The 46,693-nt window shown below is 42.8% G+C and carries 30 protein-coding genes; 18 read left to right on the forward strand and 12 right to left on the reverse strand.

From position 1 onward, the window contains the following. The 9 genes from AB5443_RS20625 to AB5443_RS20665 all read left to right on the forward strand — a co-directional run. Positions 1 to 664 (forward strand): helix-turn-helix domain-containing protein (locus AB5443_RS20625; RefSeq protein WP_368119635.1); only part of this gene is annotated, 664 nt, incomplete at its 5' end. Positions 665 to 953: 289 nt separating this feature from the next. Next, entirely contained in the window at positions 954 to 2,486 is a 1,533-nt protein-coding gene (locus AB5443_RS20630) for an arylsulfatase (RefSeq protein ID WP_368114243.1), read from the forward strand. Between the two features lie 127 nt (positions 2,487 to 2,613). Next, a complete protein-coding gene (locus AB5443_RS20635) occupies positions 2,614 to 5,811 on the forward strand; it encodes a TonB-dependent receptor (RefSeq protein ID WP_229127350.1) in 3,198 nt (1,065 codons plus the stop codon). Positions 5,812 to 5,849: 38 nt separating this feature from the next. After that, the gene (locus AB5443_RS20640; protein ID WP_368114242.1) at positions 5,850 to 7,565 is read left to right on the forward strand and encodes a RagB/SusD family nutrient uptake outer membrane protein; all 1,716 of its coding nucleotides are present in this window, start codon (positions 5,850 to 5,852) and stop codon (positions 7,563 to 7,565) included. A gap of 32 nt (positions 7,566 to 7,597) precedes the next feature. Then, complete coding sequence (locus tag AB5443_RS20645) at positions 7,598 to 8,644, forward strand: DUF5017 domain-containing protein (RefSeq protein ID WP_022137043.1); 1,047 nt, start codon at positions 7,598 to 7,600, stop codon at positions 8,642 to 8,644. A 40-nt stretch (positions 8,645 to 8,684) separates the two neighbouring features. Then, complete coding sequence (locus tag AB5443_RS20650) at positions 8,685 to 10,661, forward strand: PL29 family lyase N-terminal domain-containing protein (protein WP_277131678.1); 1,977 nt, start codon at positions 8,685 to 8,687, stop codon at positions 10,659 to 10,661. Between the two features lie 13 nt (positions 10,662 to 10,674). Then, on the forward strand, positions 10,675 to 13,230 hold the full coding sequence (locus tag AB5443_RS20655; RefSeq protein ID WP_368114241.1) for a DUF4955 domain-containing protein: 2,556 nt from the start codon (positions 10,675 to 10,677) through the stop codon (positions 13,228 to 13,230). Positions 13,231 to 13,362: 132 nt separating this feature from the next. Next, positions 13,363 to 14,307, forward strand: coding sequence for a tRNA-dihydrouridine synthase family protein (locus tag AB5443_RS20660; RefSeq protein ID WP_368114240.1), 945 nt, complete (start codon positions 13,363 to 13,365; stop codon positions 14,305 to 14,307). A gap of 54 nt (positions 14,308 to 14,361) precedes the next feature. Beyond that, on the forward strand, positions 14,362 to 15,633 hold the full coding sequence (locus AB5443_RS20665; RefSeq protein ID WP_022137047.1) for a DcaP family trimeric outer membrane transporter: 1,272 nt from the start codon (positions 14,362 to 14,364) through the stop codon (positions 15,631 to 15,633). 6 nt (positions 15,634 to 15,639) lie between these two features. Here the strand turns inward: AB5443_RS20665 and AB5443_RS20670 are convergent, their stop codons facing one another. The 4 genes from AB5443_RS20670 to AB5443_RS20685 all read right to left on the reverse strand — a co-directional run bounded on the left by AB5443_RS20670 (position 15,640) and on the right by AB5443_RS20685 (position 21,455). Beyond that, positions 15,640 to 15,789 (reverse strand): hypothetical protein, encoded by a 150-nt coding sequence (locus tag AB5443_RS20670; protein WP_156150124.1) that lies wholly within the window; start codon positions 15,787 to 15,789, stop codon positions 15,640 to 15,642. Positions 15,790 to 16,160: 371 nt separating this feature from the next. Continuing rightward, positions 16,161 to 19,238: a chondroitinase family polysaccharide lyase gene (locus AB5443_RS20675; RefSeq protein ID WP_368114239.1), complete on the reverse strand. Its 3,078-nt coding sequence runs from the start codon at positions 19,236 to 19,238 to the stop codon at positions 16,161 to 16,163. A gap of 35 nt (positions 19,239 to 19,273) precedes the next feature. Further along, the gene (locus AB5443_RS20680) at positions 19,274 to 19,987 is read right to left on the reverse strand and encodes a DUF6250 domain-containing protein (RefSeq protein WP_368114238.1); all 714 of its coding nucleotides are present in this window, start codon (positions 19,985 to 19,987) and stop codon (positions 19,274 to 19,276) included. A gap of 115 nt (positions 19,988 to 20,102) precedes the next feature. Beyond that, positions 20,103 to 21,455, reverse strand: coding sequence for a DUF4842 domain-containing protein (locus tag AB5443_RS20685; protein WP_044656106.1), 1,353 nt, complete (start codon positions 21,453 to 21,455; stop codon positions 20,103 to 20,105). 324 nt (positions 21,456 to 21,779) lie between these two features. Between AB5443_RS20685 and AB5443_RS20690 the strand changes: the two genes are divergently transcribed. From AB5443_RS20690 to AB5443_RS20710, 5 genes are read left to right on the forward strand one after another with little or no spacing between them, the layout of a single operon-like run. Beyond that, positions 21,780 to 22,952 (forward strand): HEAT repeat domain-containing protein, encoded by a 1,173-nt coding sequence (locus AB5443_RS20690; protein ID WP_022137051.1) that lies wholly within the window; start codon positions 21,780 to 21,782, stop codon positions 22,950 to 22,952. Positions 22,953 to 22,957: 5 nt separating this feature from the next. Next, positions 22,958 to 24,436 (forward strand): glycosyltransferase, encoded by a 1,479-nt coding sequence (locus AB5443_RS20695; RefSeq protein ID WP_022137052.1) that lies wholly within the window; start codon positions 22,958 to 22,960, stop codon positions 24,434 to 24,436. Between the two features lie 31 nt (positions 24,437 to 24,467). Continuing rightward, positions 24,468 to 27,434: a hypothetical protein gene (locus AB5443_RS20700; protein ID WP_277131691.1), complete on the forward strand. Its 2,967-nt coding sequence runs from the start codon at positions 24,468 to 24,470 to the stop codon at positions 27,432 to 27,434. Next, a complete protein-coding gene (locus AB5443_RS20705) occupies positions 27,409 to 29,562 on the forward strand; it encodes a DUF4838 domain-containing protein (protein WP_277131693.1) in 2,154 nt (717 codons plus the stop codon). Before AB5443_RS20700 ends, AB5443_RS20705 begins: the two co-directional genes overlap by 26 nt. A 43-nt stretch (positions 29,563 to 29,605) precedes the next feature. Continuing rightward, a complete protein-coding gene (locus AB5443_RS20710; protein WP_022137055.1) occupies positions 29,606 to 30,121 on the forward strand; it encodes a DUF1573 domain-containing protein in 516 nt (171 codons plus the stop codon). Positions 30,122 to 30,126: 5 nt separating this feature from the next. On the opposite strand, the gene AB5443_RS20715 is transcribed toward AB5443_RS20710, so the two are convergent. From AB5443_RS20715 to AB5443_RS20725, 3 genes are all read right to left on the reverse strand, one after another. After that, the gene (locus AB5443_RS20715) at positions 30,127 to 31,164 is read right to left on the reverse strand and encodes a hypothetical protein (RefSeq protein ID WP_277131695.1); all 1,038 of its coding nucleotides are present in this window, start codon (positions 31,162 to 31,164) and stop codon (positions 30,127 to 30,129) included. 78 nt (positions 31,165 to 31,242) lie between these two features. Further along, positions 31,243 to 31,803, reverse strand: a complete 561-nt coding sequence (locus AB5443_RS20720) for a DUF4348 domain-containing protein (protein ID WP_277131697.1) — start codon at positions 31,801 to 31,803, stop codon at positions 31,243 to 31,245. A 102-nt stretch (positions 31,804 to 31,905) separates the two neighbouring features. Continuing rightward, entirely contained in the window at positions 31,906 to 33,249 is a 1,344-nt protein-coding gene (locus tag AB5443_RS20725; RefSeq protein ID WP_277131699.1) for a DUF2851 family protein, read from the reverse strand. Between the two features lie 83 nt (positions 33,250 to 33,332). On the opposite strand from AB5443_RS20725, the gene dapB reads away from it, so the two are divergent. The 4 genes from dapB to AB5443_RS20745 all read left to right on the forward strand — a co-directional run bounded on the left by dapB (position 33,333) and on the right by AB5443_RS20745 (position 37,299). Next, positions 33,333 to 34,097 (forward strand): 4-hydroxy-tetrahydrodipicolinate reductase, encoded by a 765-nt coding sequence (gene dapB / locus AB5443_RS20730; protein WP_277131701.1) that lies wholly within the window; start codon positions 33,333 to 33,335, stop codon positions 34,095 to 34,097. 34 nt (positions 34,098 to 34,131) lie between these two features. Continuing rightward, positions 34,132 to 35,616: a signal peptidase I gene (gene lepB, locus AB5443_RS20735; RefSeq protein WP_022137060.1), complete on the forward strand. Its 1,485-nt coding sequence runs from the start codon at positions 34,132 to 34,134 to the stop codon at positions 35,614 to 35,616. A gap of 91 nt (positions 35,617 to 35,707) precedes the next feature. Beyond that, on the forward strand, positions 35,708 to 36,646 hold the full coding sequence (gene lepB / locus AB5443_RS20740; RefSeq protein ID WP_277131891.1) for a signal peptidase I: 939 nt from the start codon (positions 35,708 to 35,710) through the stop codon (positions 36,644 to 36,646). A gap of 20 nt (positions 36,647 to 36,666) precedes the next feature. Beyond that, entirely contained in the window at positions 36,667 to 37,299 is a 633-nt protein-coding gene (locus AB5443_RS20745; RefSeq protein ID WP_368114237.1) for a WbqC family protein, read from the forward strand. 117 nt (positions 37,300 to 37,416) lie between these two features. On the opposite strand, the gene AB5443_RS20750 is transcribed toward AB5443_RS20745, so the two are convergent. The 5 genes from AB5443_RS20750 to AB5443_RS20770 form a co-directional block, all read right to left on the reverse strand. Next, on the reverse strand, positions 37,417 to 39,582 hold the full coding sequence (locus AB5443_RS20750) for a redoxin domain-containing protein (RefSeq protein WP_368114236.1): 2,166 nt from the start codon (positions 39,580 to 39,582) through the stop codon (positions 37,417 to 37,419). Further along, positions 39,579 to 40,949, reverse strand: a complete 1,371-nt coding sequence (locus tag AB5443_RS20755) for a RagB/SusD family nutrient uptake outer membrane protein (RefSeq protein WP_368114235.1) — start codon at positions 40,947 to 40,949, stop codon at positions 39,579 to 39,581. Before AB5443_RS20755 ends, AB5443_RS20750 begins: the two co-directional genes overlap by 4 nt. A 20-nt stretch (positions 40,950 to 40,969) precedes the next feature. After that, a complete protein-coding gene (locus AB5443_RS20760; RefSeq protein ID WP_368119636.1) occupies positions 40,970 to 44,299 on the reverse strand; it encodes a SusC/RagA family TonB-linked outer membrane protein in 3,330 nt (1,109 codons plus the stop codon). A gap of 332 nt (positions 44,300 to 44,631) precedes the next feature. After that, complete coding sequence (locus AB5443_RS20765; RefSeq protein WP_333697097.1) at positions 44,632 to 45,714, reverse strand: FecR domain-containing protein; 1,083 nt, start codon at positions 45,712 to 45,714, stop codon at positions 44,632 to 44,634. A gap of 72 nt (positions 45,715 to 45,786) precedes the next feature. After that, a complete protein-coding gene (locus AB5443_RS20770) occupies positions 45,787 to 46,362 on the reverse strand; it encodes an RNA polymerase sigma-70 factor (protein WP_097677804.1) in 576 nt (191 codons plus the stop codon). Positions 46,363 to 46,693 lie beyond the last annotated feature (331 nt).

The raw sequence follows: 46,693 nt of genomic DNA on the forward strand, positions 1-46,693 counted from the left end.
GAAGGATATGCCGAGCATTATTTTAAGTGATGTCGTGATGCCGCGTATGTCCGGTACGGAACTATGCAAGCGGATAAAGACGGATTTCAATACTTGCCACATCCCGGTTGTGCTGCTGACAGCACGTACTGCGATAGAACACAATATCGAAGGGCTGAAAATCGGTGCGGATGATTATATCACGAAACCGTTTAATACCAATCTTCTGATTTCCCGTTGTAACAACCTGGTGAACTCCCGTCGATTGTTACAGGAAAAGTTCAGCAAACAACCGCAGGCTTTCGCACAGATGTTGGCTACCAACCCGATGGATAAAGAGATGCTGGATCGTGCAATGGCTATTATCGAACAGCATCTGGATAATACGGATTTCAACGTCAATATCTTTGCCCGCGAAATGGGGATGGCACGTACGAACCTGTTCACTAAGCTAAAAGCGGTTACAGGGCAGACGCCGAATGATTTTATCCTGAGCATACGTCTCAAGAAAGGGGCGGTTATGCTACGTAATAATCCGGAACTGAATATCACGGAGATTTCAGACCGGATAGGATTCTCGTCTTCACGTTATTTCAGCAAGTGTTTCAAGGAGATTTATCATGTCAGTCCGCTGGCTTACCGCAAGGGGGAAGAAAAGGAAGAAGGAGAAGAAGAAACAGACTAATAGCAGCCATTATCGGGAAAGCCTATAGTAAATAATCGGACACTGCCGTGCCGGGAGAATATCACCTCGTTGGCACAGTAGTGACATCGTAGTGGCACGCTTGTGCCAACGAGGTGGCACAACTGTGACAACGGGGTGGCACTAAACCGTTCTGCACTCTTCCGAATCCGGGAAGCGGAACTTTCTCCGGTGTACTATTTTGTACTTCACTTGTACGTTACTACTCTTTCTTTCTTCTCCAATCGTTTATCTTTGTGCATCTAACATCATTTCCTAAAAATACAGCATTATGAGAAACGTTTCACGTCTACTTCCGTTATTGCCCGGCATTGCAATGTTAACCGGATGCAACCACGCACCTCAAAAGAGCAATGGACAAAACGGTCAAAAGCCCAACATTATTTATATATTCGCAGACGACCTCGGTATCGGCGACCTGAGTTGTTACGGAGCAACTAAAGTGAGTACTCCTAATATCGACCGTCTCGCCGGACAGGGAGTACAATTCACCAATGCTTACGCCACCTCGGCCACCAGTACCCCTTCCCGTTTCGGACTCCTCACAGGTATGTATCCCTGGCGGCAGGAAAACACCGGCATTGCTCCCGGAAACTCGGAGCTTATCATCGACACAGCCTGCGTCACCATGGCTGATATGTTGAAAGATGCCGGATACGCTACCGGTGCAGTCGGCAAATGGCACTTGGGACTCGGCCCGAAAGGCGGCACAGACTTCAACAGCCAAATCAGCCCGAACGCACAAAGCATCGGTTTCGACTACGAATTTATCATTCCCGCAACCGTAGACCGTGTCCCCTGTGTATTTGTAGAAAACGGCCGTGTAGTAGGTTTTGACCCTAACGACCCTATCACCGTCAGCTACGACCACAAAGTAGGCGACTGGCCTACGGGAGAAGAAAACCCGGAACTTGTGAAGCTGAAACCCAGCCAGGGACATAACAATACCATTATCAACGGCATCCCCCGCATCGGCTGGATGACCGGTGGAAAGTCCGCCCTTTGGAAGGATGAGGACATTGCCGACATCATCACCGATAAAGCCAAGAATTTCATCGCTTCCCACCAAGAAGAACCTTTCTTCCTATATATGGGTACGCAAGACGTACATGTACCCCGTATCCCCCACCCGCGTTTCGCCGGAAAGAGTGGACTCGGAACTCGTGGCGATGTCATCCTGCAACTGGACTGGACCATCGGAGAAATCATGCATACACTGGACAGCCTCAACATTGCTGATAACACAATCCTTATCTTCACCAGCGACAACGGCCCTGTGATTGATGACGGCTATCAGGATCATGCCTACGAAATGCTCAACGGACATACCCCTATGGGAATCTATCGTGGCGGAAAATACAGCGCTTATGAAGCAGGAACGCGTATTCCGTTCATCGTACGCTGGCCTGCCAAGATACAGCCATCCAAGCAACAGGCTCTTTTCTCACAAATCGACGTATATGCATCGCTCGCTTCACTCCTGAACCAACCTTTACGGAAAGGAGCAGCCCCCGACAGCCAGGAACACCTGAACGTACTTTTAGGCAAGAGCAATACAGACCGTGAATACATCGTTCAGCAGAACCTGAACAACACACTCGCCATCGTGAAAGGCCAGTGGAAATACATCGAGCCAAGCGACAGCCCCGCTATCGAGTTTTGGACAAAGATGGAATTAGGAAACGACAAACAACCGCAACTCTATGATTTATCGTCCGATCCATCAGAGAAAACGAACGTAGCAAAGCAGCATCCTGATATCGTAAAAGAACTGTCTGCCTTGCTGGAAACCGTAAAAGAATAACAAGAATATAAGAACAGAAAAATTGTATGATTTTGCACTAATCCTGAATAATTCTATCCATATGAGAATATTTAATCAGCCTATATTTGCAACCGTAGATTCAATAAAATCACTTAATTTTTAATATATGAAAAGACATTTATCCACTCAAACTAGAAAAAGGATTCTCTCCTCACTTGGACTGATCTTGTTTTCTGTTTCTTTTGTACTTGCACAGGTACTTGTAAAAGGTACGGTGAAGGATAATTTAGGAGAAGGAGTGCCGGGCGCCAGTGTTCAGGTAAAAGGTACTTCACAAGGAACTATCACCGACCTTGACGGCAAGTTTGCATTCAGTGTACCCAACAAAAATGCAACAATAGTCATTTCTTTCATCGGTTATGTTACTGTAGAACAGAAAGTAGATACACAGAAGCCAATGGTTATTACTTTAAGAGAGGATACCAAAACATTGGATGAAGTAGTAGTTGTAGGTTACCAGGAGGTGCGCAAACGTGACTTGACTGGTTCTGTGGCCAAGGCCAACATGAATGATGTCCTCACTGCCCCCGTCGCTTCATTCGACCAAGCTTTGGGAGGACGTATCGCCGGTGTAAATGTCACATCCGGTGAAGGTATGCCTGGTGGCACAATGAATATAGTTATTCGGGGTAACAACTCCTTAACACAGGAAAACTCACCTTTATTTGTAATTGATGGCTTCCCTGTGGAAGATACTTCCGCTTCCAGCACCTTAAACCCTTCGGACATCGAGTCTATCGATTTTTTGAAAGACGCTTCAGCCACTGCCATTTATGGAGCACGTGGTGCTAATGGAGTTGTAATTGTAACTACTAAAAAAGGAAAAGTAGGACGGGCACAACTGACATACGACGGAAGTTTTGGAGTACAACATATCACTCGCACCATTCCAATGATGGACGCTTATGAGTTCGTCAAATTACAAAATGAAATGTATCCGACAGTGGTTGCCGGCTCTTACCTTATGAACTATGAAGGCAAACAATGGACATTAGAAGATTACCGGAATATTGACCAATATAACTGGCAAGATGAAATTTTCCAAACCGCTTGGCAACAAAGCCACACTGTGCGACTGACAGGTGGTACGGAAGGAGTACGCTATAATGCTTCCCTATCTTATTACGACCAAGACGGTACATTATTGGAAACCGGATATAAACGTATGCAGGGACGTATGAACACAGTAGTACGCCGTGGTAAATTGAACATGAGCCTGACGACCAATTATTCACGTTCCATCCAGACAGGAAGCACCCCTTCCGCAACATCTTACAGTGGTATGAACAACTTGTTCTACAGTGTTTGGGGATATCGTCCCGTAACCTCTCCCGACACTCCATTAAGTTTTTTGATGGATAGCGCAACAGATAATGCAGTAGACTCAAGTAACGACTATCGTTTCAATCCTATTCTTTCACTCAAAAACGAATACCGGAAGAATTATATCAATAATCTTCAAATGAACGGTTTTGCCGAATATGAAGTCATCAAGGGGCTGAAAGTCAAAGTCTCTGCCGGATACACTTATGATGCCCGTAAAAATGACCAGTTCAACAATTCAAAGACCCGCTATGGCGGTCCGACCTCTACCGACAAAGTGAATGCACAAGTGACCCGTTCAGAACGCTTAACTTGGTTGAACGAAAACACAGTGACTTACCAGACCAACATCAAGAAGAAACATTTCATCAATGCTTTGGCTGGTATCACCTTCCAGAATTCAGACTATGAAGCATACGCTTTCCGCACCACCCATATTCCCAACGAATCACTCGGAATGGCGGGAATGAGTGAAGGACAAGCCAGTACAAGCAGTTCTGCCAAATCATCATGGTCAATGCTTTCTTATTTGGGACGTATCAACTACAATTATAAATCCAAATACTATGCAACTGCCTCATTCCGTGTAGACGGCTCTTCCAAGTTCAACAAGGATAACAGGTTTGGATACTTTCCCTCTGCATCATTAGCGTGGACATTCACCGAAGAGAAGTTCATGAAACCAATCAAAAGTATCCTTTCCAATGGAAAGCTGCGTTTTAGCTGGGGACTCACCGGAAATAACCGCATCGGTGAATACGATTATTACCAACTATTATCCGTCTTGAAATCCAGAATAGGTTCTTATACCGCTACCAATTCGATACCAAGCGGCGTATATCCATTCGAGAACGATGCCACCAACGCCGGAACTGTACCCATCTCGTTGCAGAACAAAAATCTGAAATGGGAAACGACCGAACAATGGAACTTGGGAGTCGACCTCTCATTCTTCGATGAACGAATCGGCCTCACAATGGATATATACCGGAAAAATACACGCGACTTGTTGCTTGCCGCCCAATTACCCTATTCTTCCGGTTTCTACAATGCCACAAAGAATATTGGTAAAGTACGTAATGATGGTCTGGAAATCAGCTTGAATACACTGAATATTAAGACACGCGATTTTCAATGGTCATCCAATTTTAATATTTCTTTCAACAAGAATAAAGTATTAGCATTATCCGAAAACCAAACCGCATTGTTGACAGCTGTCCAGTTTGACCAAAACTACAACGGACAATCCAGTTATATTGCCAAAATCGGTTTGCCGATGGGACTGATGTATGGCTACGTTTACGAAGGCACGTATAAATACGATGATTTCAACAAATCAGGAAATTCATACAGTTTGAAATCTAGTGTACCTCATTTCTCAACCGAAAACAACACACAACCAGGTATGCCGAAATATGCCGACCTGAACGGTGACGGAGTAGTAGATTCCAACGACCGTACTATCATCGGACGAGGACTTCCAGTACATACAGGAGGATTGACCAATGACTTTACTTATAAAGGAATTGATTTAAGCATCTTCTTCCAATGGTCGTATGGAAATGACATTATGAACGCCAACCGCCTGTTCTTTGAAAGTTCCAATAACCGCTCACGTGAATTGAACCAATATGCCAGCTACACCAACCGCTGGACAGCAGACAACCCGACTAGTGACATTCCAGCCGCTACGAATTCTTCTTCCAATCGTGTCATTTCTTCACGCATCATAGAAGACGGTTCCTTCTTGCGTCTGAAAAATGTAACGATAGGATACACCTTCCCCAGCCAGATGACGAAAAAATGGAAAATAGATAAAGCACGTATCTACGTTGCCGCACAGAATCTCTGGACATGGACAGGTTATTCCGGCTATGACCCCGAAGTATCTGTTCGTAACAGCGCCTTAACGCCGGGATTGGATTATTCGTCTTATCCAAGAGCTTACTCCGTCAGTTTCGGTGTCAGTTTAGGATTCTAAGCTTAATATGTTATCATTCAACATTTAAAATTCATCACATGAAAATACTAAGAATATCAATCATAGCTTTACTCGCAAGTCTCTTTACTGCATCTTGCGACTTTTTGGATAAAGAACCGACTGAATTAGCTTTAGATGAGTATTTCAAAACTCCCGAAGAAGCCTCCTCCTTCTTGACAGGCACTTATGCTATTCTCTCCCAGCCAACCTTTTATGGCGGTGACTATATGTACCTCGTTGCAGGAGATGATTTGTCGCATTATGGTGGTAGCGGACGCGGACCTGCCTCCACCGGTCTGATTTGTAATAACGCCACTACTAGTGATAACGCAGTCACCAACTTCTGGTATTTACTTTATGTTGGTGTCAATCGTGCAAATATCTTTTTAGAGAATATCGACAAGGTAAAAGGCTTTTCTACCGGCGTGAAAGAACAGTACATTGCCGAAGCCCGTTTTCTGCGCGCTTTTTATTATTTCAATCTTGTAGAGTGCTGGGGCGATGTACCATTTAAGACAACTTCAACCCAAGATGTGAAGAACCTTGACGCACCACGGACAGACAAGCAGGAAATCTATGATTTCATTGTTAATGAAATGGCGGATGCTGCTGAAACTGGATTGAAATCAGCTGCCGAACTATCCTATTTACCCGGACGCATCTCAAAATCTACTGCATGGGGAATATTGGCACGCGTCTACCTGTTCCGTGCCGGAGAACATTTCCGTGAAAACCGTGCTGCCAATCAGGCTGAAGCCAAAGATTATTTTGAAAAAGCCAGTTTCTATGCACAGAAAGTGACAGCGGAAGGACACGAACTAGCAGATAACTACTGGGATTTCTTCATTGATTTATGTTCCAACCAGTATAATACGACCGCCAATGAAAGTATCTGGGAAATTGAATTTGCCGGAAACAATACATCTGACACTCAAGCGGAAGGCCGTATCGGTAATATCATCGGACTAGCCGGTCCCGACCTTTCATCTAAAAGCAGTATAAAAGGAAAGGCTGATCCAGGATATTCGTATGCTTTTATTTACAGTACCCCCAAATTGTATAATCTGTATGTAAAGAACCGAGACATCAACCGTTTCAACTGGAGCATCACTCCTTTTGAATATAAGGAATCAGGCGGTAAAAATACCGGAGTGACGCATCGTGAATTTGAAATGGGAAAACTAGCGCAAGTAATGACGCAATATGGTCCGAAATCTTACCAATACAATGGTGATATTGAAAAAACCAAGGCGACTACCAATTATAGCCGTATGTGTGGAAAATATCGCCGCGAATACGAAGCTGATAAAAAAGACAAGAACTTTACGTCCATCAACTTCCCTGTATTACGTTATGCAGATGTATTATTGATGATTGCAGAAGCGGAGAATGAAGCAAATAATGGGCCGACAGACCTTGCATATACTTGTATCAATGATGTCAGAGATCGTGCTGGACTGGATGACCTACCGAAGAACATGTCGCAGACGGAATTCCGTCAAGCGGTAAAGGATGAACGGGGTATGGAACTATGCTTTGAATATACCCGGCGTTTTGACCTTATCCGTTGGGGAGAGTTTGTAAAGAACATGCAAGAATTGGTACCAGCTGCACAATCTGGAGAAAACTGGAACTTAGGACCAACTAACGTATATACCTATTTCCAAGTATCCTCTACGTACAACTATTTCCCTATTCCAGATGCTGAAATGAGTACCAACAAGTACATTACACAAAACAATCCGAATTGGTAAACAAAGTATTCATCAGTAAAAAACAACAAATTATGAAAGCATATAAACTCATAGCCATCTGTGTAATAAGCCTCTTTTTCGGGGCATGTAATGACGGACTGGACGAAGATGTTGCATTGGACGTGACTGTAAATACCAATGAGAATGTGAGCTTCGACGGACATATCATCACTGTAAAGAAAGGAACTCCTGTCAACTTCAACATTGCCGGCGATCCGGACTTCCTTACATTCTTCAGCGGTGAAGAAGGGTATAAATATCAGTATAGAGAACGTCAAACCATTGATCCTTCACAAATCAAATCATCATCGCTAACCATCACGTTATACTATGAATATGGAACAACCGATATGGTAGACAGTAGAATCTATATATCCGATGAGTTCACCGGATTATATAAAGACAATTTCGTGGCAGATTCCTTGTTAGTGGAACAATATGAGAATGATGGTATCTGGCAATCAATGATCCCCAACGAGGAACTAGGTTATGCCTTTCCGACGAAAACCGGTACATCGCAATCGCAAACTTATACATTCGATATGACGCAATACCTCAATAAAAGAGTTACAATTGCCATACGTTATAAAGGAGTGAAAAACACAGCGGTCCAATCACGTCTGTATTTCACCCAGATGCATCTCACCAATGAACTGAACAATGGTTCCAGCCTGAAGTTCGGTGCAAGTTCTTTCGGACTGACACCAGTAAACATGAAAAACAGATGTAACCTGCCTGATCAGGCATCAATGACTACCGACCGTGAATATGGTACAGTAAGCGGAGGAACTTCCGGAATCTGGAATTTGCAGAATATCGGAACCGAAACATTCTACTTGCACTCATCGACTGCAGGAACTCCTCTGAAATATAGCTGGCTGGTATCCGACCCGCTTACTATCAACTCATGCGAACCGGATCAGGGAACTAAAGTGAAAGACATCACCCAAAGCCTTGACTCTTATACGTATACCTATGACAAGGTTGGTATCTATAATGCAACTTTCCTTGCACGAAATGCCAATATTGACCATTCATCAACGACTACCTATAATTTCGTAGTCAACGTAGTGGAATAATTTAATAACAACAATAAGAAAACAATTAATACATATATCTATGAATTACTTTAAATCATTCTTGTTAACCGCATTTGCACTGTTCACATTGGCAGCTTGCAATACAGACGATTTGAGAGACGATGTTGATAATCTGAAAGGTCGCGTGGAGTCTCTGGAAGCACAAATTAATTTGTTGAATGATAATATGACCGCAATCAAACGACTACTTGAAGGCGGACAGACCATTACAGAAATTACCCAGACAAATGGTACCTATACATTAAAATTGAGCGGTGGAGAAACTGTAACATTAACACAAGGTTCCGCAGGAGAAATAAAATATCCGGAAATCAGCGTCAATGATGAAGGCCAATGGGTAGTAAACGGCGAAGTACTGACCCAAAACGGTGTACCCGTACAAGCCGTCGGAACTCCCGGCAATGATGGTATAACTCCCAAATTCCGACTGACGGATGATGGCAGCTACTGGCAAGTAAGTTATGACAACGAAACTAGTTGGCAGGATGTTCTTGACGAAAGTGGCAACAAAGTGTCTGCTGTAAACAATGGCTCTTCCGGTGGAGGTAGCAGTGATACATTCTTCGAGTCGGCAGGAATTGATGAAAGCGGAGATTTCTTCGTTATCCAGTTAAAAGGACAAAATGAAAGTATTTCCATACCTATCGTTAAAGATTTATTGTGCGAAATTATAGAGCCTGCCGAAGGAATGAATAAAGGATATTGGGAAATTGGAACCGGAGCAACCGCTACGACTACTGTCAAAGTGAAAGGAGATAATATTATCGTTACAGCTCCCGCAGGATGGGTAGCAACAGTAAGCGAACCGGACACTGAGACAAATGAAGCTACTCTGAGTATTACAGCTCCGGCAAGTACCATAAAAACCCGCGCAACAGCCGACAACAGCAGTGATGTAACACTCCAAGTAAATAAGGGTGCCAACTGGGCGGTAGCTAAAATTCAAGTGAAGGCAATAGAAATCATAGATAGTTACTATGCACTTTATGAAGCAGGTGAAACCATCACAATCGGTGGAATAAATGTAAATAAGAATGCATTCGGAGAAGCAACTCTTATCACAACAGAGAATCCCAACATTACGAACAAGGGAGTTTATTTCATTAGCCCGGAAGTAGAAGCGGAATATACTGCAAGCGGCGGGTATGCCCAACTCATTATCATCGGAAATAGTTCAACTCAAAAGAGCCAATTGAAAGTGTCCAGCCAAATCAAGCTTGTAGAAACAGCAAGCGATGCTTCTGGCATTTTTATCTGTCAAAATATAACACTCGACGCTAGAAACACATTAAATGCTGAAAATAAAACAAGTTATCCAATCGTTCAAAACAAGAATGGAGCATTCGGTAGTATAATACTACAAGATTGCCATATTCTATTGCCGAAAGGACAACCTTTAAGTTACATCAGTAATAGCAACCGTAGTATTGACTATTTTCTGATGGAGAATTGTGTAATTCCCATATCCTCTACTGACAATAATAAGTTCATTCTCAGCCTTTCTACAAGTACGGCTGCTTATAACAAGGTGTCTTTCAAGAACAATATTTTCTATTGTGTTGACGAAGGGAAATCCGCTACCGGATTTAAACTGATGAATGGTGAAAAAGCAACCGCAACGGAATTTACATTGACGAACAATACATTTGTCAATGTATACACTGCCACTACTTTCTATGTTTATCTTACATCATTACCAAACATACATATAACTCACAATTTGATTTATGCTAAACCTGCAATGCTAAACAATTGTGGCATATTCCGCCTAACTAACAATCCGGAAAGTGGAGAATGTAATAGCAACATCTGTTACAAAGCCGAAAACACGAATAACTGGCAGATATTCTTTGGCGGCATAGGCAAGGGCATGGACGGAGCTGAAGAAGTAAATATAATTACTTCTGACCCATTCGAAGGTGGTACATTTGATATTGCCAACGGTGTGTTTATCCCAAATGCAGAATTTGCTGAATATGGAGCATCCATTAATTAATACCTACTGATATATGAAAAAAGTAATACTATCAATATGTACAATTCTTTTCGTCGCACTTTACTCGTGCGACGAACGGGATGACTTGCGCTCCGACATTGACAATCTGAAAGAACGGGTTGCCAATCTGGAAGCAAGTATAGAACAGATGAATACGGACATCAACAACTACCAACAGATGGTAGCAGGAGTAATTCTGGTTATGGGATATAATCAGGATGAATTAGGAAATTACACCGTAGAACTCAGTAACGGAGAAACTGTAAATATTTATAGTGGAAAGGCTGATATGAACGACATGCCCCTATTCAGCATTAATGCATCAGGAAACTGGGCGTATACCATCAATGGTGTAACTACAGAATTACTTTTCAACAATCAACCGGTCAACGCTATTCCCGAAACCGGTGCTGCTGGAATTACTCCGAAAATGAAGGTGGATGCAAATGGTTTTTGGCTAATTTCACTGGACAATGGCTCAACTTGGAGCAAATTAGGAAACAATCAAATAGCTGATGGAACACAAGCTACCTCAAGTGCAAGCTCTGTTTTCAGTAACGTAGTAGTCAACGAAGCTACCGGCGAGATCACATTTACTATACGAGCAGACAACAGTGAAGTTACAATACCCATCTACGGACAAGATTTCTATCTGAACATTCAATTTGAAGGGACAGCCACTTTCGGTCTGAAACAGATACAGGAATTTGTTGTGAAACAAGCCAACGTAGAAACTGCCGTCATTGAGAACCAAACATGGGGAATCAAGTTGGAAGAAACAAAATTGACTGTTACCGCTCCTTCCACCAATCCTCGTGGAGAAACATATGAAGACGTGATTCACATTAAAATATTCTCCAAAGAAGGCTATTGCCGCATAGTTAAATTGCCGGTTAAATTACTAAATAGCCAAATTGATGCCAATGCAACCACCGCTTGGACGGAGTTCCTCAGCGGTGATGATAAGAATGTATTGCTGGACTTCTCCTACGCAGGATATATGCGGGGAGAAACAGCTCCCCCCGATGTGGAAATGTTGATAGCTCAAGGATATAAGGTCTATGATGTCACGAAGTATGGAGCCGTCCCCAATGACGGAAAATCCGACCGTGAAGCTTTTATGAAAGTGCTGGCAGAAATTGCCGGCACTAATAATATCAAACAAGAAGACGCTGGTATGACAGACCGCTATATCAAAGAGAATGCCAAAGCCGTCATCTATTTCCCGGAAGGGAACTATATATTGCAGGACAAAGCTTCCCAAAACCGGAGAATCCGTATGTCTATGGGAAATATAGTACTCAAAGGAGCAGGTAAAGATAAGACAACACTCGAAATGACTGTTGCCAACACTTCCCCCAACCCAACAACCGAAATGTGGAACGCACCTGTGATGATGGAATTTAAACACAACTCCGGATTAACAGAATTGGGAACAATTACTGCTGACGCCCCCATCGGCAGTAAAAGTGTGACAGCTAGCGTGACCGGAGTAAGCAGCGGAAGCTGGGTATGCCTTGTGCTGAAAAACAACAACGAAGATGTTATTAACACAGAACTGTCTCCATACAGATGGCAAGATATCAATGTACAGTCCGGCGGAACACTTAACATCAAATCAGAAGGTATCCAGATTTACGAATATCACCAGATTGAAAAAATCAGCGGTAACACCATTACCTTCAAAGAACCTATTATGCACGCCATCAATAAAGACTGGAATTGGAAAATCTCCAAATTCGCCAATTATGAGAATGTCGGCATAGAAGACCTTACTTTCAAAGGACACTCAAAAGAGAAGTTTATTCATCATGGTTCTGACATCGATGACGGTGGATTCAAGTTGATAGACTTTGTCCGATTAACCAACTCCTGGATACGCCGTGTCAATTTCGAAAGTGTCAGTGAAGCAATGTCTATCACAAGTTCAGCAAACTGCTCTGCTTATGACATACAAATTGGCGGTAACCGGGGACATGCATCTATTCGTTCACAAGCTTCTTCCCGCATATTTATTGGAAAAGTGATAGAGAACAGCAATGGATATACTCTCAGCAAAGGCGAAGGCGAAGGAACCTTAGGTACTTACCAGTCGAACGTAGGACAATATCACGCTTGTGGAGTCTCCAAACAAAGCATGGGTGCCGTAATCTGGAACGTAAAGTGGGGAGATGATTCCTGTTTTGAATCGCATGCAACACAACCACGTGCCACACTAATTGATTGCTGCTCAGGCGGATTCATGCACTGGAGACAAGGCGGTGATTCTGCACAAATGCCAAATCATATGGAAAATCTGACTATCTGGAACTTCAATGCAACAAATATTCAGACAGATACAGACATTGATGCCGAAGAGAAATTCATTTGGTGGGACGCAAAAGGATACTGGTGGAAATTCTTGCCACCAATTGTGGTAGGCTTCCATGGACAATCTCTTCAATTCAATGAATCACAAATGAAACGATGCGAAAACAATAACGGTGCAGTAGAACCTCTTTCCCTTTACGAAGCACAGTTACGTAATCGTTTGGGATATGTCCCCGGATGGCTGAACGCATTAAAATAAACACACAATTTTTCTAACCATTATAAAACGTATATGAAAATCAGACTTTAATCAATTTAACACCTGAAAGAGAGGGGCCGCGAGGTTCTTCTCTTTTACTTTTTCCGTATCTTTGCAACAAAATTAAATGTCATGCAAGAAACTCTGCCTATCCATTTCGCCCCGTTACAAGGTTACACCGAAGTTTTTTACCGCAATGCCCACGCCGCTTGTTTCGGTGGAGTAGACACTTATTACACCCCATTTGTCCGAATTGAGAAAGGCGAGTTCCGCCGCAGGGATGTCCGAGGCATCGAACCGGAAAACAATCATGTGCCCCACCTCGTCCCTCAGTTAATAGCTCCGACAGTTGAAAAAGCGGAAGCGATTCTCTCCCTTTTTATCGAGAAAGGATATAAAGAAGCGGATATAAATCTGGGCTGCCCCTTTCCAATTTTAGCAAAGCGTCACAATGGTTCCGGCATCCTGCCTTATCCCGAAGAAGTGGAAGCACTACTCAGCTTGGTTCGGAAGTATCCGCAAATCAGTTTCTCCATAAAAATGAGATTGGGATGGGAGAATGCGGCTGAATGTCTCAAACTAGCTCCTATTATTAATGAACTACCACTGCGGCAAGTCACGATGCATCCCCGTTTAGGCAAACAACAATATAAAGGTGAAGTAGACCTTAAAGGGTTCGCTGATTTTCAAGATGCCTGCAAACATCCTATTATTTATAACGGAGACATAAACAGTCTGGAAGATATTCAACAAATTCAGGACAGATTTCCTTCATTAGCCGGAATTATGATAGGACGCGGGCTACTCGGCAATCCGGCGTTAGCATTAGAGCATAGACACGGACGCGCTCTTAGCTTCGATGAAATGGTACAAAAATTGCAATTGATGCACAAAAGCGTATACACGGCATACGCAGAGCAACTTGAAGGCGGAGACGGACAGCTTCTAAACAAGATGAAGACTTTTTGGGAATATTTATTGCCAAATACAGAAAAAAAACTAATGAAAGCTATTCATAAAAGTACAAGCCTGAACAAATATAATCAGGCTGTCAATGCCTTTTTTAATCAACGATAGGCTGATTACCCGTAATTTTGTGTAATTTTGCACCCGTTTATAAACAAGCACATTATGAAAAAATACATTCTATTATTTCTTTGCCTGATAACAGTTTCGGGCAGTTTTGCACAGATGAAGGACTTCAAGTTTAAATTCTACGGACAAATACGTACTGATTTTTATTATAACAGTCGTGCCAATGAAGAAACTGTGGACGGACTGTTTTATATGTATCCCAAAGACAAGGTACGCGACGCGGACGGGAATGACTTGAATTCAACTTCAAATAGTAATTTCTATACGTTATATTCGCGCTTGGGAGTAGATGTTGCCGGTCCCAAATTGGGAACAGCCAAAACTTCCGCTAAAGTAGAGATTGACTTCCGCGGCACAGGCACTTCTTATTCAGTAGTACGCCTTCGTCATGCATATCTCAATCTGGATTGGGGCAAATCAGCTTTATTGCTCGGCCAAACCTGGCATCCATTGTTCGGAGATGTTTCACCGCAGATTCTGAATCTTTCTGTAGGAGCACCTTTCCAACCTTTTAGCCGTGCGCCACAAATTCGTTATCGTTATACAAACCGCAACTTCCAGCTTACAGGAGCTGCCGTATGGCAATCCCAGTATTTGTCTCAAGGACCTGCCGGAAAGAGCCAGGAGTATATAAAGAAAAGCTGTGTCCCTGAAATTTATATTGGGGCAGATTATAAGAAAGGTGGCCTATTAGCAGGGGTAGGCGTTGAGTTGTTATCATTAAAGCCACGCACAGAATCCATTATGCAAGAATATGGGATTGTAAATGGAAAAGAACAGGTGCTTGCCACACATAAATATAAAGTAGACGAACGCATCACAACTCTTTCATATGAAGCTCATGTAAAATACACGAATAAGAACTGGTTTATCGGCGCAAAAAGTGTATTAGGCTCCAATCTTACACAAGCTTCCGGTCTTGGCGGATTCGGCATTAAATCTATTAATGAACACACAGGAGAACAGAAATACACTCCGATACGTTTTTCCAGTTCCTGGCTGAACGTTGTTTACGGACAGAAATGGAAGCCGGGCGTGTTTGTCGGTTATGCTAAAAACTTGGGAACAAGCGATGAATTATATGCCCCGGATGGAAAAGCACAAGTATATGGTACGGGAACAAACCTCGACCAACTCGTCACTGCAGGAGCAGAACTAACTTACAATGTACCTCATTGGAAATTCGGTTTAGAATATACGTTGAGCTCCGCATGGTATGGCTCTCTGAATACATCCAGCGGAAAAATCAAAGATACTCATGCTGTATGCAACAACCGCATTGTCGCAGTTGCCATGTTTATGTTCTAACTCTTCTCAGCAATTTATTTTAATCATAATGCTGTCATCTGTCACCGATTGCAGCTTAACGTTGTGATTATAAGCGAATAGCGTTGTGACAGCAACAGGTGACAGCATTGTGACGGCAGCATTGCTGTCACCTGTTGCTTCAACCCTACCTTCCATAAACTAACGATGTTCATCACGGCGGCCCAATCAACTATAGTTATATCTCAGCATGAAACGATTTGTTTCAAGCAATGAAACATTTAGTTTCAAGCCTTTGAAACTAGAGTTTCACACCGGAGAAACAAGAGTTTCGCACCGGAGAAACTACAGTTTCATGCCTTGAAACCAGAGTTATCCCCTGTTGAAACTTCTGTTTACACGTAGGCTTCTGTTTATATGCAGGCTTTGGCTTTGCCGGACGGTGATAGGTGACAGATAAGGTGATAGGTTGAAAGAGGAATTGCATTTATTACTTGGGAGAGAAGAAGCCGGAACTGCCAGGGCAACAAGACAGAAAACAGCAATTCTCGGCCAATCAAAACTCCGGATTATTTTTTCTTCAATTCCACTTCAAAGCTAGCTCCGTCCCTACAAGTAAAACGAAGTACTGTCTGTTTCTTATCTGCTGAAATCACTTTGCAGAATGGAGTTTCCTTCATATTCCAATAACCTTTCAAGGTTACTGTCACCGGAATCTCACCACTTTCGTCATTAATCCATGGACGGGAATAAATGCTGCGTTCCACTCGTTTCCCATCTTTGTCGAAAGCTTCGTCACTCGGTCCGCGATACAACGCCAAGTCCGGTTGCGCTACGGTCAACAGCATTTTATCAGATGATTCTTTGTGAATCATTACAAGACAGGAGGTATCTGCACGCTGTAATAATTCTCCGGGAAGTAATGCGCGAGGGGTTTCAAAGAGTACATAAGAATAGGTGTTATCTGTCAGCGACTGTACGATATGAGCATTACGATCTTGCTTCAAAACCTTATATGTCGGTTTCTTGGCAAAGTTTTTCATACCCGTTTCATTCGCCTGTGGCAGTATGGCATATTCATAACTTTTATTCTCAGGCGCCTTACCATGATCGACAACTAATGAAACCCAATCTCCTTTTGTCTCCTTACCGGTATCCTGCATACGGGAATACTGAGGGAAGTTCTTTTCAAACTTAGCAGTAACGGGTACATAATATCCGGTTCCCAAATGATCAATCCATGTTTTACCATTACCATGATAGTTTTTCCAGTAATCATGCCCTGCCTTATCAGTTACCGCCAACTGGAATATTGTAGTTTCAGTGGGATATTCCGTATTGGTATTTTCAATATCCGAGCCCAAGCAAACAATCATTCCGTCGATGAAATGGTAGGATTTGCGTGCCCGGTGGGAACCGTTGTACTTATCATGCTCATGCAATTTCATACCGAAATTGCCATTTTCTTTCTGTTGTGACAGTCCACCGGCAAAAGCTTCGTCGGAATAGAGCATTTCTTCCATGCCGGAGAAGGTATCTACATTCAAAACTTTAGCTTTCAACTGCTCCAGTGGAAGATGGATGGAAGTCACTCCCGGGATACGGTTCCAGTCGAAACCTTCCTGCTGCCACCCACTTGTGGCAGGAGTAACGCTCTGCCCCGGTGCTGCTGTCAGAATTTGCAGGCTGCCATGTGCCAGATAACGGCCATAGAGATTATGACCCAAATAATGTTCTGCCGCCCAAAGATAGCGGGAATGTCCGCGAGCCACTGCAGACCAGTTACTACGGCGCTGCACAGATACGCAGCCATAACCAAGTGCCAAGTTTCCTTGCGGATCGGGTTCAGGGCGGAAACCATTATCGACAAGCAGCTTCGCAATCTTCCGTTCCTGTGCGTTGGATACTTTTGGCATATATTCCGGTTCCTGCTCTTTGGAAGAAGTATCTGAAACAAGACGCAGATAAGCAGATGCCATCTCTTTATCGAACTCAGACTTTCCGTCGGAAGTTCCTGCCATAGCCATCATTGCATAGTGCATCGGCACTAATTTCCCCTTTCCATCGGGATGACGACCGGACATTGACAATGGGAAATTCAGCTTATTGCAATAGAAACGCATTGCAAACAATACATTTCTCACCGTTTCATGCGCCAGTTCCGAGATAGCAAATTCTGTCCGGCTGAAAAGATAAATCATATTAGTCGCCCCGTCCAAACCACCGACAGCATAAGCCGGGTAATTATTACGATGATGGAAAGCACCGCCGTCTATCTTGAATGAGCCATCCAATCCCGGAGCAGGGCGACAACCGTAATCAATCCAACGAGAAAAAGACCTTAGATATTGTAACTTTTCCGGTGTATCTTCCATCATCAGGATACTCGCGATACGACCGGTGGTCTGTGTGTTAAATGAGTCCATATCAATACCGTTGCCTTCAGGTTTAGGATATACTTCATTCGTAATGGCATACCAGAGCAATGTACGCTCAGCTTCTTGCAACTTACCGGCTTCACGAAGTACGTCTTTCATCAGGAAATATGCCAGATACAATCCGCGAACGCTATATCCGTAATGATGGATATTCCCCCAACAACTGCCATAAGTCACCCCCTGGTCAGTTATATGGTCATACATAGCCAAGAATTTTTGCTTCATTTCTTTCTGAAGTTCCGGTTTCGCAGCACTATTATTATACGCAACAGCAATCCGTTTCATCAAATCAAAATAGGCACGCATTTCTATACCAAGTTTGGTCAGCATATCCTTGTCCCAGTCCGGTATAATCCGTTCATAAGCTTCAGAAGCGCGCACCATATAAATAGGTACACCCGATACCTGACCGTTTTTATAAGTAATCTGATAGAAATCATATTTCTTACGGATAGTCTCCACTTCTTTATCCGAGAGCTTACCTTTTGTATAATTCATGTCCCGGAAACGTTTCTCCAGCAGTTGCATTTCTTTCTTTTGCTTGTCACTGACAGGGGTCAACTCGATATCCGGTTTCAAAAGGGAGTGTTTGTAAACAACCAACCAATGATTATTAGTTCCGGCATTTACAAAAGGCACTTGCAAATCGGCTGTTTGCTGACGTGCATCCACTTTGGTAGCGGTTATCAAATGGTCGATGAAAAGGCTTCCTTTTGAATTTGGAGCAACAATACGAAGTTCGTTCATACCTTCTTCCGGCGTACCTTGCATATCCCGTTCATAACAAACCCATGCGGCACGCCAACCTTTAAAGTTGATTCCGAAAGGAAAGGAAGTACATTTCTTTCCGTCTTTCAAGAATTCAAATTCAATAGTTGCATTTTGGGGTTCTTCATTATACACCCACACTATAAAAGCCGAAAGATACAGGTCTTTACCGGTCGGATCTTTCTTTTCAAACTTCAAGTCTTTTTTGAGTTCTAATATACCACCAGGTTCAAAGTCCCATTTCATCGAATGTTTTCCGTCTTTATAATGTATATCGGAGACAGAAAGTTGGGAATGGACACTCGTAATGCAGCCCGGAACCTGGGGTTCTTCAAAAGAGAACAGCCGCTCGTCTGTTACTACTTGCGCATGAAGAAATGCGGAACATAAACAGGAAAATAGAGTCAATACTCCGAGTCTGGTAAAAGATTGTTTCATCATAGATATATTATCTGATTAGTTTTCTATATGCAAGTTTAAAATGTAGTCACTTTAAAGCCGGTAAACAACACGTGATTCTGCAAAAGACGTAAACTGAAATGTCCGTCTCCCGTACCGTCTGTTATCGAATAACGGAAAAGTTCTTCTCCATTTACCGAGTAAGTGGTAACCCCCTCTTTTACCCGAATCCGGATTTGATACCATTGATTGGGAGCAAGCAGATGCGGCGCATCCGTATATTCACTCAACAGTGGTTTTACTTTATCGTCTGCCACTCCATAATATTCACCCCGGTAACGGCGAAAACGAGTAGTAGAATTATCATTTCCCCCGTATCCAACGTAGAAAAGGTTTAATGTGTTGTAGTTTTTAAAGACACCATTTCGCCACCCACTACGGGCAAAAAGGTTGTCTGGGTGTTTAGGGTCATTGGCAGCCCAAAAGCAATTCAGGTCGCTCAGACGGTCGTACTTTCCGCCTTTCATTACCATACAGATACGGTAGTTTATTTCATAATCACCAGTCAGGCGTTGCTGATACCACAGTGTCAAGCCACCAGGAACAATCAGTTCCAATGTATCTGCACGCTCTATTATCCGCAAGGCATGAGATTCATCTTCTATTTTCCATTTCTTCGCAAAGGAGCTTCCGTGTTGCACTAAAGAATATTCGTGTTGCGCAAAGAGCACTACACTATGCAAAAAGAAAAAAGAAATCAGACTGTAGCTAATAAAAAATCGTTTCATCATTACGGTATTAGTTTAAAGATCGTTCTTCCGGATACAAAGAAACCCCTCTTTTCGAAAAAAGAGGGGTTCAAATTGTACAAAATATCTCAAATAACGTATTGAATGAGAAATTGCATTACCAAGCTTCTACTACTTTTCCACCTACCGGGTGCAAATACCAATCCTTATTATCAACACCGTTGCTAGTCACCCAACCACGGAATTCAGGATAAGCATCATCAAACAGCACTCGCTCATAAGCATGTTTTGTACCAACAGGAACTTTAATTCCCCAAACAAAACCATTCTTATTGCAATATGGAACACCGTCCATCATTTCACCTTTTGAATCAGCGTCATAATTGGTATAAAGATAAGTCGGCTTATAACCCTTCATGTGAATTTCCTTTTTGCTATTTGTTACAATAAAGAAGTTCTGATTGTTTGTATTAGTAATAAGTTCACGATAAGCCTTCAATTGATCCAAATCCTCTGTAAGACTGGTACGTTCTTTACCACTCAGAGTAATCTCTGCACGCAACATGCCTTGTCCCGGATTTATATATCCTTCTGTAGTTTGGAAGAAATTGGTATTATCACCTAAATCAGCCAATCCATCCATTATGATAACAGGATTACCATTTTTCGTATCTACGGTAACCTTGCAATATTGCGATTTACCAAACAATGTTCCGCGCATTTCCGCTTCCATTTTCCCTACAGCTAATTCGTCCTCTGTTCCCTGTCCCTTTTTCAATACAATACGGGTTACAGCAGTAGCCTCATTAATATATTTCTTGTCCAAGCCACCAAGTACTACACCAATCGCTGTAGGATATCTGCCACCTTTCGCACGAATATCCAAAGTCAGCTTCAAGTTTTCTTTATATGCCTGATTTACTAACAATTCCTCATTCTGACATTCAGTAACCTTCAAATCATATTCAAAAACTACATCGTTCAAATCATTGTCCTGCCCCGGTTCTATCGGCCAGTTGTCTTCAAACATAGCTACACCCGTATTATGATAGAAAAGCCATCCGGCATCCTTCTCATTAGTAGGTTGCACTGCATCCTCGGGAACTGTAATCGCTACAACTTCACTGCCACGAGTAACATTGGCAATCGGGAAGGCAACATCTTTAGCTGTTGCCGTCGCCGTTGCATATCTTAAATAAAGATTAGTACAATGAATCGGCACATTCAGCTCTAAACTTTTTTCTCCCTTAACAAGTAAATCGCCAACCAACAAACTTTCTTCTTTGCAATCTTTATCCGAATACAAAGATACGACTACAGGGTTAGCAGAAGCCACTTCAACTGCAACAGCACGGCTAGTTGCAAAATTAAATCCAGCAGGAATTACATACTCAGGAGAATTATCACCTCCCCCTTCTCCATTATTCACAACTCCCTCATTGTCACTATCCGTACAAGCAACAATGGCAAATGTCCCCATAAGGACATACATCAAATTTTTAATCTTCATCATTATTCCAAAGTTTAAATTATTGTTTGTTTCATTGTTCCATGGAATCATACCGTTTGACTTGCATCGACACGCCCCATTAGTTAACTAATCAAAAATATCTTTAACGTCTAATTACCTTTTCAGTCCCTTTATTTGTGTTTTCAATCCTTTTCATCGAATATAATCACAAAGTCTGAAATACCGTCCAAAAGCCCTGTTCATAGACAATGGATAATATATACAACTTATTTAGTATATTTGCATTGAGCAGAACATTCAATACAACAAATGTAAGGCATTTGTTTGAATTATACAAGTTTTTTAATAAATATCGCAAGGGAAATGGACCAGGTTTTATATGGCATAGATTTCATAGAATACTATTTCTATTGGATATACTATAAGTTTATAGGGTATCCTCTGATCATAAGAATATGTTCAATTGCCGTATTGTTCTGCATTATTGCGTACTTGTTCCTGATGTTCCATATCATATATGGTATATTCAAACGGCGGAAAGAGAAAAAGAGATACAATAAAGCCTTCGATAAGTATTATGAAGAGATGAAGGCTATCTCACTAGATTCCAACGCATTAAACGAAGAAGAGATAGCGGACAGGTTAGCATACGATACGAAAAAACGTCCCAAGCCTGCCGAACTACGCATCATCACTCAGCTATTAACGGAAATTAAGAGTGTACATGAGGATGAAATCAATGAGGTCAACTACCAATCTATACAAACCGTATTCCAGATAACACGTTTTCTCGAACGCGAACTCCAGTTCGGGACTAAAAGAGCTAAGATACAAGCCCTGAAACTTATTCAGTCCATCAACGGATATGCTTCCGAAGCCGTACTAGTACGTTTCCTCTACCATCGCGAGATGGAATTGAGAAATTCGGCACGCTATACTTATATGTGGTTAAGCCAGGGAGATCCGTTCCGTTTCTTCGACGAAGATATCAGCATGAAGTTAAGGCAATGGGATATGATGGAACTGCATGCCATCCTTGAACATCGTAAGAAGGTAGGTTATAATACCCCAAGTTTCATTAAATGGGTAAACACCTCGGCTGAGGAGAATGTGAAGATATTCTTTATCAATGAGATCAGGTTATATAACGAAACAGAAAGTGCACCGATTTTAGCAAAACAAATCAACGCGCGCTCTACGGAAATACGGGGCGAAGCGATAAAAACTTTAGGAAAACTAAAATACAAGGAAATAGAACCCAAATTGATTGAAATGTATCATGTACAACCGGAAGAAGTCAAGCGGCAAATCATCACAGCCATTGCAGACCTGAAAACGGACAAAGCCTTGGGATTTCTTTACAATGCTTACGATGAAGCAGACAATTGGGGAACGAAACGGGTAATACTGAAAGCCCTATATGACTATAGCGCCATGGGAAGAAAAACCTTCGATCAATTGGAGCGAAAAGCTGATTCTCACACTGCGATATTGTTCGCCCATACAAAGCATCCGTTAATCAACCAGTTAAATTAGAGAGCATGAAAGATATTATATTTACATTCTTCAATTATTTCGTATTCTTTTATACGAGTATGCTGGCGATAAGCTTTGTCACTTTCGCTTTCCTCTCTTTCATTTCGCTAAAACGGAGAAAAGATTATTATGTGGAAAGTTATATGCGGAAGACAATCAAAGAATCTCCTTATACACCCGGCATCTCGGTGATTGCTCCTGCCTACAATGAAGAAAAGACAATCATCGACAATATCAACTCCATGCTTGCGTTGGAATATCCGCTCTTCGAGGTAATCATTGTAAATGACGGCAGCACGGACAGCACTTTGGAGAAAATGGTCGAGCATTATGAACTGGTAGAAGTGCCATATGCATATATCGAACGGATCAAGACCAAACCGTTCAGAAGACTTTTGAAGTCGACAAATCCCAAATACAGCCAGCTTATCATCGTCGATAAAGAAAATGGTGGAACCAAGGCGGATGCATCCAATGCAGGTATTAATGTCTCTTCATACCCTTACTTTATCTGTACGGATGTGGATTGTATCCTCGAGAAATACGCTCTTTACCGTTGCATTTCACCGATTATCTCTTCAGACAAGCAAGTGATTGCAGTCAGCGGAACGATGCTGATGGCCAACGGATGTGTAGTGAAAGACGGGCAGATTGTTGATGTCCGAACTCCGCGTACCCCGATTCCGCTTTTCCAGAATCTGGAGTATATGCGTTCCTACCTGATTGGCAAAATGGGCTGGTCTGCCATCAATGGCATGCCGAATGTATCCGGTGGATTCGGCCTTTTTGACCGTTCCGTAGCTATTGCGGCCGGTGGGTACGATGCTCCTTCCTTTGCGGAAGACATGGATTTGATTACCCGTATGGTAGGATATATGTGTGACTTCTCGCGCCCTTACAAGATTGTCCAGATTCCGGATACCTGCTGCTGGACGGAAGGGCCGCCTAACCTCGCGATGCTTTACCGCCAGCGTACCCGCTGGGCACGCGGATTGTTCCAGACGCTGAGTATCCATCATAAAATGATATTCAATAAGACCTATAAACAGATGGGACTGCTCACGTTGCCCTATATGTTCATCTTTGAACTTCTGGCACCCATCATCGAATTGACAGGTCTGATAGTATTCCTCTACCTGGCTTTCACGGGAGCGGTCAACTGGAATACGGCATGGATGATTTATCTGACAATTTACACGTTCTGCCAGTTCCTTTCTATTGTCGTTATCACCTACGATTATTACGTCGGGATGCTCTATAAGAGAGGGTATGAATACCTGTGGATTATCATTGCTTCGATATTGGAGCCGATTTTCTATCACCCCATCATCACTTTCTGCTCTTTGAGAGGATACCTCAGTTATCTGACAAACAGGGACTTCAAGTGGAAAAAGATGGAACGGGCAGGATTCAAACAGAAAAAAGGAAGCGAAACCGGAGCCGGCGGTGACGCAACTGTAAAGCCTGAACCGGCAACGATTTAAATAGTTAGAAAGATATAAATAACGAGATAGGATGAACAGAGAATTTCTCCATAAGATTACCATATTAGGTTGTCTGCTTTTGCTAATCACCTCTTCCGTAGGGACTGACAAGGGCTTCCAGACACCGGAGCAATATGCCCAGATTGTACAGGAGCACTTTGCAAACGAGGAGTGGGAAGCGGGGAAAGAGATATTGGACGAGGGGCTTCAGAAATATCCGAATGTTTCCGACCTTGAATGGCTTATGGGAAAATACTGGTTTCATGAAAAGGACTACGACCAGTCACGTTACCATCTTGTGAAAGCTGTCGATGATAATTATAACAATGTCAATGCCAAGCATTTGCTGGTAGACGTTGAAGATATAACAGAGAACTATTCCAGTGCGATTTGTTATGTGAACGAGCTTCTGGAAGTGAATCCGTATTGGAGAGGTCTATGGCGGAGAAAGATTGAATTGTACCGCAAGCAGAACAACGATGTTGAAGCCGACCGCCTTTTGAAGCGGATCAATCAGATTTACCCGAATGACACCATTCTGAGAAAAGATTATATCTACAGCATGGAGATCGGTTATCAGCAGATGAAAAAAGGCGGTAACCGGAAAGAAGCGATTGAAAAGCTGACGGAACTAATCAAAGTATCTCCCGATAACGAAGAATATTATCTGGACATTATCAATCTGCATTTGCAGGAAGGTAACAGGGAAGCTGCCTTGGGATGGACGTCGAACGGCTTGGCTGTCCTTCCCGGAAGCGGTGCCCTCATCGTAAAAAGAGCTTCCATCCTCGGTGAATTGGCGCGTTATCCTGAAGCGCTGGCATTCATGCGCGAGCAAATGAGAAGAAACAACAGTCCTGCCATACGCCGTATGTACAACGACCTGCTGATGGAAGCCGCCCGTGCGGAGAAGCAGCGGGATCCGTATGTGCTGTATGGGATGGCTTACGAAGGCGGCAATAAGAACAAAGAAGCGTTAGACTATCTGCTGAATACCTCGGTGACAAGGGGATATACCGATGATGCACTGTTTTATATCAGAGAAGCCAAGAAGCAATATGGCAACTCGGACAAAGGTATTTTATATAAAGAGTATATGCTTTATCGCCAGATGAACGAGGACGACCTCGCTTATTCCGCCTTGAAGAAGCTGTATGATATGTATCCCGATGACTATGACATCACTTTAGCCATGTCCGCACAGCACATGAAGAAGGCGGAAAAGTTAATGGAACTCGGACTGTATGCGGAAGCGTTGCCTCATGTGCTATTTGTTTCCCAAAGGCATTTTGATAACGAGGTCAATGGTGCGGCATGGGAAAAAGCATTGAGTTGCTACATTAACATGAAACGTTACAACGAAGCACTGGCCACCCTGGACACCATCACCCTTCACTTCCCGGAATATGAAAACGGTACGTTGAAAAGGGCATTTATTCTCGATAAAATGGACAAAACCGAAGAAGCCCTGCAACTTTACCTGTCCGCCATCGAGCAAAGTGACGAGGATATGCGCATCTTCTACGTCATCGGATACGAAGAATTAGCCGTTCCTTACATCAAGAAATGCATGGAAGCGGGAGCTACCAAGAAAGCATATAGTGAAGCGGTCAAACTCGTCAGCCTGAATCCATCGAGTGATTTGGGATTACGGTATGCGATCAACTCTGCCGGTTTACTAGGAAAATACGATGAATTCGAGAAATATACGGAACAGGGAATCAATTACTATCCCGAAGAGCCGTTCTTCCAGGCCAAAAGGTCGACCATTCTTGAACGCGACAAGAAGTATGAAGCTTCTTTGGAATTCCTGAAGCCGATACTCAACAAGTATCCGAGCAACAAAGAGATTATCGGCGCCTTCTCGCAAAGCAGTGAATACCGCGCCTTGCAGTTGACAAAAGCGAAAGACCCTGAACAGGCTCTCGCCGTACTAGATACAGCCTTGCTTTATGACAGTCAGAACCGTTCGCTGAAGTACACCAAGGGAGTAGTATACGAAGCGAACAGACAGGCCGATTCTGCTTATTATTATCAGAAGTTTTATGAGCCGTCCATCATGGAATACCGCTCTTTCCAACGACACTTATCGGGCCTTAGAAGCATGATGCTCAAGAATGAGATAGCATTGACTTATCTACGTGCACGCTACGGGGAAGAAGACATCATCACTTCCGTCGCAAGTGCCGAGTACACCCGCAAGAACCAAAAGAACACCTATACGGGACGTCTCAACTATGCCGGAAGAAGCGGTTCGGCAAGCGACAGTATGGAAGCTGAAGAGCAGACACCGGGAGGGGTCGGCATCCAGGTACAAGGTGAATGGACACATCACTTCTCGCCCAAATGGAGTGCTACGGTCAACGCAGCCCTCGCTACCAAATACTTCCCGGACATTACTGCCGATATTGCATTGAGACATTATCTCAAGAATGACTGGGAAATAGGCGCGCATGTGGGATACAGACGTGTAGCCGCCTACAACAAGCATTACGAATGGAACGACGATTTCTTTGCCGGCAGCAACGGAGAGAACGGGTTCTTATTTACCGGTTGGGACGAGTCGAAGACAAACCTGCTCACCGTTGGCGCAGAAGTAGCCAAAACTATCGAGGTAGTACGCTTGAACACGAAACTGGATTTACATTTCTTCAACTCCAACTTCTATTACAATGCGCAAATCGGCGCCAAATATTTCCCCGCCAATGACGGAAAGACGAATATCAACGCCATGGCAAGCATCGGTTCGGCACCGGAAACAGCCGTACTGGATTATGCCCTGCCCGGCTCCTTCTCGCACACCAACACCATGGTGGGCTTAGGGGGACAATACATGGTTAGTCCCAACATTACCATAGGCTTGATGGGCACCTGGAATACCTATTATAACCAAACGAATGCAGTGCGGGGGACGAGTCCGCTCAATCGAATAGAGTCCATATCGACACGTTATAAAAACTTATACAACATCTATGCACAAATCTATATCTCATTCTGACAAGCTTTACCCCCTATTGGCGGGAATGATATGCATTTGCTGTCTGCTATCCGGTTGCCGCATGCAGGCACGTACGGAGATGTTTCCATCGAAAGAAGGATACCTCATAACGATTGGCGAAGACCCGACCGACAGAGATACCCGATGGGCCAAATACCTGTACGAGCATCTCAAGAAACGTGCAAATGACGATGAAATGGTGGCTTTTGGCGTCTCTGAGAAAGAGATGTGGCATGTCATCATACAGATAGACCCTACGGCACAGGAAGGATTCAGAATCTCCCACAAAGGAGCGGATATAAAATTGACGGCTTCCGACGACCGGCATATGTTATGGCTGCAATATCAGCTCATAAAAAAGATAAGTAAGGAAGACCCGCGCATAGACGGTTCCGACCTGCCGCCGGCACTGCTCAACCTGACAGACACCTGCGGTACTTTTGCTTTCGATTATCAAAGCATCTACTCACCGGCCGGCCTGAATTCCGACTATACGGGAGTGATGGGACTCAACAACTTTGACGACAGTTGGGGGATATGGGGACACAACCTGCGAAAGGTACTGGGAGACAACACAGACAAAGTGTACGCCACCATTCATGGAAAGACAGACGACTCACAACTTTGTTTCTCTTCCCCCGAAATGTACACTCAGATTGAAGACTATATTGTAAATAACTTCGGTGAAAAGGGGAATTCCCGTTTTGTTATCGCACCGGATGACAATCCATACGCCTGCACATGTGCCAGTTGTACAGCCCTGGGAAATTCCGAGAAGAACGCGACACCTGCCGTCACTGAACTGGTACTCCGCTTGGCACAACGTTTTCCCAGACATTTCTTCTTTACCACCTCTTATCTAAGCACACAACAAGCCACAGACAAGCAACTCCCCGCCAACGCGGGAGTAATGGTCAGTGCCATAGATTTCCCGCTCCGCCGGATAGACAGCAAGGACGCACAGGAAAAGAAATTTGCCCAGCAACTGGAGAACTGGAAGAAAGTAACGAAGAACATCTATATATGGGATTATATCAATAATTTCGATGATTACCTTACGCCTTTCCCCATATTAAAGATAGCCCGGCAAAGACTCCAATTCTTCAAGAAAAACGGAGCCAGCGGAATCTTCTTCAACGGAAGCGGATATAGCTACTCTTCTTTCGATGAAATGAGGACTTTTGTATTATCAGCGCTCCTTATTAATCCCGAACAGGTGGTAGACGATTTAATCAGAAACTATTTCAACCAGGAATATCCCGTATCAAAGAAGTGGCTGTCCGATTACTATATTGATTTGGAAAACAGCGCCCAATCCGGGAAGAAGCTAGGTCTTTACGCAGGAATCCGGGAATCGGAAGGTGCCTATCTCAATCCGGAGAAATTCATCAAATTCTATGATGAAATGGGCGATTTTGTATCCGACGCCAAAGGGAAAGAACGTAAGAAGCTGCATGAGCTTCAGACAGCCCTGTCTTTTACACGGTTGGAAATGGGACGCGACCATAGTTACGATGCTTACGGATACGCCAAACGGAATGGAAAAGAAATCCAGACCGTTCCTCAGGCGCGGAAATGGGTTACCCAACTCAAAGAACATAAAGCATTCTCCGGAATGGAGTATTATAATGAGTCTGCCAATGAAATAGACTATTATATAAAGGAATGGGAGCAATATATACTTGCTTCCGACATAAAAAAGGACTTATTCCTGGGAATTACACCGTCTTCCACTCCCAAAACGAACAAGAACAGTCTGAAAAGACTTACAGACGGCACACACGGTCTGCCTGACAACTATCATTGCGGTTGGATTATCTTCCCGCAGGAAGAATGTACCATCGACTTGCCTGTGAAAGGAATCAATGAATCGGGAACAGTTTACATCAGCTTCCTGAATCTCCCCAGACATCGCATATATGCACCGCAACAAATCGAGGTATCGAGAGACGGAGCAAGCTATAAGAAAATAAACCTAAGCCCGGATGATTCCGTTGAAAAGGGAGAAATGGTAAAAGCCGTTGTTCCCGTTGACTTGAACGGAACGGAGCTGTTAAGCATAAAAATCACCGGTACAAAGAAACCGGGAGCTCAAATTGGCATGGATGAAATTGCGTTCATTCCATAAAGAGCCCCCAAAAGAAATGACATTATAAAAAAGATTGGCAACTATGAGTAAATCGATATTCTATATCCTCCTATTGACTGTACTTCCCTTCTGCTTCTCAGGATGCAAAAAGGAAGTGCAGCCTACGAGCATGACTATAAAGGATTCCATCAGGCACTATTACCCTATCAAACAAGGGCAACAGCTTGACATCATGTTCACTGTAACCAATACAGGAGACGCTCCTTTGATTATCTCGGAGATGCAGCCTTCCTGCGGTTGTATCATTCTGGACAAAAGTTCGCATATCATCATTCCTGAAGATGGTATCCGCCAGTTCAAGGCAACCTACAACAGCATTAAGAATGTAGGAGAAGTTATTCACCGCATCCGGATTTACGGCAATATGCTTCCTAATGGAAGAGCCGAGCTGAAATTCGACGTCAATGTAGTGCCGGACGCTGATTATACGCGCGATTATGAAGAACTCTACCAAGAGTTCAACACTAAAAACGGCATTGTCAGAGAGATGGTGGACGGAAAAGAATCGGAGTTGGGATATTATGTAGGGAATCCTTAGAATATTCAAGAGTTACAGGATGATTTGCCGCGCAAGGCATTATCCAGCTTTATTCTACTGATTATATCCTCAAATCCTTCTATTTCGGGCATAACTTCCAAATCTGACACATTCATATACTCACAAATAAACCATGCAAATCTGTATTTAGTGCTTACATCACCTCTGAATCCAACACTAAGACCAAAAGGTAAATCTTCTTTCCCCGTCAGAGATATATAATCATCTACTAGTACTCCATGCCTATTAGGAGGTGCAACCCCGGAACAAAATGAAACTACGACTTGATCATAAGGTAAAATCTTCTCTTCACCAAATCTATAAATCGAAGGGATGGTAATCATTTTATTTTCACGATCAATAATAAATGTATTCTTCTTCAAATATAAATAAAGAAACACGGTAGCAGATAAAAGACCAAGAATTATAAGCATTGCTATCAATGCTTCATACGATCTCCAATCGTTATAGATAAAATCCCTCATAAGATATAGTATAAAAATAGATAGAAGCATATAAATAATCCAGCCTAAACCACTAGAATTATTCGTTATTACAATCTTCTTCGCACTACAATATGTAAAAACATCATCTTTAACATCTTCGAATAATTCATTTTTACCCTTGTCACAATACCTGATGCCGACTAACTTCGGAAAAACGCCCATAGGGCTAATCGGACATTCTCCCAACTGTATTGCATGATAACACCTACTTTGAAAACTTGCACCCATACAAAATAATATAGATACTGATACAAAGCACAATATATAAATAAGTAGATATAAGGTAGTCCCCAGTTCCTCTGACCTTATATAGATAATAAAGAAAAGGAACAATCCAAAGGTGAATAGCAAAGCTATAAGCCACCAAATCTTTGCCTTTTTCTTATCGGATTCAAGTTTTAGGTTGTAATCGCTCCATTCATCATTTAGTGGAGAGCTAGTTCTGTATTTTTCACGATATTCAAGACGTTCTTTACGCTTTCTTGCCGCTATCCGCAGTTTCCTTTTACGTTTTTCATTTTTATTATTTTGCTTCATCTTTTATATCCATTCATAATATTCTGCCGTATCGTGTCTTGTATAAAATCTATAATGATACTCTTTCTAGATTCATTCTCAAGGATGCAACTCCTTGAAAGCAGCATTCTCTTCTTTTACATGCTCAATGGTCTGTTTCAACTCCCCGACAGGCAAGTCATAGCCATACCACCCTGTATAGCAATCCACTACATACCATTTCCCGTCAGACGAAAGCTCGAATTCGACACGTAAGTCAATCTCCGATTCTTCATATCCCGCCTCGAATACCTTATGTTTAGGCTCGTTCACCGTGAACTTGGAGACGTAGATGCCGCCCTCTTCCTGAGAGATGCGTTCTTCCTTCATGGTCTCACTATCCAACAACGGCCATTTTTCTTTGGTGAAAAGGAATGTTTTCTCGGTTTCACCGTCATCTGCCAGTAAGGTAATCGGCGTTTTCAACGGGAACTTGATACGGGTATATTGGAATGTTGCGCTAGAAGTAAACTTATCTAGGAACTTCTTGAATTCTTCACCGGACTGCGCAGCTGTTTCACTATCAGCTTTCGCTTTCGAACTATTACCACAGGAGATAAACGAAACGCCTGCGAAAAGCACCATGACCAACAAGCAGCATACAAACTTTTTAGCTCTCATAACACCATATAAATTAAGAGTTTAATTGACGCTGCAAAGATAATGACTAGTTTGATATGTTAGTTAATTCAAGAGCTAAATATTCACTCACTCCGATGCGGATTATTTGTACCGCAGATACTCATATCCGAAACGGCAAAAGAGACATTTTCGTTTACCGCAATACTCTTTCTGTAACTGTATCAGCGCCTGGCTATCCGCAGCAGAAGCTACCGGTAGCCCGGCGTTGCTCCATGAACGAATAATGTGGTTATCCTCTGCCTTCAACTCTTCCAGGAAACGGCCGGCACGTTCACACATCCGCTCGTCCGCTTTATGCAAACCGTAAGTGTATAAAAAAGGAATCACCGTATTTATGATAATCAGGTTTTTCGACCTCTCTCCCAATGGTTTCTCCTTCTGTGGGGAAGTACGCCCGAATATAAAATGACTTTCCCAATAAACGGAAGTACGGGTAGTCAGCAACTCCCTGACTTCCGGCAATGTCTCCGCTTCCAGCAATCGTGAGAACAGCTTATCCCCTTTCTGATAAAGATAAGCCAACTGTGCCAGGCGAATATGAGGAAAGTTTTCCGGGCGAAGGCGGAGAAAGCGCCATAATGTAGCGTCCATCACTCGGGTAATTTCAAACTTTCGCTGCAAATAACGGAACTCTTTGCAAAGGCGAACACTGTATTCGTCTTCCTGTTCTTTTTCCTGCTCTTTATTCTGCACTTTTTCCTGTCCCTTATTCTTTCCCTGACTCCTTTCCTTTTTCAGAAATGTATCTTCAAGCAATCCTGCCAAACCGTAGAAAAAGGCTTCTATCTGAAACAAATCGTTGCGGTGCTTATCCATGGCACGAAACGGAAGCAAGCCCGCCCACGTTTCAAAAGCATCCCCATTCAGTCCGAAACCGAAATTGCGGGCGATGGTGATGAAGAAAGCATCCTCCCAGTTGTTGTTACAATGTTGAAGACGTTGTGATATTAGTTGAGCCTTTTGTTCCAATCGCTCTGTCTGCAAGGCTGTCAGCCAGGAATGGATGGTGAGTTTGGGCAGGGAAGCAAGGACAGGGTGGCAGGCGGGATACTGGTCGGCAGTGCAGAGCTCGTGATAATGGGCTTTCACCGTTTCGGGACAAGTCAATAGGAGTTGTGGAATCTGTTCGCCGTTAGTGCGGGTTATTTCTTCATCCGCCTCTCCCACTACATGGAGAATCACCGAGTCGTAAGCCTTGTCGCAATGATGTCCGTGGCGAAGCCAGTCCGAAGCATGGGCATGTATTTCTATGTTTCCCACCCACAGGGTGCCGTTTATTTTTAGTTTTGCATTGAAAAAGTCGGGGCCGGCGTTCGGGTTTTGAAGACCGGAATCAATAACTTCTACCGGTAAGCCTTTCGTGGTTTGCAGTACTTTCAGAGGAAATAATTTGTGTTTCCACACGTAGTGGAGAAGGTGTTCCATGTTAACAAGACGTTAATGTGCGCTGCAAATGTAATAAAAATCTTATCTTTGCGACTATTATTTTGAATATAAGTCAGAAAACAATGAAAATAGCACTAATCGGTTACGGAAAAATGGGCAAGGAAATAGAAAAGGTTGCCCGTAGTCGCGGACATGAAATCGTCTGCATCATTGATGTCAATAATCAGGATGACTTCGAGTCGGAAGCGTTCAAATCTGCCGATGTAGCCATAGAATTTACCAATCCGATGGTAGCTTACAGTAATTATATAAAGGCTTTCAAAGCCGGAGTGAAACTGGTATCAGGCAGCACCGGATGGATGGAAGAGCATGGTGAGGAAATCAAGAAACTTTGTACAGAAGGCGGAAAGACACTTTTCTGGTCGTCTAATTTCAGCCTGGGAGTTACCATTTTCTCTGCACTGAACAAGTATCTGGCAAAAATAATGAACCAGTTCCCCGGTTATGACGTCACGATGAGTGAAACACATCATATCCACAAACTGGATGCCCCTAGCGGGACAGCTATCACACTGGCTGAAGGTATCTTGCAGAATCTTAACCGTAAGGACAAATGGGTGAAAGGAACATTCGCAGCACCGGACGGCACCGTCAGCGGAACCAACGATTGCGCAGCCGACGAACTTCCTATTGCCTCTATCCGTGAAGGAGAAGTTTTTGGTCTTCATTCCGTTCGCTATGAGTCTGATGTAGACAGCATAACTATCACGCATGATGCCAAGAGCCGTGGCGGATTTGTATTGGGAGCCGTATTGGCTGCCGAATATACAGCCCAACACGAAGGCTACCTGGGTATGAGTGATTTATTCCCGTTCCTGAACGACTAAATTTAAGAACCTAGTTCTAAATAAATATATCATTATGAGACAAGCCACACGCGCACAATGGATTAAATGCGCCATTGCTATCCTACTTTATCTCGTTTTCCTGCTTTGGGTACGAAGCTGGTGGGGATTGATTGTTGTTCCTTTTATTTTCGATATTTATATTACCAAGAAAATACCCTGGTCTTTTTGGAAGAAATCGAAGAATACGACCGTCCGCAGCGTTATGAGCTGGGTAGATGCCATCGTCTTTGCGTTGGTCGCCGTTTACTTCGTCAATATCTATATCTTCCAGAATTATCAGATTCCTTCTTCTTCTTTGGAAAAGTCATTGCTGGTAGGCGACTTCCTGTATGTGAGCAAGATGAGTTACGGGCCACGTGTACCGAACACTCCGCTTTCCATGCCACTGGCACAACATACACTGCCGCTCGTCAATACCAAATCATATATTGAATGGCCGCAATGGAAATACAAACGGGTTCCGGGATTCGGCAAGGTGAAGCTGAATGACATTGTCGTATTCAACTTCCCGGCAGGCGATACGGTAGCTGTCAATTATCAGCAGACTACGGACTTCTATACACTGGCTTACGGCGAAGGACAACGTATCTACCCCAAACAGATTGAAATGGACAGCCTGACCCGCGCGCAGCAACGTGCCATTTATGATTTGTACTATGCTGCCGGACGGAAGCAGATTATGAGTAATCCACGCAGCTATGGAGAAGTTTTATGGCGTCCGGTAGACCGCCGCGAGAATTACGTAAAACGTTGTGTAGGTCTGCCCGGTGACACGCTTCAGATTGTAGAGGGTCAGGTGATGATTGACGGCAAAGCCATCGAGAATCCCGAAAACCTGCAATTCAACTATTTCGTACAGACTACCGGCCCGTACATTCCGGAAGATATGCTCCGCGAACTGGGCATCAGCAAGGACGACACCATGCTGATTGAAGATTCGGGTTGGGAAAACGGATTGCTTGAAATGGGACTGGATAGCCGGAACGCACAAGGCAGACTAAACCCCGTATATCATCTCCCTCTGACCAAGAAGATGTATGAAACCCTGACAGGCAATAAGAAACTTATCAGCAAAATCGTAATGGAACCGGAAGATTATGCAGGACAAATGTATCCGCTGAATCTTTATACCAAGTGGAACCGCAACAACTACGGCCCTATCTGGATTCCTGCCAAGGGAGCCACCATTACGCTTACAGAAGACAACCTTCCTATCTACGAACGTTGTATCGTAGCTTACGAAGGCAACAAACTGGAAATCAAGCCTGACGGCATCTACATCAACGGCGAAAAGACCGACCAATACACCTTTAAGATGGATTATTACTGGATGATGGGTGACAACCGTCACAACTCTGCCGACTCCCGTTACTGGGGCTTCGTTCCCGAAGACCACGTAGTAGGTAAACCTATTGTTGTATGGCTATCACTTGACAAAGACCGCGGATGGTTTGACGGCAAGATTCGTTGGAACCGCCTGTTCAAGTGGGTAGACTAAGCAGATTCCAGGTTTTAGACGCGTCTGAAATCCCCGATAAAGAGTCCGGCTTTCCCGTGGATAAACGTATATACGAGATTAGAGTAATATGATAAACTTTCGTAAATACAAATGGATACTAGCATTTGCCGGAGCAGTAGTCGTCGTGCTTCTGCTCCGTGGATTTGCTTTTACGTCCTGCCTTATCCCTTCCACCGGCATGGAGAACTCCATTTTCCAGGGCGAGCGTATCTTAGTCAATAAATGGAGCTACGGACTGCGTGTTCCTTTTATGACACTTTTTTCTTATCATCGCTGGGGTGAACGTCCCGTGCAACAGCAAGACATCGTTGTATTCAATAACCCTGCCGGTATCCGCCAACCGGTCATCGACCGCCGTGAAGTTTATATCAGCCGTTGTATCGGCGTTCCGGGTGACACCTTACTGGTAGATTCCCTTTTCTCCGCCACTTCTCCCGAATCGAAACTCAACCCCGACAAGAAAAGGCTCTATGCCTACCCTGTCGCCAAAGAAAACTTGATTACCTCGCTCATGCACACACTGTCCATCACCGACGACGGACTGATGGGAAGCAATGACAGCACTCATGTACGCAGTTTCAGCCGATATGAATATTACCTGTTGGAACAGGCGATGAACGGGCAAAACTGGATACAACCCTTATCCCGGAAAAAAGACACTGAGCTGAAACCGCTGATTATCCCCGGCAAAGGGAAATATATCCGGGTATATCCCTGGAATATCACCTTACTGCGGAATACGCTCGTAATGCATGAGGGCAAACAGGCGGAAATAAAGAACGATACGCTATACGTAGACGGAAAGCCTTCACAACATTGTTATTTCACTAAAGATTACTATTGGATGGGGTCAAACAATACCATCAACTTATCCGATTCGCGCCTGTTCGGATTCGTCCCGCAAGACCATATCATCGGGAAAGCCTCTGTCATCTGGTTTTCCAAGGAAAAAGGAACAGGCTTGTTTGACGGATACCGATGGAACCGCTTCTTCAGAGCGGTAAAATAAAAGATGCCCGAACGCATAAAATGAAAGAAATGAAAACAGCTTATTTATCTTCAGCTTATCTCGCTCCTGTTGAGTATTATACCAAATTATTAGCTTACGACAAGGTATTCGTAGAGCAGCACGACCACTATATCAAGCAGACCTACCGCAACCGTTGCACGATTGCCGGCCCTGGTGGAGAGTTAGCCCTTTCCATCCCGACAGTAAAGCCTGATACACTGAAATGCCCGATGAAAGATATTCGCATCTCCGACCATGGAAACTGGAGACACTTGCATTGGAACGCGATTGAATCCGCTTACAACAGCACTCCTTTCTTTGAATACTACAAAGATGATTTCCGCCCTTTCTACGAAAAGAAATATGAGTTTTTAGTCGATTTCAACGAGGAGCTTTGCCGATTGGTCTGCGAGCTGATAGATATTCATCCCGATATGGAACGTACTTCCGAATATAAAATGGAGTTCACTGCCGAAGAAACCGATTTCCGGGAGATTATCCATCCTAAGAAAGATTTCCGGACAGCGGACACTGAGTTTGTTCCACAGCCTTATTATCAAGTATTCGAGTCCAAACTGGGCTTTCTTCCCAATCTGAGTATTATAGACTTGTTGTTTAATATGGGGCCGGAAAGCGTTCTGACGTTAAAATAAGAGAAGAACATTATCTATTATAACGATATTCGCTGTATGGTACTGTAATGCAACAATTACAAAAACAGTACCATACAGCGAATTATCATTTAATAAAACTCAAAAGTATGAAGTGTCCTATTTGAGTTCCAACTGCAATATTTCTTCCAAGCTTGGATTTTGGCTAATAATAACCCCTTGCGGATCAATAACGAATAAAGTTGGCACACTCGTAACCTTATAAGCGGCAGCAATCTCATTGGTGCGGAACGGCTTCAGGTCACAGGTATTTGCCCAAACAATCCCGTCCTCACGAGTAGCCTTTTCCCATTGCTCCCGCTTCTCGTCCAGGCTAATACTACATACGATAATCCCTTTCTTTTGTAGTTTAGGATATACTTCTTTCAACTCCTTCATCTTCGCACGGCAAGGACGACACCAGGAAGCCCAGAAATCAAGCAATAGATATTTTCCTTTAAAATCACTAAGCTTCACCGTGTTACCAGCCATATCCTTCGTGACAAAATCGGGAGCTTTCTTATTTTGAATCCACTTATCCGCCGCTTCCTGATATTTCCTCTTAAAAGATCGCCAAGGATATGAATAAGCATATCTGACCGTATCCACCAATTCGTAGACTTCTTTTAAAGTTGTATAATCATTTGTCAACAGTTCGCCTGCCATAAGCATTGCCACAAAACTCTTCGGGTATTTTTTTATAAATGAAAGTTTTGCTTCCTGGCTCTTTCCCCAATGAATGCTCATTTGTTTTTGCAGTTGTTCCGCCTCTGCATCCTTTTTTTGTTCTTTCAGTTTAGTATAGCAGTTTGCAAGAGCTTCCGTCTGTTTCTCTATCGGATTTGTCACGGCTAGAAGCTCATTCATCAACAACTGTTCCTTACCGTCTGGTGTCGTAACAACAAAATTACGGCCTTCATTAATATCCACCAGATAATGACCACCAGGTTCTACACAGACATAAGCATCAAAACCAAACGGGCGCGCCATCAACCGATATTGGTCTGCATGAGAAATGTTCCCCTTGAAAGAAAACGAAGTTCCGTCCACTTGCAAAGAATCCAATTTGGTAAATCGGTCTTTCACACAGGTAAGAAAAACTTTGCCTTTATACGGCTTAGAAAGCCTCACTGAGATTTCGAATGGCTTGCTATCCATATATTCACTTACTTTCCGACGCAATTCTTCACCACGTAATTGTCTCGCAAGAATTTTCCCGTCAGGTCCGATCAGAATAATAAAAGGAATTCCATTATAATTATAAAGTTTGCCTGTCGTCATAGACGGGTCCCACAACTGCAAATATTCCAGTTGCTCTTCCTCGATAGCTTTCCGCCATTTGCTCTCATCCTTGTCGATAGACACACCCAGCACCTGCAACCCCTTATCTTTATACTCAGAACAGATCTTCTTCACATTCGGAATCTCCTTCCGGCAAGGTCCGCACCAGGATGCCCAGAAATCAATCAGCACATATCGACCTCTCAATGAAGACAGTTTCACAAGATTCCCCTGAGCGTCTTTCAGTTCAAAATCCGGTGCGACAGAGCCGACTTCACTTCCTTTCATCAAACGCAATCTTTCCTGCAGCTCCTTTGCATAATAATTGCGTTGTATAAAATCCACATCAAATTTCTGCAACACATTCTCAATGGCAGCCTCCGTCTCCATCGGAACAGAAGAATACACTATCAAAAACAGCGCATCGCTCTTTTTATTGGACGGTATCATATCCAGGAACGACTGAGACAGCTTTCCATACAACATCTGCAAAGAATCTGAAAGGTTTCTCAATTTAGCCAGATTCTCTTCGGTTTTCGATACCGTATTATATGTATTGAAAGCTTCATTGTAAAGTGCGCCGACCTCCGATACCTTATTTTGATAAGGATTACTCCGGTACAAAGCATCATATTCATCCATAGCCGCCGAATTCTTCACCGAAACTCTCTTCAGGTTCTTATCTTTAATCTCCGCTTTTACTTCCAAAGCATCATTATCGATGAAGAAATAAAAATAGGGTATATTCATGGCAGGTCCCAGTTTCCCCAGCGAAGGAACATAGAGATAATACACACGCCCGTCCCCCTTCACGACATCTGCCCGCATGGAGAACTTATTGCCTTTTCCCTTTACACGCACTACCTCGTTCCTGTCAGCATTCAACAGAGCTACTTCCGCTCCGTTCAAACCTTCAATCTCTCCGGAGAGCTTCACCGGAGACGTCTGGGCATACAAAGCCCAGACAAATAAATACATAAATGCAATAACTATGGATCTTTTCATTGTTTACGGTCATTAGGAATAATATTCGGATTTAATGAGAGTACCTGCGGCGGGATAGGAAATACATAAAGCTTTGAATCAGGCTCCAATTTATAATCCACTTCATTGAGTGTACGAACCAAAGTTTTAGTATAACGTCCTTCTTTAGCCAAACGCTTCATATCCAACCAGCGCAAACCGCTCAAAGCCAGTTCCCGACGGCGTTCGGCCAAAACGATAGAAAGCAAGTCCGGTCCGTCAGCTTTTGTAAGCGGTGTATAGTCCTCTGTCTTGAAACGCATGACACGCAGATTATTTAAAATATCCAATGCTTTCGCATCATTCTTACGGGCTAACGCTTCCGCTTCAATCAACATCATCTCAGGAACAGTAAAACTATAATCCAAATCTTGAAGAAAACGGTAACGTCCGTCTTCCCAGACATTCCCCCTACGGTCACGGTTCGTAAACCAGAACTTAAAACGTAAATCCGCCGCTCCATACATGGCCTGCAGATCATCGCTTATACAATAACTGGTAAGCATACTATTGAAGCCAGTTTCCTGAAACCATATTTTTTCCGGTGATTCGCGATAATTAAGAGGTTTATTGATTATTCCGACAAAAGGCATCTCTTCACTCATGAAGCTCCAGGTACGCATATCGTTCAATGCACTGTTTTTGCCCAAAGCAAGTTTCGCTTGTTCTGCGGCCTTATCATACTCACACATATAAAAGTAAATACGAGCTTTCAACGCATACACCGCCGCTTTATTCGGACGGTATCCGTTAGCAGCATCTTCGGGCAGTAATGTTTCGGCATTTTTCAGGTCATCCCATATCGCATTTGTTACCTGTTCAACCGTAGCTCGACTATATTTTGCCTCCAAATCCGGAACCTGGGCTAAAGGTACACTCAAATCCGTTGATGCAGTACCAGCCTGATATGCAGGAGCATACAAACTCTGTAAATACCAATTATAATAAGCACGCCAGCATTTCGCCTCTGCCAATATAGCCGCCTTTTCCTCCGGCGTTCCTTCCGTGGAGTCCATCACATATTGAACGACCACGTTCATCTTATACATCTGCTCATAAGGTGTATTCCATGACGGATCCTTTTCATTTTCCTTATAGAAATCTTCCATCCAGTAATAAGCTTTTCCGGCAGACGAATTCCCATTCAAGTTTGAGTTGAAAACATCATCCGAACAGACATTTGCCATTGGATAGGCAATACTGGAAGCTGTCACGTCAATAATCATGCTTTTAAAATCATCCATTGTCGTAGGAATTACCTTACCTTTAGGAACAGTATCGATAAAATCATCACATGCAGCCAATAATACCATAGCCACAACAACTATCATCAATTCTATTTTCTTCATATTTCTATTGATATATTTTGTTAGAAATCAACTTTAATACCTGCCGTAAACGAGAATGGTTGACTGAACGACATCGCTCCTGTCTTGGGATTTACCGCTTCCGGATCATACCCTTCCTTATTCTTGGTCCACAACCAGATATTATTAAATTGTGCCGTCAATGATAAACGGCGAAGCGGCGTACGTTTCAGCCAATTCTGCGGAACTTCGTAATTCAACAATATCTCACGCAAACGAATCATGTTTCCATTACGAATACTATTGGAAGAATACATCACTGCATAAGAACGATATTGTGTATTTGCCCAATTAGCTTCCATGGTTGGAAGGCAAGCTATGTCAGTCTTGTTCTCATCTCCCGGTTCTCTCCAGCGCTCTGCAATTTTATCGGTAAGAGAAGGAGAAGTAGCATAAGCATCCATACTCGGATATTCGGCACGGAAAACATGACCGAAATTATAGGTAAACAAGAAGCTGGCCTGCAGGCTCTTGTACTGGAATGAAGTAGAGAAACTTCCGTTATATTTAGGTTGATAAGTACCACTGTATTCCAGGTCATCCGCATCTAATGTAGCAATATCATATGTCTTATTTCCATCTTTGCCATACACCATCGGTTCTCCGTTACTATCCAGCCCGGCCCAGCGATAACTCCAAAGAGCTTCACGCGCGTATCCCTCTACAAATTCCGTCAAACCGGTGACACGATTCAGGTGAGGACTGCTTTCATTAATGTTATTATTGGTAATCTTGTTGGAGTTATGAGCAAAAATCCAGTTGACATTCCAATTGAAATTACGCAGTTTGAGAACATCAACTCCCAACTGAAGTTCAAATCCTTTGTTTGTCATATCAGCAGCATTAATTCTTGCGCTGGCATAACCCGTGGTCGGGTCAAGCAATGTACTTCCTAACAAATCATAACAAGAATTATTATAGTAAGTAAATGTTGCATTGATCCGGTCGAACAAGCCCAAATCCAACGATACATTTGTAGAACGATTTCGCTCCCAACGAAGCTTGGGATTGGGTGGTGTGCTCAAACGTACTACATAATCTCCGACAGCCGGAATGTACGTTCTTCTACCTACCATCACCGGAGTTGTACCACCTGAACGGTCAAAATTACCGGTCAACCCCCAAGAAGCACGCAACATCAAAGCAGAAATAAAATCGACATCAAAGAACTTCTCATTTTTCACATTCCAGTTGGCTCCCAATGCCCATATAGGGTTACGGCGATATTTATCACTCACACCAAACAAATTCGACTTATCAATACGCATACTGCCACTCAACGTATAGCGGTTATCATATGTATATACTGCGGACAGGAAGTAGGAGATTTCTTTATTCAGCACATCACTGAAGCCATCGTAACTGGTAGAGTAATATCTATTTTTATCCCCGTTCCACCATGTCACGCCATCCTGCAATGAAACAGCGTCAATAGGCTGCCATGACAGAATCTGGTCATCATATCCAAGTTTACGGTATTTCTCCATATAATAATGCCTGCTACGCATTTCAAAACCTGCAACAGCATTTACATAGTGCTGTTTATCCGCTCCGAAACTACGGTTCAAAGTTGCTCCGAATTTCAGGATCCAAGCATCTGTCGTTGCTTGCTGGTGATCAAGTATATCACTGTTAGGAATGTTGTAAGTCAGTGTGTTTGTACTATTCGGAACTGCCATCGAGTTAATCAATGTACGGCCATCATAACTTTTCTTTGAGATAATATTCTTGTGCGTACTCAACGATTTCTCATATTGATAATCGGCTGAAACGCTTAATCCGCTAATGATCTTGAAATCAGCTCCGACACGTACTTTATAATTCACGCCGTTTGTCTTGTCATTCGCCATATCAACCTCATCCAACAAATTCTTTCCCTGATCGTAATAACCATACTGGGAAACCATCGTTTTAGAATATTCGTGGTTAAAGCTACTGTAATCAGCAATACGGTTATTATTTTCATCCAGCAACATCTGGAAAGGATACAAATTATAAATATCACTTGACAAAGAAGAATACCCGTTATCATTCTTCACAAAATTAGCGATTATATCCGAGCGCAGAGTCAGAAAAGGCAATATCTTATAAGATGTCCTTGAGTTGATATTAATAGACTGATTACTATCACCGATATAAGATGAATGCCCACCAATAAAGCTACCGGACAGGAAATAATTAACCTTATCAGTACCACCGGAGATAGAAAGCATATGATGATGTTGCAAAGCACTACGCAAGAGATTATCTTCAATCTGTTTACGATTATAATTGGTTGCCAATTTGCCCAGACGGCTGTCCATCGCAGCCAGTTGTGCCTCTGTCAGCATACTCATATCATCCAACGTATAGTCGTTAATGATCTCCTGAGATAAAGAATATCCATTTGTATTATAACCAAAATAACCGGGAAAATAATAACCACCTAAAAATGCAGCCCGGTCATAATCTATCAATTGTTCGGAGTTTACCCGATGCAAATCATCAAAATCAGGTTGTGCGCTTACCTTTACATTGCCCGAATATGAAATGCGGAAATCATTAGCTTTCCCCTTTTTAGTTGTAATCACCACTACTCCGTTGGCTGCACGAGACCCCCAAATGGCTGCTGCCGCCGCATCTTTCAGTACTGTGATACTTTCTACCATATCCATATTTTCGGGAAGCTCTTCCACTTCAAAATCATCTACGATAAAAAGCGGTTTATTGCCCGAATTAAGAGATGCACCGCCACGTATCCGATACTCATTATTATATACTGTCAAGCCCGGAACAGCACCTTCCAATATTCCCTGCAAAGAATTACTACTTCGTAACTCGATATCCTTACTATTGATAGTGTTTACAGCTCCTGTCACATTATATTTTTTCATCACCTGATAGCCTGTCACCACCACATCATCCAACGAAATGCTGTTATTGGAAAGACTGATGTTCATTTTTGAACTGGAACCGGGCATCTTCTGTTTTGTCCCATATCCGATATATGAGAAAATAAGTACATCATTCTCTCCAATCTTTATCGAATAGTTTCCATCAATATCCGTAATAGTAGCAATGTTCTTGTCTTTCACGCGTACATTACATCCTATTAAAGGTTGTCCGTCATTCGCATCCGTCACCTTACCCGTGACCAGATGATATTTGTCATCTTTTTGAGCTCCGGTAGCCTGACGGCGAATCTGTATCATCTTACCGTTAATTTCATACGTCAGCGGTTGCCCTTTCAATATCACATTCAAAAGTTCGGTAACCGTCCGGTTCTGAAACTTGACAACGACTCTTTTGGTCAAGTCCACATCCTGCACATTGAACCAGATTGAATATCCCATACGAACTTTGACCTGTTCCAAGGCTTCTTTGACACTCAAAGTTTGCGTTTCAGCAGTCCCAGAGTTTGATTGTGCAGAAACAGTAGTTACTTCCGCCGGAAAAAGCATGAAAAACAATAGCAGTAACCCATAAATATATCTACACGGGAAATAAATGTTATTTAGACAAAAATAGCTGTTTCTTAATACGTTATTTACTTTATATTCCATATTTTTGTAGTCTTCTTAATGTATTAATATCCGTTTTACATTCTGAATCCGAACCGGCAGTGTTGGCGCATTGCCGGTTCATCCGTTTTATTATTACTTCTTTCTTATTTATCCATAGGCAGTCATTTATTCTTGTTGATGATTATTTTATTGTCTCTTACTTCGTAATAAATTTCTCCCGAAGATGTTATCACATCCAGAATCTCGTACAGATTTTCCTCATTACGAAAATCTCCGTAATAAATGCCTGTCGCAATTTCCTTGCAACCCAACTGGATAGTTACATTATACGCCCTGCTCAAATCTTTCACAATCTGAGACAGCGGCTCTTCATCAAAAAACAGCGTATTTCGGAAAGTCTGGTTAGGAGTATGCATCTGAGGCAGCAGTTTATCCACTTTGGGCTCGATAATTGTCAATGTTTCCTTTTGCTGTTCTGTCCACGAGACATAATTTTCAGCCTCCACCTGGCGAACCTGAATATCAGGACTTCCTTTCATGATAACAGCTTGCTCATTAGGTACGAGAATCGTTTCTTTGCTGTGTGTATTATTAGTTATAACACTTAAGCTACCGTTCAATAAAGTGACCCGCTTTCTCTCATCAGCAGAATAAGCTTTCATATTAAACTGTGTACCCAACACTCGTATGCGAGTCTCTCCTGCATATACTTCAAAGGCTATCTTCTTATTCTTGGTTACATCAAAAAAGCCTTCTCCGTCGAGATAAACTGTACGGTTGTTTTTTCCAAAATCTTCGGTATAACTCAATTTAGAACCAGAGTTCAACCATACGGCCGTCCCGTCGGGCAACACGATTTGAGATTTAGAACCTGCCGGCACTGTGACCTGCATACCGCCACCTGTGACGGTATCCGCAGTATAAAAAAACATATGGAGTCCTACCCCAATCAACAGAGCAACAACAGCCACCGAAGCATATCTCAGGACAGGCAGCCAAAAGCCGCTTATCTTTCTCTGTTGTATCCGCCTTTTCAGGCGCTTCCAGGAGCGCATATTATCTTTCTCAAACAATCGTCTGTCCGACGCAACCGACTGTGCCTTAAGTAATACGCAATAATCGCGGTATAACTTCCTGTTATCTTCAGAAGTATTATACCAGTTTAGGAGTTCTTTCGCTTCCTGTTCTGTCAGATTGTTACTTAATTGACGAACAATCATTTCTTCAAGATTATCAATAGGCATAAATAGTATCTTTTTATCTAATGACGATAAAAGACTCATTACGGGGTAGTCAAAAAAGGAACTTTTTTTAATTTATTTTGAGAAAAGTGAAAAATAGACGCTTAGAATAAGCAGAAGATAAGGTCCCAACTCTTTACGAAGAGTTGATAAAGCGTTCTTTATGTGATACTTAACCGTATTTATAGATATATTCAGTTCTTCAGCTATTTCAGCATAACTTTTGTTCTCATAACGGCTGAGATAAAATACTTTCTGGCATTCTTCAGGAAGCAAGGCAATCTTTTCACTTATCATCGCCTCTAGTTCCTCCATAACATATCGTTCGAAAATATCTTCCTCACGCACAAAACAACGGGAAGTGACTGATTCCAGATCCAGGAATTGCTCATTTTTTTGAGTACGAAGATAATCTATACTATGATTCCGGACAGCCTTCAACAGATAAGCCTTCAGTGAAGACACAGGCAAAGCTTCATGACGCTTTTCCCATAGTGTAAAGAATACATCCTCCGCTACTGCTTCACTAATCTGTACATCTTGCACATATTGATAAGAAACAGCACACAAAAGGCTATAATATTCATTAAAAATGATACTAAAAGCTTTTTCGTTTCCCTTTTTCAGTTCTTCCTGCCATTTTTGCATCATAGTGCAAAGAAAGTGATTTTTTTCATTTGCTGTGACATCAAATACAAAAAATCACTTTATCTTTTTACAAAGAGGTAAAAAGCTGCACTATTAGGTGGAAAGCCGCGTGGTACTTCCTTGCTTCTGTAAAGAGAGAAGATGCTTTACTTTCCGTTACATTCGGCTTTTATCATAATATCATTCTCCCTTTTATCATCTTTTTCTTCACTAGTTTCTGCATCCAATCGGCTCAACAGGTATAATACATTCTCAAGATGTATTTATAACCATAGAACAACCAAAACTAATCAGAAATATCCGAGTGTAAATCTTTAATTACCAGCATATTCTA

This window comes from Bacteroides sp. RTP21281st1_H5_RTP21281_210402, from assembly GCF_040918965.1.
GTDB lineage: Bacteria > Bacteroidota > Bacteroidia > Bacteroidales > Bacteroidaceae > Bacteroides > Bacteroides congonensis.

Coding starts and splice junctions, on each gene's coding strand:
- AB5443_RS20630 (WP_368114243.1), top strand. CDS start 954: ATGAGAAACGTTTCACGTCTACTTCCGTTATTGCCCGGCATTGCAATG.
- AB5443_RS20635 (WP_229127350.1), top strand. CDS start 2,614: ATGAAAAGACATTTATCCACTCAAACTAGAAAAAGGATTCTCTCCTCA.
- AB5443_RS20640 (WP_368114242.1), top strand. CDS start 5,850: ATGAAAATACTAAGAATATCAATCATAGCTTTACTCGCAAGTCTCTTT.
- AB5443_RS20645 (WP_022137043.1), top strand. CDS start 7,598: ATGAAAGCATATAAACTCATAGCCATCTGTGTAATAAGCCTCTTTTTC.
- AB5443_RS20650 (WP_277131678.1), top strand. CDS start 8,685: ATGAATTACTTTAAATCATTCTTGTTAACCGCATTTGCACTGTTCACA.
- AB5443_RS20655 (WP_368114241.1), top strand. CDS start 10,675: ATGAAAAAAGTAATACTATCAATATGTACAATTCTTTTCGTCGCACTT.
- AB5443_RS20660 (WP_368114240.1), top strand. CDS start 13,363: ATGCAAGAAACTCTGCCTATCCATTTCGCCCCGTTACAAGGTTACACC.
- AB5443_RS20665 (WP_022137047.1), top strand. CDS start 14,362: ATGAAAAAATACATTCTATTATTTCTTTGCCTGATAACAGTTTCGGGC.
- AB5443_RS20670 (WP_156150124.1), bottom strand. CDS start 15,789: ATGGAAGGTAGGGTTGAAGCAACAGGTGACAGCAATGCTGCCGTCACA.
- AB5443_RS20675 (WP_368114239.1), bottom strand. CDS start 19,238: ATGATGAAACAATCTTTTACCAGACTCGGAGTATTGACTCTATTTTCC.
- AB5443_RS20680 (WP_368114238.1), bottom strand. CDS start 19,987: ATGATGAAACGATTTTTTATTAGCTACAGTCTGATTTCTTTTTTCTTT.
- AB5443_RS20685 (WP_044656106.1), bottom strand. CDS start 21,455: ATGAAGATTAAAAATTTGATGTATGTCCTTATGGGGACATTTGCCATT.
- AB5443_RS20690 (WP_022137051.1), top strand. CDS start 21,780: ATGGACCAGGTTTTATATGGCATAGATTTCATAGAATACTATTTCTAT.
- AB5443_RS20695 (WP_022137052.1), top strand. CDS start 22,958: ATGAAAGATATTATATTTACATTCTTCAATTATTTCGTATTCTTTTAT.
- AB5443_RS20700 (WP_277131691.1), top strand. CDS start 24,468: ATGAACAGAGAATTTCTCCATAAGATTACCATATTAGGTTGTCTGCTT.
- AB5443_RS20705 (WP_277131693.1), top strand. CDS start 27,409: ATGCACAAATCTATATCTCATTCTGACAAGCTTTACCCCCTATTGGCG.
- AB5443_RS20710 (WP_022137055.1), top strand. CDS start 29,606: ATGAGTAAATCGATATTCTATATCCTCCTATTGACTGTACTTCCCTTC.
- AB5443_RS20715 (WP_277131695.1), bottom strand. CDS start 31,164: ATGAAGCAAAATAATAAAAATGAAAAACGTAAAAGGAAACTGCGGATA.
- AB5443_RS20720 (WP_277131697.1), bottom strand. CDS start 31,803: ATGAGAGCTAAAAAGTTTGTATGCTGCTTGTTGGTCATGGTGCTTTTC.
- AB5443_RS20725 (WP_277131699.1), bottom strand. CDS start 33,249: ATGGAACACCTTCTCCACTACGTGTGGAAACACAAATTATTTCCTCTG.
- dapB (WP_277131701.1), top strand. CDS start 33,333: ATGAAAATAGCACTAATCGGTTACGGAAAAATGGGCAAGGAAATAGAA.
- lepB (WP_022137060.1), top strand. CDS start 34,132: ATGAGACAAGCCACACGCGCACAATGGATTAAATGCGCCATTGCTATC.
- AB5443_RS20745 (WP_368114237.1), top strand. CDS start 36,667: ATGAAAGAAATGAAAACAGCTTATTTATCTTCAGCTTATCTCGCTCCT.
- AB5443_RS20750 (WP_368114236.1), bottom strand. CDS start 39,582: ATGAAAAGATCCATAGTTATTGCATTTATGTATTTATTTGTCTGGGCT.
- AB5443_RS20755 (WP_368114235.1), bottom strand. CDS start 40,949: ATGAAGAAAATAGAATTGATGATAGTTGTTGTGGCTATGGTATTATTG.
- AB5443_RS20760 (WP_368119636.1), bottom strand. CDS start 44,299: ATGGGATATTCAATCTGGTTCAATGTGCAGGATGTGGACTTGACCAAA.
- AB5443_RS20765 (WP_333697097.1), bottom strand. CDS start 45,714: ATGCCTATTGATAATCTTGAAGAAATGATTGTTCGTCAATTAAGTAAC.
- AB5443_RS20770 (WP_097677804.1), bottom strand. CDS start 46,362: ATGATGCAAAAATGGCAGGAAGAACTGAAAAAGGGAAACGAAAAAGCT.